The 55,829-nt window shown below is 65.8% G+C and carries 55 protein-coding genes (2 of these 55 only partly in view); 26 read left to right on the top strand and 29 right to left on the bottom strand.

Annotated features, from left to right (window positions below):
- Positions 1–93: the 5' portion of a chaplin family protein gene (locus C563_RS0114210; protein ID WP_018762736.1), read on the bottom strand. The gene continues 1,110 nt to the left of window position 1, outside the view; the window shows 93 of its 1,203 coding nt (coding positions 1–93); its start codon is at positions 91–93; its stop codon lies off the left edge, out of view.
- 90 nt (positions 94–183) lie between these two features.
- The gene (locus C563_RS0114205; RefSeq protein WP_155845187.1) at positions 184–1,212 is read right to left on the bottom strand and encodes a hypothetical protein; all 1,029 of its coding nucleotides are present in this window, start codon (positions 1,210–1,212) and stop codon (positions 184–186) included.
- A gap of 179 nt (positions 1,213–1,391) precedes the next feature.
- Here C563_RS0114205 and C563_RS0114200 point away from each other — a divergent pair, with 179 nt between their 5' ends.
- The 4 genes from C563_RS0114200 to C563_RS0114185 all read left to right on the top strand — a co-directional run bounded on the left by C563_RS0114200 (position 1,392) and on the right by C563_RS0114185 (position 5,049).
- Positions 1,392–2,180: an alpha/beta hydrolase gene (locus C563_RS0114200; protein WP_018762734.1), complete on the top strand. Its 789-nt coding sequence runs from the start codon at positions 1,392–1,394 to the stop codon at positions 2,178–2,180.
- A 36-nt stretch (positions 2,181–2,216) separates the two neighbouring features.
- Positions 2,217–3,158: a carbohydrate kinase family protein gene (locus C563_RS0114195; RefSeq protein WP_018762733.1), complete on the top strand. Its 942-nt coding sequence runs from the start codon at positions 2,217–2,219 to the stop codon at positions 3,156–3,158.
- A gap of 241 nt (positions 3,159–3,399) precedes the next feature.
- On the top strand, positions 3,400–3,627 hold the full coding sequence (locus tag C563_RS0114190; RefSeq protein WP_018762732.1) for a DUF2188 domain-containing protein: 228 nt from the start codon (positions 3,400–3,402) through the stop codon (positions 3,625–3,627).
- A 207-nt stretch (positions 3,628–3,834) separates the two neighbouring features.
- On the top strand, positions 3,835–5,049 hold the full coding sequence (locus C563_RS0114185; RefSeq protein WP_018762731.1) for a sensor histidine kinase: 1,215 nt from the start codon (positions 3,835–3,837) through the stop codon (positions 5,047–5,049).
- A 140-nt stretch (positions 5,050–5,189) separates the two neighbouring features.
- On the opposite strand, the gene C563_RS0114180 is transcribed toward C563_RS0114185, so the two are convergent.
- From C563_RS0114180 to C563_RS21360, 3 genes are all read right to left on the bottom strand, one after another.
- Entirely contained in the window at positions 5,190–6,359 is a 1,170-nt protein-coding gene (locus C563_RS0114180) for an ABC transporter substrate-binding protein (RefSeq protein ID WP_018762730.1), read from the bottom strand.
- A 299-nt stretch (positions 6,360–6,658) separates the two neighbouring features.
- The gene (locus C563_RS22235) at positions 6,659–7,237 is read right to left on the bottom strand and encodes a hypothetical protein (RefSeq protein ID WP_223914782.1); all 579 of its coding nucleotides are present in this window, start codon (positions 7,235–7,237) and stop codon (positions 6,659–6,661) included.
- Positions 7,238–7,452: 215 nt separating this feature from the next.
- Complete coding sequence (locus C563_RS21360) at positions 7,453–8,070, bottom strand: RNA polymerase sigma factor (protein ID WP_018762728.1); 618 nt, start codon at positions 8,068–8,070, stop codon at positions 7,453–7,455.
- Between the two features lie 249 nt (positions 8,071–8,319).
- On the opposite strand from C563_RS21360, the gene C563_RS0114165 reads away from it, so the two are divergent.
- The gene (locus tag C563_RS0114165) at positions 8,320–9,816 is read left to right on the top strand and encodes an AAA family ATPase (RefSeq protein WP_018762727.1); all 1,497 of its coding nucleotides are present in this window, start codon (positions 8,320–8,322) and stop codon (positions 9,814–9,816) included.
- A 343-nt stretch (positions 9,817–10,159) separates the two neighbouring features.
- On the opposite strand, the gene C563_RS0114160 is transcribed toward C563_RS0114165, so the two are convergent.
- Positions 10,160–12,031, bottom strand: a complete 1,872-nt coding sequence (locus C563_RS0114160) for a hypothetical protein (RefSeq protein ID WP_155845186.1) — start codon at positions 12,029–12,031, stop codon at positions 10,160–10,162.
- Between the two features lie 274 nt (positions 12,032–12,305).
- Here C563_RS0114160 and C563_RS0114155 point away from each other — a divergent pair, with 274 nt between their 5' ends.
- The gene (locus C563_RS0114155; protein WP_018762725.1) at positions 12,306–12,905 is read left to right on the top strand and encodes a recombinase family protein; all 600 of its coding nucleotides are present in this window, start codon (positions 12,306–12,308) and stop codon (positions 12,903–12,905) included.
- On the opposite strand, the gene C563_RS23045 is transcribed toward C563_RS0114155, so the two are convergent.
- From C563_RS23045 to C563_RS21355, 3 genes are read right to left on the bottom strand one after another with little or no spacing between them, the layout of a single operon-like run.
- Positions 12,877–13,806, bottom strand: a complete 930-nt coding sequence (locus C563_RS23045; protein ID WP_081624180.1) for a TniQ family protein — start codon at positions 13,804–13,806, stop codon at positions 12,877–12,879. The two genes, C563_RS0114155 and C563_RS23045, sit on opposite strands and share 29 nt — an antisense overlap.
- Positions 13,803–14,720 (bottom strand): TniB family NTP-binding protein, encoded by a 918-nt coding sequence (locus C563_RS0114145; RefSeq protein ID WP_026264844.1) that lies wholly within the window; start codon positions 14,718–14,720, stop codon positions 13,803–13,805. The genes C563_RS23045 and C563_RS0114145 overlap by 4 nt, the downstream gene beginning before the upstream one ends.
- Entirely contained in the window at positions 14,714–16,399 is a 1,686-nt protein-coding gene (locus C563_RS21355) for a Mu transposase C-terminal domain-containing protein (RefSeq protein ID WP_043424229.1), read from the bottom strand. Before C563_RS21355 ends, C563_RS0114145 begins: the two co-directional genes overlap by 7 nt.
- 317 nt (positions 16,400–16,716) lie before the next feature.
- Here C563_RS21355 and C563_RS0114135 point away from each other — a divergent pair, with 317 nt between their 5' ends.
- The 4 genes from C563_RS0114135 (at position 16,717) to C563_RS21345 (ending at position 18,603) form a co-directional block, all read left to right on the top strand.
- Positions 16,717–17,073: an ArsR/SmtB family transcription factor gene (locus C563_RS0114135; protein WP_018762721.1), complete on the top strand. Its 357-nt coding sequence runs from the start codon at positions 16,717–16,719 to the stop codon at positions 17,071–17,073.
- Positions 17,066–17,509 (top strand): SRPBCC family protein, encoded by a 444-nt coding sequence (locus C563_RS21350; RefSeq protein WP_018762720.1) that lies wholly within the window; start codon positions 17,066–17,068, stop codon positions 17,507–17,509. The genes C563_RS0114135 and C563_RS21350 overlap by 8 nt, the downstream gene beginning before the upstream one ends.
- Positions 17,510–17,526: 17 nt before the next feature.
- Entirely contained in the window at positions 17,527–18,135 is a 609-nt protein-coding gene (locus C563_RS0114125; protein ID WP_051083536.1) for a maleylpyruvate isomerase family mycothiol-dependent enzyme, read from the top strand.
- Positions 18,136–18,456: 321 nt separating this feature from the next.
- Positions 18,457–18,603 (top strand): lmo0937 family membrane protein, encoded by a 147-nt coding sequence (locus C563_RS21345; RefSeq protein WP_109044233.1) that lies wholly within the window; start codon positions 18,457–18,459, stop codon positions 18,601–18,603.
- Between the two features lie 54 nt (positions 18,604–18,657).
- Here C563_RS21345 and C563_RS0114115 read toward each other — a convergent pair whose 3' ends face one another.
- Both C563_RS0114115 and C563_RS0114110 read right to left on the bottom strand, forming a co-directional pair.
- Positions 18,658–19,938 carry a Y-family DNA polymerase gene (locus C563_RS0114115; RefSeq protein ID WP_026264843.1) on the bottom strand — a complete coding sequence of 427 codons (1,281 nt, stop codon included), beginning with the start codon at positions 19,936–19,938 and terminating at the stop codon, positions 18,658–18,660.
- 26 nt (positions 19,939–19,964) lie between these two features.
- Positions 19,965–20,396: a LexA family protein gene (locus C563_RS0114110; protein ID WP_026264842.1), complete on the bottom strand. Its 432-nt coding sequence runs from the start codon at positions 20,394–20,396 to the stop codon at positions 19,965–19,967.
- Positions 20,397–20,485: 89 nt separating this feature from the next.
- Here C563_RS0114110 and C563_RS0114105 point away from each other — a divergent pair, with 89 nt between their 5' ends.
- From C563_RS0114105 to C563_RS0114095, 3 genes are all read left to right on the top strand, one after another.
- Positions 20,486–21,304, top strand: coding sequence for a Cof-type HAD-IIB family hydrolase (locus C563_RS0114105; RefSeq protein WP_026264841.1), 819 nt, complete (start codon positions 20,486–20,488; stop codon positions 21,302–21,304).
- 106 nt (positions 21,305–21,410) lie between these two features.
- Entirely contained in the window at positions 21,411–21,674 is a 264-nt protein-coding gene (locus C563_RS0114100; RefSeq protein ID WP_018762714.1) for a hypothetical protein, read from the top strand.
- A gap of 28 nt (positions 21,675–21,702) precedes the next feature.
- A complete protein-coding gene (locus tag C563_RS0114095; protein WP_018762713.1) occupies positions 21,703–22,518 on the top strand; it encodes a glycerophosphodiester phosphodiesterase in 816 nt (271 codons plus the stop codon).
- A gap of 12 nt (positions 22,519–22,530) precedes the next feature.
- On the opposite strand, the gene C563_RS0114090 is transcribed toward C563_RS0114095, so the two are convergent.
- The 3 genes from C563_RS0114090 to C563_RS0114080 all read right to left on the bottom strand — a co-directional run bounded on the left by C563_RS0114090 (position 22,531) and on the right by C563_RS0114080 (position 26,951).
- Entirely contained in the window at positions 22,531–23,562 is a 1,032-nt protein-coding gene (locus C563_RS0114090) for an EAL domain-containing protein (protein ID WP_026264838.1), read from the bottom strand.
- 175 nt (positions 23,563–23,737) lie between these two features.
- Positions 23,738–25,288, bottom strand: coding sequence for a putative bifunctional diguanylate cyclase/phosphodiesterase (locus C563_RS0114085; RefSeq protein WP_018762711.1), 1,551 nt, complete (start codon positions 25,286–25,288; stop codon positions 23,738–23,740).
- A 19-nt stretch (positions 25,289–25,307) separates the two neighbouring features.
- The gene (locus C563_RS0114080) at positions 25,308–26,951 is read right to left on the bottom strand and encodes a sensor histidine kinase (RefSeq protein ID WP_043424228.1); all 1,644 of its coding nucleotides are present in this window, start codon (positions 26,949–26,951) and stop codon (positions 25,308–25,310) included.
- 208 nt (positions 26,952–27,159) lie between these two features.
- Between C563_RS0114080 and C563_RS0114075 the strand changes: the two genes are divergently transcribed.
- The 4 genes from C563_RS0114075 to C563_RS0114060 all read left to right on the top strand — a co-directional run bounded on the left by C563_RS0114075 (position 27,160) and on the right by C563_RS0114060 (position 30,601).
- Positions 27,160–27,936, top strand: coding sequence for a methyltransferase domain-containing protein (locus C563_RS0114075; protein ID WP_018762709.1), 777 nt, complete (start codon positions 27,160–27,162; stop codon positions 27,934–27,936).
- A gap of 153 nt (positions 27,937–28,089) precedes the next feature.
- Positions 28,090–28,554 (top strand): hypothetical protein, encoded by a 465-nt coding sequence (locus C563_RS0114070; RefSeq protein ID WP_018762708.1) that lies wholly within the window; start codon positions 28,090–28,092, stop codon positions 28,552–28,554.
- 36 nt (positions 28,555–28,590) lie between these two features.
- The gene (locus tag C563_RS21340) at positions 28,591–29,400 is read left to right on the top strand and encodes an SDR family oxidoreductase (RefSeq protein WP_018762707.1); all 810 of its coding nucleotides are present in this window, start codon (positions 28,591–28,593) and stop codon (positions 29,398–29,400) included.
- A 76-nt stretch (positions 29,401–29,476) separates the two neighbouring features.
- Positions 29,477–30,601, top strand: coding sequence for a glycerate kinase (locus C563_RS0114060; RefSeq protein ID WP_018762706.1), 1,125 nt, complete (start codon positions 29,477–29,479; stop codon positions 30,599–30,601).
- Between the two features lie 32 nt (positions 30,602–30,633).
- On the opposite strand, the gene C563_RS0114055 is transcribed toward C563_RS0114060, so the two are convergent.
- Entirely contained in the window at positions 30,634–31,158 is a 525-nt protein-coding gene (locus C563_RS0114055; protein ID WP_018762705.1) for a DUF6328 family protein, read from the bottom strand.
- Between the two features lie 140 nt (positions 31,159–31,298).
- On the opposite strand from C563_RS0114055, the gene C563_RS0114050 reads away from it, so the two are divergent.
- A complete protein-coding gene (locus C563_RS0114050) occupies positions 31,299–31,652 on the top strand; it encodes a hypothetical protein (RefSeq protein WP_018762704.1) in 354 nt (117 codons plus the stop codon).
- Between the two features lie 264 nt (positions 31,653–31,916).
- Here C563_RS0114050 and C563_RS0114045 read toward each other — a convergent pair whose 3' ends face one another.
- The 9 genes from C563_RS0114045 to C563_RS21335 all read right to left on the bottom strand — a co-directional run bounded on the left by C563_RS0114045 (position 31,917) and on the right by C563_RS21335 (position 41,302).
- Entirely contained in the window at positions 31,917–32,918 is a 1,002-nt protein-coding gene (locus tag C563_RS0114045; RefSeq protein ID WP_018762703.1) for a sugar phosphate isomerase/epimerase family protein, read from the bottom strand.
- Positions 32,919–32,941: 23 nt separating this feature from the next.
- Positions 32,942–34,132: a Gfo/Idh/MocA family protein gene (locus C563_RS0114040; protein WP_018762702.1), complete on the bottom strand. Its 1,191-nt coding sequence runs from the start codon at positions 34,130–34,132 to the stop codon at positions 32,942–32,944.
- Between the two features lie 19 nt (positions 34,133–34,151).
- Complete coding sequence (locus tag C563_RS0114035) at positions 34,152–35,279, bottom strand: Gfo/Idh/MocA family protein (RefSeq protein ID WP_018762701.1); 1,128 nt, start codon at positions 35,277–35,279, stop codon at positions 34,152–34,154.
- A complete protein-coding gene (locus C563_RS0114030; protein ID WP_018762700.1) occupies positions 35,276–36,028 on the bottom strand; it encodes a sugar phosphate isomerase/epimerase family protein in 753 nt (250 codons plus the stop codon). Before C563_RS0114030 ends, C563_RS0114035 begins: the two co-directional genes overlap by 4 nt.
- A 45-nt stretch (positions 36,029–36,073) precedes the next feature.
- Positions 36,074–36,967: a carbohydrate ABC transporter permease gene (locus C563_RS0114025; protein ID WP_018762699.1), complete on the bottom strand. Its 894-nt coding sequence runs from the start codon at positions 36,965–36,967 to the stop codon at positions 36,074–36,076.
- Positions 36,967–37,929 carry a carbohydrate ABC transporter permease gene (locus C563_RS0114020; RefSeq protein ID WP_018762698.1) on the bottom strand — a complete coding sequence of 321 codons (963 nt, stop codon included), beginning with the start codon at positions 37,927–37,929 and terminating at the stop codon, positions 36,967–36,969. The genes C563_RS0114025 and C563_RS0114020 overlap by 1 nt, the downstream gene beginning before the upstream one ends.
- 9 nt (positions 37,930–37,938) lie before the next feature.
- Complete coding sequence (locus tag C563_RS0114015) at positions 37,939–39,264, bottom strand: ABC transporter substrate-binding protein (RefSeq protein ID WP_018762697.1); 1,326 nt, start codon at positions 39,262–39,264, stop codon at positions 37,939–37,941.
- A gap of 113 nt (positions 39,265–39,377) precedes the next feature.
- Positions 39,378–40,208 carry a hypothetical protein gene (locus tag C563_RS0114010; protein WP_018762696.1) on the bottom strand — a complete coding sequence of 277 codons (831 nt, stop codon included), beginning with the start codon at positions 40,206–40,208 and terminating at the stop codon, positions 39,378–39,380.
- Positions 40,205–41,302 carry a Gfo/Idh/MocA family protein gene (locus C563_RS21335; RefSeq protein ID WP_155845190.1) on the bottom strand — a complete coding sequence of 366 codons (1,098 nt, stop codon included), beginning with the start codon at positions 41,300–41,302 and terminating at the stop codon, positions 40,205–40,207. The genes C563_RS0114010 and C563_RS21335 overlap by 4 nt, the downstream gene beginning before the upstream one ends.
- 193 nt (positions 41,303–41,495) lie before the next feature.
- On the opposite strand from C563_RS21335, the gene C563_RS0114000 reads away from it, so the two are divergent.
- Entirely contained in the window at positions 41,496–42,716 is a 1,221-nt protein-coding gene (locus tag C563_RS0114000) for an ROK family transcriptional regulator (RefSeq protein WP_018762694.1), read from the top strand.
- A gap of 60 nt (positions 42,717–42,776) precedes the next feature.
- On the opposite strand, the gene treS is transcribed toward C563_RS0114000, so the two are convergent.
- Positions 42,777–45,053, bottom strand: coding sequence for a maltose alpha-D-glucosyltransferase (gene treS, locus C563_RS0113995; RefSeq protein WP_018762693.1), 2,277 nt, complete (start codon positions 45,051–45,053; stop codon positions 42,777–42,779).
- Between the two features lie 345 nt (positions 45,054–45,398).
- Here treS and C563_RS0113990 point away from each other — a divergent pair, with 345 nt between their 5' ends.
- Positions 45,399–46,286, top strand: coding sequence for a GAF domain-containing protein (locus C563_RS0113990; RefSeq protein WP_018762692.1), 888 nt, complete (start codon positions 45,399–45,401; stop codon positions 46,284–46,286).
- Positions 46,283–47,200, top strand: a complete 918-nt coding sequence (locus C563_RS0113985) for an SGNH/GDSL hydrolase family protein (protein ID WP_018762691.1) — start codon at positions 46,283–46,285, stop codon at positions 47,198–47,200. Before C563_RS0113990 ends, C563_RS0113985 begins: the two co-directional genes overlap by 4 nt.
- 12 nt (positions 47,201–47,212) lie before the next feature.
- On the opposite strand, the gene C563_RS0113980 is transcribed toward C563_RS0113985, so the two are convergent.
- Entirely contained in the window at positions 47,213–48,565 is a 1,353-nt protein-coding gene (locus C563_RS0113980; RefSeq protein ID WP_018762690.1) for a uracil-xanthine permease family protein, read from the bottom strand.
- Between the two features lie 199 nt (positions 48,566–48,764).
- On the opposite strand from C563_RS0113980, the gene C563_RS0113975 reads away from it, so the two are divergent.
- Positions 48,765–49,370, top strand: coding sequence for a malonic semialdehyde reductase (locus C563_RS0113975; RefSeq protein WP_018762689.1), 606 nt, complete (start codon positions 48,765–48,767; stop codon positions 49,368–49,370).
- Positions 49,371–49,454: 84 nt separating this feature from the next.
- Here the strand turns inward: C563_RS0113975 and pgm are convergent, their stop codons facing one another.
- Entirely contained in the window at positions 49,455–51,116 is a 1,662-nt protein-coding gene (gene pgm / locus C563_RS0113970) for a phosphoglucomutase (alpha-D-glucose-1,6-bisphosphate-dependent) (RefSeq protein ID WP_018762688.1), read from the bottom strand.
- A gap of 240 nt (positions 51,117–51,356) precedes the next feature.
- On the opposite strand from pgm, the gene C563_RS0113965 reads away from it, so the two are divergent.
- Complete coding sequence (locus C563_RS0113965; protein ID WP_018762687.1) at positions 51,357–52,265, top strand: nuclease-related domain-containing protein; 909 nt, start codon at positions 51,357–51,359, stop codon at positions 52,263–52,265.
- Here C563_RS0113965 and C563_RS0113960 read toward each other — a convergent pair.
- On the bottom strand, positions 52,225–53,148 hold the full coding sequence (locus tag C563_RS0113960; protein WP_018762686.1) for a LysR family transcriptional regulator ArgP: 924 nt from the start codon (positions 53,146–53,148) through the stop codon (positions 52,225–52,227). The two genes, C563_RS0113965 and C563_RS0113960, sit on opposite strands and share 41 nt — an antisense overlap.
- Before the next feature lie 71 nt (positions 53,149–53,219).
- Between C563_RS0113960 and C563_RS0113955 the strand changes: the two genes are divergently transcribed.
- Together C563_RS0113955 and C563_RS0113950 are read left to right on the top strand one after the other, a co-directional pair.
- Positions 53,220–53,816, top strand: coding sequence for a LysE/ArgO family amino acid transporter (locus tag C563_RS0113955; RefSeq protein WP_026264834.1), 597 nt, complete (start codon positions 53,220–53,222; stop codon positions 53,814–53,816).
- 34 nt (positions 53,817–53,850) lie between these two features.
- Positions 53,851–54,339, top strand: coding sequence for a DUF4190 domain-containing protein (locus tag C563_RS0113950; protein ID WP_018762684.1), 489 nt, complete (start codon positions 53,851–53,853; stop codon positions 54,337–54,339).
- 138 nt (positions 54,340–54,477) lie between these two features.
- On the opposite strand, the gene C563_RS0113945 is transcribed toward C563_RS0113950, so the two are convergent.
- Positions 54,478–55,176 (bottom strand): FadR/GntR family transcriptional regulator, encoded by a 699-nt coding sequence (locus tag C563_RS0113945; RefSeq protein WP_018762683.1) that lies wholly within the window; start codon positions 55,174–55,176, stop codon positions 54,478–54,480.
- Between the two features lie 129 nt (positions 55,177–55,305).
- On the opposite strand from C563_RS0113945, the gene C563_RS0113940 reads away from it, so the two are divergent.
- Positions 55,306–55,829, top strand: partial view of an SLC13 family permease gene (locus C563_RS0113940; RefSeq protein WP_018762682.1) — the beginning only. It continues 844 nt past the right edge of the window; only the first 524 of its 1,368 coding nucleotides appear in the window; its start codon is at positions 55,306–55,308; its stop codon lies beyond the right edge, outside the window.

Below are 55,829 nucleotides of genomic sequence, written 5' to 3'. Positions count from 1 at the left end.
GTCTGCTGCGTTGGCGGCGACACCGCCGAAGGCCAGCAGTCCGCCGGCAAATGCGGTGCCGAGCAGGCACCTGCGAATGTTGCGATGCATCATTTTAAGTTCTCCTGAAAAGTTGAATTGGGCATACTTCTTGGGCCCGGAAATGGCTCAGTTTCCGCACGTGAGTGCGCGGAGGGGCCTCAACTAATCAGGGGAAGATCCGGGGTCGAAGGACACCGGTGCCGGGGCTGCGAGCAGACGGCCCTCGATGGCGGCGGTACCCGCCGCAGGAACGTAGAATTGGTGGGCGTTGAGCCATGCGGGGACGGCCGGGCCGTTGCCCCCGGAGGAGCTGCTTCCGCCGGTAGTGGCACCCGGCACGCCCGGCAGGGAATCAGAAGGTTCATGGATTGGTGCGTGGTCCGGGCCGGCTTCGGCAAGTGCCGGGGCGTTTGCCACCGAATTCATTCGGGTGTCGCAGGCCTGGCCGGTTCCGGGCAGGGCGTCTCCGAGAATCATCGCGGCTCGACCCGGCGCGGTGCCGGCGGCATCGGCGTTTGCGACCGTGACAGACGCATCCGCTTCGTGGCCTGCCTGCGGAAGGCCGGGCACGGAAGGAGCGGGGGTCGACGCCGGATCAGAGGTGAGAGTGTCGATGGCGTCGGTGACCACGGGGGGAACCGGGCCGGAGTCAGCCGGGTTAACGCCGGGAAGGGGAACAGCGTCGATGACAGGTTCCACAACAGGCTCAAGGGGCTCAAGAACAGCGCCGGCAATTGGGGCCACGGTTCCCACCGCACGGTCCAGCACGGTATCGACAGTGCCGGCAACCGGGTCCACCACCGTGCCCACCGTCCCGGCAGGCACTACCCGGTTGACGACGGGAACGGCCTGCACCACCTGGTCGGCAAGTCCGGTGACGTCTTTCACCGCCGGGCCCAGGGATGGCGCGGGGATCAACGCCGGAACACTCGCGACAGGCGCATTGTCCGGACCGCCCTTGAGGGTGGCCTCCACCGGTTCCAAGGCACCTTTGGCTTGATGCGCAACGGTGGTGGTGACGGAGCGAAGGGATGATCCGACCGATCCGAGCATGGAATGCCGGGAGTCCGAATCGTCCGCACCGGTATCAGCAGAAGCGCCTCCGGCGGACAACGCTACCCAGGCGGCAGTAGCGGCGAGGGCAAGCAGGAGGGGGCGGAGAAAAGCCCACGGATTATGATGTGACTTCACTCAGAACGCCTCCCCCCAGAGATTGCTCTTACAAGCAGCACCAAGCATAGGCACAGGTCTTAGGCCAAGTCCAGCAAATAGAAAAACTAAGCAAGAGGGAACTTTCGCTTATGCCGGATCGTTTGCAGCTGTCGCCGGCGCGGCTTCCGCCCACGCCCGGTCCCTGTAGTCTCTGGCATATGGTGCAGCGGCTGAAGTACTCCTACGGCGCGGACCCCAGCCAATGGGGCGAGCTCTTCCTGCCAGATCCTCCCGCGGCCGGGCAGCTTCGGGGGGTAGTGGTGGTGATCCATGGCGGCTACTGGCGCTCAACATACGGGGCAGAACTTGGGGAGCCGCTTGCCGTAGATCTTGCCGAACATGGGATGGCCGCCTGGAACCTGGAGTACCGCCGCGCCGGCAACGGCGGCGGCTGGCCTGCCACCTTCCAGGATGTCCTGGCCGGGATCGATAAACTCGCTGAACTGGCAGGGCAGCACTCGCTTGACCTCGGCAAAGTGGTGGCCGTGGGCCATTCTGCCGGCGGCCACCTTGCCGTCTGGGCGGCGGGCCGCGGGCACCTGGCCGGGCCGGGTCCGGGCGCGGAGCTCGCAGACCCCGGCGGCGTCCGCCTCGCCGGGGTGGTCAGCCAATCTGGCGTCCTGAACCTGGCCGAGGCCGAACGCCTGAACCTCAGCAACGGTGCGGTGGCCAACCTGCTTGGCGGATCGTCGTCGGAATTTCCCCGACGCTACCGCTGCGCCGACCCCATGGCCGCCCTGCCGCTGGATGTGCCGGTCTACGCGGTGCATGCAGAGGCGGACGACGACGTGCCGCTGGCCATGTCGGCGCTGTACGTGGACGCAAGCGGGGCCGGAGGCGTGCCGGCGCACCTGGTCATGGTGCCCGGTGACCACTTCGACCTGATCAATCCCAAGTCCCCGGCGTATGCGGTATGCCGCGAACTGGCGGCCCGGCTCCTGGGCTGACATGAACTGCTGAGCCGGCCCGCTTTCTGGCAGAGTATGACCATGCTCACAGTTATTGGCGAAGGCCTTGTCGACGTCGTCCAGCGTGCCTCGGGAATCGAGGCGCACGTCGGCGGCAGCCCCCTCAACGTCGCGGTCGGCCTGGCCCGGCTGGACCATCCGGTGCAGTTCATCGGCCGCTACGGCCGGGATGCCTACGGCGATTCTGTGGCTGCGCACCTTCGCGCCAGTTCCGTGATGCTGCCGCTGCCTCCGGATGAGTTGCCTACCAGCGTTGCCACCGCATTGATTGACGACGACGGCGCCGCCACCTACACGTTCGACCTCGCCTGGGAGCTGCCCGGCCTCGTGGACCGGCTCGGCTTCATGCTGCAGGGCACCACGCTTCTGCACACCGGCTCCATTGCCACCATGCTGGCGCCGGGCGCCGCCGAGGTGCTGGCCGCCGTCGAGCATGCCCACCCGTCCTCCATCATCAGCTTCGATCCCAACTGCCGCCCCAGCATCATCACCGATGTGGACTACGCGCGCCGGCAGGCGGAGAAGTTCGTCAGCCTGGCGGACGTGGTCAAGGCCTCGGACGAGGATCTGGAATGGCTCTACCCCGGCCAGGATGTGCTGGACTCCGCGCGCGCCTGGCTGGCGCTTGGCGGGGAGGAGGGCCCTGCCCTGGTGGTGGTCACCCGCGGCGCGGACGGGCCCTGGGGTATCTGCCGCGCCGGCGAAACGTCAGTGCCCGCGCCCAAAGTGGAGGTGGCGGACACCGTGGGCGCCGGTGACTCGTTCATGGCCGCGCTCCTCTCCGGCCTGGTTGACCGGGAGCTGGACGGCGCGCAGAACCGCGAGGAACTGCGCGACCTGCCCACCGAAGGGCTGGCCGAACTCCTGGCGCACTCGGCCCGCGCGGCTGCCGTCACGGTGTCGCGCCCGGGCGCCAACCCGCCCACCCGAACCGAGCTGAACGCGGTGGGCGGGTAGCCGCTATCCTTCGTGGTTGTAGTACGGCCACGGCAGGAAGCGGCGCTCCCAGGAGTTCTCTGCCGGCTTGAAAACTAAGCATGCTTTCTATTATTTTGGTGTCAGCTCCTCCGCCGGCCCCCCAACAGGCGGAGTGGTTGCCACGAAGGCCCCGCTCTACAACAACATGTACTGCGGGGCTCTTCGCTTTCCGCGCTTGCGCAGCAGGCGTCTTGGAACCAAACAGCAGAGGGAGTGTGCAATGGCTCAGGGCGATATCGAGACGTACTACGAAGACGGCCAGTGGAAGAACAAGCGCGAAGGCGCTGACCGCGCGTTTGGTGCCGGCTACGGCATCAAGGAAGAGGCGGTAGCCGCCGGTCGCGACGCCGCGAAAGCAGACAAGGTGGAACACGTCATCAAAAACCAGGATGGCCAGATCGGGGAGAAGTACAGCTACGGCAACGATCCCCGGAACGTCCCGGGCTGATTGGTTCACCTTCCCCGTGACGCCGCGGTGCCGGGGAAGGCAAGGAGGGCCGGTTCATGGATTTGAGCCGGCCCTCCTGTGTTCTCCCCGTGCGGCGACGCCGGTATGGGATGCTGGACCGGTGGACGATCCCGGCATGGAAGGCTTGGCCACCGCGCGCGCGGATGGCCGGTGGTTCGCGCGCGCTGATAACAAGGCGCGCAGGCCATGACGGTGAACGAGATGGTCCGAGACGCGGTCCTTGCCGGAACCGGACTGCCCATTCCAGGCCCGGACGGACATGTCGACGTTCCGGCTGCGTCGGAACGCTTGCAGAACCTTGTTGAACTGGCCCGCACGGTCTGTGGCCAGCCCGTGACAGCCATCAACATCATCACCGAAGACCTCCAGTACCAGGCAGCCACCGCGGGCATGGAACCGTATCTGTGCACCAGGGAAGACTCGATGTGCGCGGTGGGGTTCCTTAGCGGTGAACCCACCGTCCTCGAGGACGCTTCCTTGGACCCCCGGTACCGCGAAAACCCCTACGTGGACGGCCGGCGCAGCAGTGTCAGGTTCTATGCCTCCATTCCGCTGGTGACCGACGACGGGTTTGTCCTTGGCACCCTTTGTGCCGGCGCCCGGGAAACCGGCCGGCTCAGCGGCGAACAACTCCGCGGCCTTGAAATCCTCGCCGCCCAAATCGTCGACGTCCTGCAATTGGAGCGCCGCGCACGCCGCCTGGCTGATGCGCTGGCCGAAGCCGAGCGGAGCAACACCCTCCTGGCGGAGTTTGCCGGCAGGATCAGCCACGACCTCCGCAACCCGCTGACCTCGATCCTCGGATTCGTGGAACTGGGCGAAATGGACGCAGAAGCAGGCGACGACGCCCGGCTTCCGGAGTACCTGGGCATCGTGGGCCGGACCGGCCGGCGTATGCTGGCGATGGTCGAGGACGTCCTGGCTTTCGCCACCATCGGCGGTGACCTGCAGCCGGCCGCGGTTTCCCTGGCGGATCTCGTGGGGGACGTCGTCGCGGACCTGGCCACCGCCGTGGAGGAGTCGGGAGCGTCCGTGGACTCGGGGGAGCTGCTATTTACCGCGGACCCGGTCCAGACCCGGGTTCTCCTGCAGAATCTCATCCACAACGCCCTGGCCTACAGCCGGCCTGGCGTCCCGCCGGTCATCCACATTACCGGCCACCGTGGCGAGGATGGTGCGGTCCTGCGCGTCATCGACAACGGCAAGGGCATCGCCTCCGGTGACCGCGAACGCGTGCTCGATCCGCTGGTGCGCCTTGACCGCCAGGGTGACCCGCCCGGATCAGGCTTGGGCCTGGCAACCTGTGCCCGGATTGCCGCTGCGGCCGGCGGACGACTTGACCTCGGTCCCGCCCCCGAGTCAGGGACCGTCGTCACCATTCACCTGGGACCGGGCAGCTAACCGGCTGCCCTCTGCGGGGAGCCCTCCTTGCGCGGGCGCCGCGTCGTCCTGGTTCGGGCGGCCCCGCGCTGTGAACGGCGCTCCGCAGGAGTCGCTGTAGGTGCACAAAACAACACCTGCGGAGCAATCAAGGGTAGGAGCTATTCCTTGCCGAGCCCGGCTGCCGAGGTCTTCTCGCCGGACACGCTGTTGAGCGCCCGCAGGTCGAAGATGCCGTTGATGTCGGCCTGCTTGGTGGTACCGGCGGTCACGCCGTCGGCCAGCAGTTTCTGGTAGGTTCCGGCAAGCGGGTCCACAGTGAAGACGATGTTCTTCAGGGACCGGTCAATGACATCCGGCTTCAGCTCCGCGCCGGCGGCTTCCTTCAAGGCGGAGTTGATCACCGTGGCCTTGTCGGCGGCAGAGGCGTTGTTGAGCCACTCAACCGATTTCACGTGGCCCTTCAGCAGCGTCTTGACGGTGTCCGGGTGGTCCGCCGCGAACTTCTGGTTGACGATCAGGATGGTGGTGGGGAACTCGCCCGGCTTGCCCGAAAGGGAGCCGTCCCACAGGTCCTTTTCATCCACCAGCACCTTGGCGCCGGCGTTCAACACCAGGCGGGAGGCCCAAGGCTCGGGCAGCCACGCGCCGTCGAGCTTTCCGTCCTGGAACAGCTTGAGCGTCTGGGCGTTCTCGGTGGGGTTGATGGCGACGTCGCCGCTGCCGTCCACATTCGTTTTGTAGCCCTGCGACGAGAGCCAGGCCCGAAGGGCGACGTCCTGGGTGCCGCCCAGCTGGGGCGATGCGAGGGTCTTGCCCTTCAGGTCTGCGGCGGAGGTGATCTCCGGCTTGACCACAAGCTGCGCCCCGCCGGCGGCAGCTCCGGCGATGATGCTCACCGATTGGCCTTGGCTCTTGACGAACGAGTTGATGGCCGGGTTGGGGCCGATATAGGTGGCATCGATGGCGCCTGCGTTCAGGGCTTCGATGGCGGCCGGACCGGCATTGAAGACCTGGGTGCTGAGTTTGGTGCTGCCCAGTTCCCCGGCGATAAAGCCTTTGCTGACGCCCACCAGGGCCGGGGCGTGCGTGACGTTGCCGAAATAGCCCAGCTTCAGCTCAGCTGCCGGATTGCCGGCCGGGGCGCTTTCCGGGGTTGCGGCCGGGGCGCCAGTGTTGACGGCTGAGGCGACGGCGGCGCCACCGCCAACCAGGGCCAGGATTGCGGCGGCAATGCCGATTTTCAGGCCCAGGGGGCGCTTGGGTTTGGCTGACTGGCCGGCCACGATGCGTGTGGACTTCTGCGGACCGTTGTCCTGCGGGTTGGTCATGGGGATTCCTTTGCTGGGGCGGATGCTGAGACGAGGTTACGGAGCGCCCACCAGGCCCACAATCGTTCGTGTCGTACTGGTTCACCCGGCGACGCGAACGCGCAACGTGGCGTCGCGAGGCGTCAAAAAACGTCGTGAAGCGTCTGTCGTTTTCAGAAGCTGACTGCACAACGTCCCGCTGAATTCCGGGCTTTGTGAAGACGGGTTGTGATCAGAGGCTGCCCGCTACTCCTGTGCACAAGTGCCCCTTTTGCTCTGCACTCCTGTTCACAATTCGCAAGCGCTGAATCGTATGCCTGTCATGGTCTTGGAGACGGTGACGGGTAAGCAGGTATTCCGCCTCCAGAGCCTGACGCCATGAAGACGCCTACCCGGGTTTCTCCATCGCTTTCGAAGACCGGGATCTCACGGGGAGGGCGCGGGGTGCTGAAGTTCTTGGCGGCGTCTTCGGGGCTGGTGGGCATCGGGCCTCCGTTGAGGTCGCGGGCGTAGGCGTACCCCGATTGCCCGTTGGTGGCCATGACCGCGATCAGGTCGGGGGTTCCGTTTTCGGGGCTTTCGACTCCGTAGGTTTCACCCTTGGCGTTGACACCCAGCGGTGTCCGCTCCTGCTTCACATACTTGGCGGTGAGCCGCCAGCGGGCTTGGGGGTCAGTTTTGATCGTGACACTGTCCTGGCCGGGGGCAAGACTGATGGTGTAGCCGCTCCAACCCTGTCTGTCGCTGGCCGCATCCTCGTCCGAGCAGCTACTGGCTGCGCCGTCTGGAAACTCGAACCAGCCAGGGGTCAGGCACCAGAATTCCATTTGAATCCCCGTGGTTCCCTCAGGGGGCTTACCCAGTTCAACCGTTGCTGTGCCGGTGTAGGTAGTGGTCACGGGCGATGCCAACGGTGTCACCTTTTCCCCTCCAGGCAGCAAGAAAAGTCCTGCCGTTGCCGCTCCAACACCAAGCAGTCCTGCTCCGGCCAGGGCCCCGGAACTAAGCCACACTCTGCTGCGCTTCCGTTTCGCAGCCGGCGCTTCCTTAGCCACCTGCGAAACTAGCTCTGCCCTTAGTGCGTTGCTGAACCGGTCGTCGATATGGAACTGGTTCATGACCGTTCTCCTTCCAAGACTGAAGTTGCTTTGCCGTGCGCAGGAGCGCCCGCGCCGCTATTGCCGCAGAGTGCGGCTTTCATCCGTTGCTTCGCCCGGTGCATGCGTGTCTTGGCCGCGCCGGGAGTCATGTTCAAAACGGCTGCTGCGGCAGTGAGGGGGTAGTCCTCGAAAACGACCAGACTTACCAGGTGCAGGTCCGTGGTGTTGAGTGTGCCGAGAGCCTGGGAGAAGTCCTTGTCCAGGCTCTCTTGCTGGTCGGCGAAGAAGTCAGCCTCCAGGGGCAGTGAAGACTCTTCGGTGCGCGGCAGCGAGTCCAGCAGCTTCCGGTAGCGGGCGGCAGCTCGCCCGTTGTTCCGGGCCATGTTCGTCGTCGTAACCAGCAGCCAGGGAAGGATAGACCCTTCGACGACACGGACATTGGCGCGCCGCCGCCACAGCTCAAGAAAAGCGGCCGCCATGATGTCTTCAGCGTCGTGATGGTTTCCCGCGAGCCGGTAAGCATGACGGAACGCTCTGTCACGATGCCTGTCGTACAGGACACCAAACGCTTCGCCGTCACCGCCCAGGCTGCGGGACCAAAGGCTGTCCTCGTCACTTTCAAGGTTCCCCATGCCCTGTATTGTCCGGGACAGCCGAAAAGGTTACACGGAACCAGAAAAATCACAGAGCATCTTCTGGGCATGGAATCCAGAGCGGTTTTGCATCCCTAGGGTTTCAAGGCGGAATGGTTTCGAGACATTCTGACTCCGCGCGTTACAGAGGCAGGACGCGACGGCATATCCATCCCAGAGAGGAAAGCTTCCTGGACGTCCTGAAGCTTTGGCCCCGTATTCTGCCACGGGCGCTGGTAGGGTCTGCGCATGGATGAAAACTTGGGGAAGTTCATCGACGATTTTGCCCGACTCGTGCAGCTTGCACAGTCCGGCCAGCATCGCGTGCAGGCCGGAACGCAACTGCTGACCGCACTCACGGACCACTTGGCGGTTCCCGCCGAATCATTGTCCGTGGTGGTGGAGGAGATACCGCCGCACCGGTTCGTGGATGCTGACATTCTCATGACCGAGATCGCGGGCGAGAGCGGGGACTCCCGTCTCGTCGGCATTGGCGGCGGAGACCAGCGCCATCACCAGTCCTTAAGCGACATGCTGCAACACTCCCAGTTCTATCCGCAGTTCCCGTTGTCGCAGCCCGATTACAAGAACCTGGCCGTGGGACCCGACGAACAGCGGCAGGCGGTAGCCCTGGGACTGTGGCTATTCAGCCATGGGGGAAGCCCTGTAGCCGTCCTCCAGCGGGACGCTAACCCGCGGTACGGGCGGCAGTCGGCTTCCCTCGAAGTCCTAGCCGGTGAGACGGGCAATGCAGCGAAATTCCTCGCCGAGTTCCGCCGACGAATGCAGCACCGCAGCGTCCTGAAGGGCCAAATCATTTCACTGGTCATGGGTGAGTACGGTCCTAGCGCTGCCGGCGTCACGTTCCATGCCAGGCCGTCACTCTCAGCGTCCGAGGTCATTCTGCCCGAGGGCCTGCTGCAGAAGGTATCGGACCACGCACTCGGCATCGCCGAACACCGGGATTCACTCAACGAATACGGGCAGCATCTCAAGCGGGGCATCCTGCTTTACGGCAAGCCCGGGACGGGCAAAACACACACCGTGCGCTACCTTCTCAGCCAGAGCTCGGGAACCACCGCCATCCTTCTGTCCGGTGGATCGTTAGCCAGGATCTCCGAGGCTGCCGCGATGGCCCGTGCGCTGCAGCCCTCCATCGTAGTTCTTGAAGATTGCGACCTTATTGCCGAGGACCGGAGCTTCGGGCACGGACCGCAGCCGCTGCTGTTCGAAGTGCTGGATGCCATGGACGGCTTGGATAGCGACGCCGACGTTGCCTTCGTCCTCACCACAAACAGGGTAGATATGCTGGAACGTGCCCTGGCGCAGCGGCCGGGCCGAGTGGATCTGGCTGTGGAGATTCCACTCCCGGCATCCGCAGAGCGCGTCGATCTTGTGAATCTGTACGCCAGGCGGATTCCCTTCACCCCCGATGCCGTCAGGAATGCGGCGGCGCGCACCGAAGGGACCACGGCGTCCTTTGCCCGCGAACTGGTCCGGCGCGCTGTGGTCGCGGCTGCCTTGGAGGGCGTTCAGGTTGCCGACGGGCACCTCGAAAAAGCGGTGGATGGAATGATGGCCGACGGCGAGGCCCTCACCCGAAGTCTGCTGGGCAGCAGCTTGGCCGACGGGCCCGAGAACACCGGCCTCAAAAGTTCCGATGCGCAGGGCTTATCTGGACCTCGTTCGGACGGACAGGGCGTTAGCGGGCCCGTGTTTCCTGGAACGGACATTCCATCCGCGTAGCAGCCAACATATCGAAGCCTATGTGGAGATCGATTCGCCACAGAACGCTGGGGATCCGAGGCGGCAAGGTTTCGCGACACGGACCTAGTACAGGATGTCCCACTTCCCTGGGACCCGACCGTTCGATGGCCGGGATCGCCGAGGTTCCCTCGGTTACGCATCCGGCGGCACTGCGACAAATCTGTCCTGCGGCGGCTACGCCTGGGCGTAGGTGGCCAGGAGGGCGGCAGCCTGTAGCCCACGTGGGACCGCTAACCTATGGAATACAGGAAAGGGAGGGAAGTCCCACACTGCTCACGACGGCGACGTCACATGCCACGGCACGAATTTGTTGGAGTCAAGATTACGATTCTTCGTTGTTTCGGGCGTCTTCGTCCACGCAGCTCAGGCCTGAGCTGATCCGATCTATTCGTTCGGTCCAGGCTTTCTCTTCTCGCTGGATCAGGGCCGCACCCGACTCGCCGTTTTTGAACCAGGTGAGGGCAATATCCAGAGCGATCTTCGAGGTGGACTCGGCATAGTTACGGATGCTGTTTAGGGTTACCTCATTCAGCGGCAGGCCGTGGTTGACCGCGTTTCGAACCCGCCGATGCCGAGCACGGAGCAAGCCCGTTTCGCGCCACGTCTCGTCAAGCAGTTGCCGCTCCCGGTCGGGAAGTGTGCAGATTGCAAGGGCATCCTCGAAGTCTGCGCGCTTGAGTTCGGACATCGGAAGTGCGCGGATTTCATCTTGGAGTGCAACAGCCTTCGCGACGGATACTAAGCGGATTCCATCTCTGCTGTATGAGGAAATTTTCCGTTCGAGCTGATCTCGGCCTGCGTTTGGTCCGCGTGACCATACTTCGTCCAAAGGAGCCATCAGTTGGGCAGCGATCCGACCGTCAGCCTGCCTTAGGGCTTCTCGGCGTTGGAGGGCGGTGGCCAACTCTGACGCAGGCACCTTTAGTGCGGATGCGAAGAGTTCCATCGCGTGGTCCTCGAGCGCTGTCGCTACCCGCGGTGTGACGCGGCGGGCTCCGTAGAAGGAAACGTCCCGGTGATCAGTCATCCGTGCCTCACGGAGCGACGTAAGCGCCTCAACCAACTGCTCGGGCATAGGCCCTTTCGCCAGGACATCGGCAAACTCGTCCGCCACGGTGCTGAGGATCTTGCCTGTACCACCGATCCCGTAACTGTCATCGTCGGCGGTTCGAGTCTGGCGAACAGTGATTCCCCCCGATGAGATGCGAGCCTTTCCGTCAAGGAGGACGGCCGTTGCACCGGCATTTTGCCAAGAGACGCCGCCTGCCTCGACAGCGATGCTTACTATCGCCTCGATTCGCCGTCTGGCTTCATCGGCCGCGCCGGCCACCTGCCGTTCCCCGAGATCGACGCGTACAAGGGTGAGCCTGTTTCCCTGCTCCAGCGCTTCGCTGTGGAGGTCGTCGAGCCAGTGGACGTTCTCGCGAAGCTCGCGCAATTCTTCGCGTTCCGGAAAGTCGTGCCATTTGTGCTCGAAAGCGTTAGGAAGCGCCCAATCTGCTCGCAGGAACGTCATCGGTCCAATAACCTCCCGCATCCCCCAGAGAAGCGCACGGGAATAGACCGTCCACACCACTACCTGACCCACCGGCGGAGCAACAAGGATTTCTCTCGCCATTTCAAATCGGCGCTCTTCGGTCAGCGGGCCAGGCAGCGGGCCGACGGACTCCGAAGCCAGTTGGTCCTCGGTGTTGACGAGTGCATCGGCTGCATAGGTTAGTACGGAGAAGGGGCCGCGGGCGGAAGGGCCAACCTGAGAAGTAACGATAGCCGCCAGCCGGCGCAATGCAGCACTAGTCGTCCCCATCTTCGCTGCGGCGCTAAGATCACCAAACGCATCAGTGACCGCTATATCCGAGTGCCAGACCTCACCGAATTTTGTAGTTGCCGTAACAACGGCTTCTTGGTTAGCGTCATCGCGAAGATCGTCCAGCAGATGAGCGACTAGAGCCCCAAGCCGCCCCCCGATCGCTCCAGATTGTGCCTGAATCTCAATTTGCAGGGAACGGCGATTCTTCCTCGTCGGCCGGTCCCGATTCCACTCGGAAGCATCGACCACTTGAGCGTAGTCGCCGAGTTCGGCGACCGCTTCACCAAGCGTGTATGGGGGGACCGCCCGATGTGGAAGGGGAAGAACTTCCGCCACCGATAGAAGCCAGTCACTGACGGTTGCCGTCGGCCGCACACGCGCCACTTCATCTCCGATCGCTGAGTGAGTTCATCTTGGCATCGAATCCACGGCCCAACCCAACCGGGACTCGGCGCGCTCACGCTTGTCGGCCGCCCTGGTGGGTGACGTCTCATAACCCTTGGGATACGAGACGTCTCACTGGTCCGTCCTCGAAGCTACTGCTTCCTAGGAAATCTCGCGACTTCCCTTCACCCGGCGATTCTCATAACTATGTCTCGAAACCGCCTGCTTGAATTGGTGTACTAACCATTAGTTATGAGACACATAGGGGCAGGCCTTGACGAAACTTATCGGGTACGCGCGTGTCTCGACCCGTCAACAGTCGACGGACCGGCAGCAGTCGGACCTGTTGGCGGCCGGTGTTCGAAGCGATGATCTCTACATCGACCGCGGCGTCTCCGGAGCGCGGGCCTCGCGGCCACAGTTCGACCGGGCTCTCGGCGCATTGATGGAGGGTGACACCCTCGTCATCACAACTCTGGACAGGCTCGGGCGATCCACGCAGAACATGCTCGCATTCGCTGACGAACTCCGCGGCCGGGGAGCGGGGCTGCGCGTTCTAAATCTGGGCGGAGGCGATGTCGACACCTCCACACCTGTGGGGTCGATGCTCTTCACGGTCATGGCCGCCTTGGCCCAAATGGAACACGAGATCAAACGCGAACGGATAAATGACTCCATCAGCAAAAGGCGAGAAGCAGGCAGGGACTTGGGTGGGCGGCCCCGTCGGATCACGGAGAGCCAGATCCGCACCGCTCTCCGATTGGTTGAGGACGGCGAACCTGCTGCCCAAGTCGCCCGCGACCTGGGCATGTCCAGGGCATCTTTCTATCGACGTTCGCGGGCGCTCAGGACTTCAAAGGTAGGAAAAACGTAGCGTCTGGACCTCGACCGGTGAGTGTTCCCCGCTCGAGCAGGTGAATGGCCGTCGCGGCTGTTTGAAGGGCACGGACCTGAACGTCGGGCGGATAGCTTTCGTGGGGCTGCCAACTCAGGGGGCCCACACGCGCCGAATATCCGGCGGTCTTCCAAATCCCGGTGATCATGCGCGCCGCGGTCGTGCACTCGGTTATGGTCGCCTCCAGCTCGTCAATGATTGTCCGAAGGAGGCGGAACCACGTTTCGGCGTGGATCCGGCGCCCCGGTAGGTCGGTGAAACCTGTAGCCATGGCTTGCCAGGTCCTGGTGTCCATCGTGAGGACCGTCGGTGACGCTGGTTTCGGGACCGGCGGCTTGTGATCCCAGTCCGCGAAGTGGCTGACCGGGTTTTCGCGCACTTCGAGGAGACATTTATGGAAGGGGCAGCTGAGTGTTATCGCAAGCAGCCACAGCAATTGGTAGGGATACGGCGGTTGAGATGCGGCGATGCACTGAGGGCATGCCCGCAACGCCGGGCGTGTTGAACGCCAGGGAAGCCAGGTAGGGATCTCTCTGACTCGCCGCCTTCCGACCCCCAGCAGCACAGAGAACTGCTGGTTATAGAGCGGAAACGTGTCAGGGCCTGGTCGATTTGGGTCAATCAGCCGGGGTGACCAGCCGTTGAGGCTCATCTTCTGTATCTGCTTTACCTCCAGCCCGGTTCGCTCGGATAGCGCGCGAGCAAACCCGTCGGGTGGGCAGGCGTCCAGGTCGCCAGCGGCGGACGGCCTAAACCCCAGGTCAGTCACGAGGTCGTCGAGATCGGCTTCGTAACGTGATGCGATGCGCCGGAGCCATGACGTCAGAGCCTCAGTTGGTCCGGGCGGGGGATGGATTGGCCAGCGTCGGGCAGCGGTCACAGCAGTTGTTTTTCAAAAATTCGGCGCCGTTCGCTGGGACCGAGGTAATCGGCCAGGGTCAAGGTCCGGTGATTGATCCTCTCTTCGCCTGTCTCGACCGCGGCGACGGCCGCGGCCGTCAGCAAGCGTGCCAGTTCCCCGATCGTGCCTTCGCTGCGTGCGAGCAGATACCGGGTCATGTCCTCGGTATCAATCAGAGAAGGCCGGCGCAGGGGAAACGAAGCAGCGAAACTGGCCAGCAGCGACCGGGCTTCGTTGCCCACTTCCCAGAGCGGCAGGATGAACGGTTCAAACCTGTTTTCCAACTGGTCATCGGATCTGACCGCAAGGTAGGCCTCGCGGGTCCCGACGCCGACCAGGGGAACGCGGAGTTCGTTACCAAGAAACCGCAACAGATTGAGGAACTCCTGTCGCTTTTCACCTCGTCCAGCGAGGACATTGTGGATCTCGTCGATCACCAGTACTCGGACTTCGACCTCACGCAGGAGTGAAAGTGCCAGGCGTTCAGCTTCGGGGAGGCGCCGTTGCGGGGGTGATGGCGCGCCTATCGCCGACAGCAGGGCCGTGTAGAACCGGAGCGCTGATGGTTCTGCTGGCATCTGCATACATAAAACGGGTATGTTCTCGCCGGCGGGTCCTGTCACGGTGGGATGCGTCCGCCGGAATCGTTCGATGATCATGGACTTGCCATTGTTCGTTGGTCCGATCAGCAGGAGGTTGGGCATCCGCTGTTTTCTCGGCCAGCCAAAGAGCACCTCTAGGCGTTCTACAGCGGCACGGGCCTTCGGATAGCCGATCCACCGGTCCGCGCGGATGCGCTGCAAACGCTCTGCCGTTGGCAGCTGTGAAAGTTCCCGTGCTGCAGGATGAAGATGCGCCGGATCCTGCCGCTCGCCTGTATCCACGGTTACCATTCCTCAATTTGCTCGAAGGGTTGAACGGCGGCCTTTTCCGGCCCGACGTCGGCCGGCACCTCTAGTGCGCGTGGGACTTGGGTGGATTGGATGCCCAGGTGGTGTGGGTCCTTGGCCTGTTTGCGGCGTTCTGTTTCCCGCCGCAGGCGTTTGGTCGTGTTCACGGCAGTCTCGCTGACTTGCCGCATTTGCTCGACCATTCGGAACAGGATTGCTTCGTCCACTTGGGCTGCGCCGCGTGCGCGTAATTGGTTCAGAGCTTGCCTGTGTTCCCAGAGGCTGATGGAAGGGTTGGAGATCGACCGGTAAGGGACCTCCACATAGTTACGACCGTCCGGTTCCAGGACCCATATTCTGCTGATGTCCCGAGGATCGCGTCGGATAATGAATTTACCCAGGCAGTCACGTCGGGTGATCCATGGTTTCAAGGCATTGGCGAAGTAGTGGACGTGGTCGATGAGGAAACCCGTGCGGGTCAGCGTGCGGCGGATGACCGGGAGGAAGTCCACGAGGAATGCCGTCTGATTTGCCGTAGTTGCGGGTATGCCGCTGGCAGCGATGCCAGCCGCCCACGTAGCGGCCGGCGTTTGGCCGAGAGTGCCGTGCCTGCTGCCGTGATAGCTGGTGACGGCCAGCACCAGCCACTTTTCCAGCTCGCGCAAGGTCAGTGCGGCCATCTTTTCCGAGTCATACCGACCCCGTTCTACCGGACTCGAGAAGGTCGTGCCGGGGAGCTCGTGAATTTCACGCATGACCGTGCCGATGATGCGTTCGACAATGCCTCCGTAGTGGGGCTGCCCAGGGGGACGATAGGACAAACGGATGCCGTGTTGCTCGCAGCCGCGCCGCAACGCCTCGCTCTTGAACTCTGCCGCGTTATCCAGAAACAGCGACTTGGGCTTGCCGCTCATTGGCCACTCAGCATGGACGCCGAGATGCTCCAGCCAGGGACGTTTGTCGGCAACAGCGTGAGCCAGACACAACCCGACCGAGACTGCCGATGGCGGTTCCAGTGTGAGGACCAGCCCGACAAGAGCCCGGCTGAAGACATCGATGGCAACGGTCAAATATGGGCGGCCAATTGGTCGACGCTCGCGTTCGTCCACGACGACGATGTCCATAACCGTGTGATCGATCTGAACCTGCTCCAGGATCGAACTGATCGTCGGCACCTCACCACCGGCTGATTGCAGGGGCCTCACGGCATCCGGGCCCTCCCTACGACGTCCAACCTCAACCGGGTTCAACAGTGAGATGCGACGGCTGACTGTGTTTCTGCTCGGTGCCCGCACTCCTTGCAACGCACAGGCCCGGATAATTTCCCGATGCAATGCCGCCACGCTCAGCTTCTGTCGAGTCAAATACCGACGGCGAATCAGGCCGCGCACAATGTCCTCAACCTGTTCTGGCAGACGGTTTCCACCCTTGCCGCCGGTCGAACGATGAAGCGCGAGATCAGTTACAAGACCTGAGCCCTGGCGGTAGCGGCGAAGCAATAAATAAACACGGCGCCGGGAAACGCCAAGCTTTATAGCTGCTTCGTCAGCGGCCGCAATCCCAGTAACGCGACGCTTCGCCAGCGCACCGATCACCATGGTGCGATTCTTGGCCTGTTCCCACGCAGCGTCTGACATTGTCAGCTGCCCATCGGCAACAATGCGGTCCGCATCAGCCTCCATTGCCGCCTCCCTTTGGGAACAGGAGTACCGAACAGAAGCACCTTAGTGCAGGGATATGTCGCCCAGCTATAGGTCACAAGTCATATGCGCAGATCTGCAATGGTGTGGCCATTTGCGCAATCAGCTTCTGACAACGGCGGATTCAGGCCCTCCAACAGTGCCATGTGAACAGGACTTCTGACATCTGTGTAATCAGCTTCTGAAATCGACAGCGTCTTTTGCGGGTGGCAGCGCCAGCCCGGAGGCCACGTTATTTTGCTTGACGGTTAATTAGCTAATAAGTAAAATATTGGGATGGAGAAATTCTGGAGCCCCGCATGACAGTTGCGGAAGATCAGCGGCTCGACGCGATGTTCAGTGCGCTTTCCGACCCGACGCGCCGGGCCATCGTGGTCCGGCTCGCCGCCGGCGACGCCACCGTCAACGAACTGGCGGAACCGTTCAACTTGAGCCTTCCGGGTATCTCCAAGCATCTGAAGGTTCTCGAGAGATCGGGATTGATCAGTCGAGGCCGGAAAGCCCAGTTCCGCCCCTGCCACCTGGAGTTGCAGGCCCTCGATGTCGCTGCCGGCTGGATCGAGGAGAACCGGCGCCTTTGGTCCGAGCGCTTCGACAAGCTCGACCAACACCTCCGCAACCTGCACGAACCCCCGAATGGAGACCGCCATGAATGAGAACACCCTCCGCTTCACCCGCATCTTCGAGGCGCCACGGCAACTGGTCTTCAGCTGCATGGTCGAACCCGAGCATTTGACCCACTTCTGGGGTCCGGCCGGCGTCACCACGCCCTTGGACACAATCACCGTGGATGCCCGCGTCGGGGGTGCCTTCACCACCGTCATGGTCAACGACCGCGACGGCAGCACCTACCCGACCAGCGCACGGTACGTTGAGGTGACCCCGCCGGAGCGCCTGTCGTGGATTGAGGACCACTCGGGGATGACCGTGACCATCACCTTCACCGAGCTGGGAACGCGCCGCACCCAAGTCGACATCGAACAAACGAACGTTCCGGAGCCAATGCTCGATCCCGCCGCCCAGGCCGGATTCCTCACCTCGCTGGACCGCTTCGAGGCCTACCTGGCACAGCACGCCGGAGCCCACCGATGAGTGCGGACAGCTACTCCATGGCGAACATAGCAGCCGAGCGGCGGGCCTTTACCAAAATCCTGGAAGTGCTGCCGCAACAGGCGTGGGACGCCGCCTCGCTCTGCGCCGGCTGGCGCGTGCGGGAAGTCGTCGCGCACATGGCCATGCCCCTGCGCTTCTCCACCCCACGGTTCATCGGCGAGTTGCTCCGCTCGCGCGGCAACTTCGCCCGCATGGCGGATCGGGTCGCCCGCCACGACGCCCAGGAGCCGGTCAGCACCTTGCTTCACCGCTGGCGCGCGAACGAGGACACGCTGTGGAAACCGCCCGGCGGTGGACTCCAGGGAGCCCTTACCCACGACATCGTCCATGGCCTGGACATCACCATCCCGCTCGGCCTCAAACACCCGGTCAGTGATGCAAGCTTCCGCACGGTACTCGACCATGCGACCAGCCCCCTCAGCCGGAAGCATTTCCGGTTTGACCTGGCCGGCGTCCGGCTCGAAGCCACCGACCTGGACTGGGCCTTCGGCGACGGCGAGCCCCTCCGCGGCGCCGCCCACCACCTCCTGATGGTGCTCATGGACCGCCGGCTGCCCAGCGGGGCCCTCGACGGCGGGGCAACTGCCCGGTTCACCACCGCCTGATCCTGCCCGGCCCCGGTGCGTTCCAGGAGAGCTGCGGGGATTTGCATCCATGCGCGAAATCACGCACAAAGGGGACACGTCTACTTTTTTGATGCCCTGCCATTTCCAGCAGGGGCGTCCTGAAATAGTCTGGGATTTGCCACACAATTTCGGTGTGGCGATTCAGCAGGCCACTGCGACGTTTTACCGGCCGTGCTGATGAACGGAAGCGGCATGGGGGCCTGGAACGGGAGGTAGGGGTGTATTCCTTGCAGTAGGCCCGGCTAAGGCGCCGTACTGCACATGCAGCAGTTCCAGCCAATAACAATCCAGGAGAAATTCATGTTGCTTTGGATCGCTATTATCATCGCCGTTCTCTGGCTCCTCGGACTGCTCGCCAATATTGGCGGCGGGCTCATCCACATCCTTTTGGTTGTTGCCGTGGTAGTCCTGATCTTCCACTTTGTCCGCGGCAGGTCCCGCGCCTGATGGCCACGAGGGTCCCCGCCGCCGGCCTTGGTGCCGCCGGCGGGGACCCGAAGGTCAGGCGGCCTTGACCAGCGGCAGTTCGTCCCAGTGGGTTGTGTACCGGGGTGAACGCATATTGCGCTTCATGGTCCAGTCAAGGCCGGACTTGACGCCTGCGTACCCCAATCCAATGGAACCGCGCCCAAAGCGGCGGCTGACGTCCTCCAGCAGCGGCCCGATGCCGCGTTCCTCGTGCCGGTTCTCGAAAGGCTCCAGCGGTGGCTGGTTGCCGGTGGGCCGAAGATCGGTCAGCATCAGGCCCGCCTTCGCATACCTGAGCCCTTCCCGGATTTTCGGCAGCAGAGCGTGCGCGGCCCTGGTGAGCAGGAGCGGATCCGCGGTGGGCATGGGAAGCCGGACGCACACCGTAGGATACGCCTGCTCCTGGTTCCGGAACGGCGAGGTGGCTGCGAACGCCGTCAGCACCTTTGCCTGGAGGCCGTGTTTGGACAGCCGTGCGCTCGCCTGCTGGCTGTAAATGCCCAGCACCTCCCGCACACCGGCAGAGGTGGTCACCGGGGTGGCGAACGAGCGGGAAAAGATCAACTGGTCGCGGCCAACGCGCTCCTCCTCCATGGGAATGCAGGCAGTGCCGCGCAGTTCGAGGACGGTGCGCATCAGCACCACCGAAAACTTGCCCCTGATCGCCACCGGGTCGGCGTGCATCAGGTCCAGCACGGTAAAGATCCCCATGGCATTCAGGCGCTTGGCCAGGCGCCCGGCGACGCCCCAGATCTCGTCCACGGGCAACCGGCCCATCAAGCCCTCCCGCACCGGCGGCGGCACTGACTCCCAGAGGCACACCCCGCCAAATGCGGGATTGTTCTTGGCCCACTTGTTGCACAGCTTGGCCAGTGTTTTGGTGGGAGCTATCCCTACGCACACCGGAACCCCGACGTGGCGCAGCACGGCCTCCTTGATCCGGCGGCCAAGGACCAACAGCTGGTCCGGTTCGCCCTTGACGCCGAGGAATGCCTCGTCAATGCTGTAGACCTCCAGCCACGCCGAGTAGCGGCCGAGAAGTTCCATGACGCGGGCGCTGATGTCCCCGTACAACTCATAATTGCTGGACTTGGCCACCAGGCCCCATTCCTTGGCCCGCGGCGCGAGCTTGAACCAGGGCTCCCCGGTGGAGATGCCGAGGGCTTTCGCCTCGGGGGACCGGGTAACCGCGCAGCCGTCATTGTTGGACAGGACCACGAGCGGCCGGCCCTCCAGGGAGGGATCGAAGGCGCGCTCCGCCGACGCGTAGAAGCAGTTGACGTCCACATGGGCGATCTGCGGCATCCTCCGCATGGGGGCCGGCTTAGCCACGATGCACTTCACACATGATGGAGGCACCGGGTGGCAACGCCCCAGATGGTCAGCTCGGACAGGGCCGGTACCCGGATGTCCGGATACCGCGGGTTTTCCGCCTGCAGCACCACGCCGTTGCCGGTGATGCGCAGGCGCTTGACCGTCAGTTCTCCGTCCAGGACGGCGATCACCACAGACCCGTCCCGCGGTTCCAGGGCCCGGTTCACAATGAGTTCATCGCCGTCGCTGATGCCCGCGCCTTCCATGGAGTCCCCGGTTACCCGGACCACGAACGTGCTGGTGATGTCCTTGATCAGGTGGGCGTTCAGGTCGATCCGGCCATCGAAGTAGTCCTGTGCGGGCGACGGAAACCCCGCCGCCACTGCCACGGGCGAGATCAGCACCGATAACAAGGAGACGCCCGCATCTATCACGCGGGGACCAATAATAACGCCCACAACACACCTTTATTCGAATATATGTTCGATACTTCAGTGTAGCCCCGCAGGCCGACAACGGGAGCCGGCGGCCAACGTAGACTTGCAGGATGCGGTTGGTTGCGAGCGATATTGACGGAACGATCCTTGGGCACGACGGAAAAATCAGCCCGCGCACCATACGCGCCTTCCACGCCTGCCGGGATGCCGGCGTCGAACTGGTCTTCGTCACCGGGCGCCCTCCGCGCTGGCTGTACCCGCTTGAGGAGCAGCTGGGCCACGCCGGACGGGTGATCTGCTCCAACGGTGCCGTCGTCTGGGACCTGGAAGCGGACCAACTGGTATCCGCCCGTGCGCTGGCCACCGCTGCTGTCCTGGAAATCCGCCGCGTCATCAAGGAACTCCGTCCCGCCGCGCTGTTCGCCGCCGAAACGCTCACCGGGTTCCACCTTGAGCCGGGCTTCATCGAAAACGAATCCAGCGAACTCCTCGCCGAATTCACTCCGGCGCCGCTCCATGAAACGCTCACCGGGGACGATTCCGTGGTCAAATTCCTGGCCATTGTCCGGGAGGGCACCCCGGACGACTTCCTCGCCGAGGTGGCGCCCGCCGTCGAACACCTGGCCGCCGCCACGCACTCCTCGCCCGGCGTCGCCATGCTGGAACTGTCCCTCCCGGGCGTGAACAAGGCCGTCACCCTGGCCGAGTACGCGGCCGCACTGGGCATCGATGCCGCCGACGTGGTCGCCTTCGGCGACATGCCCAACGACATCGAAATGCTCCGCTGGGCGGGGCACGGTTACGCGATGGCCAGCGGCCACCCCGAGGCCATCAGGGCGGCGGGCCGGCAGGCACCGCATTTTGACGACGACGGCGTGGCCCAGGTCCTGGAGGCCAGGCTGGCAGCCTTGGGCGTCCAGTTTTCCTGACTCCCGCCCCGTACTTCCAGCTGGCGCTCACCTGGCGTTTACCTTTCGTCTGTACCGTCAAGGCTGGAGGGTTCGCCCCTCACCGGCCGGCTCACAGGGGGTTCCGATGGCACGAAGCGTCAAACAGGGCGCAGCAAATGCGCCGCTGCGCAAGGCAACGCCTGATCCGCACTGGAAGCAGTTGCGCCAGGGCGACAGGGTCCGCGTCCTGCTGTCACCCGGCTTCCAAGCGAGCGGGGTAGTGGACACCATTACCGCAGACCACAGCGCCGTCTGGGTCCACCTGGATGGCGGCCGCGGACGCGTCCTGCTGCACTGCGGCGACGGCGTGGACATCCTGCCCTGCGGCGAGACCGACTGCCGGGACTGACGGTGCGGGCCTCGGGTACGCTCGCAGGGTGACCCTGCCCTTTTTCCAACACCCCGACGACGCCGGGCGGCAGCTTCCCATCGCCATGGCCCACCGGGGCTTCTCGGTGGACGGGCTGGAAAACTCCATGGCCGCGTTCCGCGCCGGCATCGAACTCGGCTTCCGCTACCTCGAAACGGATGTCCACACCACGGCGGACGGCGTGCTGCTGCTGTTCCACGATGAATTCCTGGACCGGGTGACCGACGGCAGAGGCAGGGTCGGAGATCTTGCCGCCGCAGAGGTGGCGAAGGCGCGGATCGACGGCCGTGAACCCATTCCCACGTTCGACGAGCTGGTCACCGGCCTGCCGGAGGCCAGGCTGAACCTCGACGTCAAGGACTGGGATTCGGTGCGGAGCACTGCCGCCGCGATCGAGCGGCACCAGGTGCACCACCGGGTGCTGGTCACCAGCTTTTCGGACCGGCGGCGGCGGGCGGTGCTGAAGCTGCTCAGCCGGCCGGTGGCCTCCTCCGCCGGCGTGGCCTCGAATGCCCTCTTCACCCTCCTGGGACCTGTCCTTCCGCGGGCGGCCTTCCGCCGGATCATGCGCCGGCCGCTCCGCGATATCCAGGCATTGCAGGTTCCCGTGCGGTACGGACGTGTCCCCGTGGTCACCGCAGGCTTCATCCGCCGCGCCCACGACCTTGGCCTTGTGGTGCATGTCTGGACCATCAACGAGGCCGCTGAGATGCACCGCCTCCTCGAGCTGGGGGTGGACGGCATCGTCACGGACCGTGCGGACCTGCTGCGCGAGGTGCTCAGTGCACGCGGCCAGTGGCCGCCGGCGCAGGAACCCCGGTAGGTTCCGTGCCGGCTACTCGCCGGGGCTGGCCAGGTGGCGTTCCAGGCCGTCCACGTCCAGGCGGGTGTTCCAGTTGGCCCAGTCCTCAGGCCGTACCGAGGGGCGGCCCAGCAGGTAGCCCTGGCCGGCGCTGATGCCGAGTTCCGTCAGGACTTTCAGCTCGCCCACTGTCTCAATGCCTTCGGCCACCAGGGTGATGCCGATCTGGTCCGTGAAGTCCACCAGGCAAGCGGCGAGGGCGCGCTGGACGCCGTCTTTGTCCACGTCACCGATCACATTGCGGCCCACCTTGAGGAAGTCCGGGCGCAGGTGGATCATGCGGCTCAGGGCGCCGGCTCCGGTGTGGGTGTCGTCCACGGCGATCCGGAGGCCCTTTTCGCGGAGGGGATTGAGTGCGGAGATGAACTGAAGGTATTCCTCTTCCGGAATGTCTTCCGTCAATTCGAGCACCACCCGGTCGATGGGGAGCTCGATGTGCTCGAACAGTTCGGGCAGCCGCGGGTCCATGCAGGACGTGGGGGAGATGTTGAGGGACACGTAGAGGGAACCGGGCAGGTCACGGGCAGCTGCTGCAGCCGAGCCAAGGGCGGAGAACTCGAGGTTCGCGCCCAGGCCCACGGCCTCTGCCTCGGCAAACCAGAGTTCCGCGGTGGCGCCGTCGTCGCTGACGAAGCGCGAGAGCGCCTCCACACCCACCACGGCCTTTCCTTCCAGCCCGTAGATGGGCTGGAAGGCGGTCATCAGCATGTGGTTTTCCAGCAGGGCGCTGATCCGGGAGGCGCTGCGGATGGCGTCCAACTGTTCGGCCAGCTTCGGTGGCAGTACGGGCGGCGCCAGGCGCATCTGCCGTACGGATTCAATGGTTTCCGCCGTGTTGGCGTCGCTCCTCCGGGCCTCCAGGAGATATTCCAGCAGGGCCCGCTCGGGCACGCCGGGATTCTCATCGAGGCTGTCGCTCAGCCGCTGCCGGACAGCGGCCCCCGCGGGATCCGTATCCGAGAGTACTGCGGCGATAATTCCCCATGCTTGTACACGAACCGACATTAGCTACGCCCCCAGTTGACGAAGTAATGACCCATTGGCCCATTAATGTTCAATTTCAAAAACGCCTTTTAGAGTCCGGTGCTGCTGTGAGACCTGAAATTCCGCGGCGACGAAAAAGCCGGACACCGCACGCTGATCGTATAACGGCGGCCACAAAAGCGCAGTAGTTTGCGCACTACTGGTTAGCGCTTTCCGCCCGCTCTTTCAATAAACCTGGAATCTGGTCGGGCGGGACCGGCCGGCCGAAGTAGTAGCCCTGGGCGCTGCGGCAGCCCAGGCTGCGAAGGATTTCCGCCTGCTCCGCCGTTTCCACGCCCTCCCAGACAGCTTCCAGCCCGCAGGCACGCACCAGCTGGAGGACTGCTGCCACCAGGCCCGGCTGGCTGGGATCGCTCTCCAGTCCGGTGATCAGCGACCGGTCAACCTTGACCCGGTCCACCGGCAAACGGCGGAGGTAGCTGATGGATGAGTAGCCCGTGCCAAAATCGTCAATTTCAATGCCCACGCCCAGGCCCCGCAGGCCGCCCAGCGAGTATCGGTCCAGCTCATTGCCCTTGACGATTGCCACTTCCGTCAGTTCCAGGACCACCTGGTCGGGCCGCACGCGGGTTTCTTTCAGGACGTTGCGCACGTCCTCGATGAACTGCAGGCTTTGGAGGTCCGTGGCGGAGATGTTGATCCGCACGGAGAAATCGCTGTCCACCAGCGAGCTGTCGATCCATTCCCGCAGCTGCCACACAGCGGTCCTGAGGACCCACAGGCCCAGCTCGGAGATCAGCCCCGCCTCCTCCGCCAGCGGGATGAACTCGTCCGGCATGATGAAGCCCCGGGTGGGATGGTTCCAGCGGACCAGCGCCTCCACGCCCTCGACGCGTCCGGTGTTGAGCTCAACCACCGGCTGGTAGTAGAGGGTCAGGCCATCCTCCTTGATGGCTGCGCGCAGGTCATCCACCAGCTGGCTGCGGAGGCGCCGCATCAGCAGCAGCGCGGGTTCGAACCGGTGCAGCTTGTTCTGGCCCTCCGCCTTGGAGGCGTACATGGCGACGTCGGCCTCCATCAGCATGTCCTCCGGGCTCTGGCCTTCGCTGCCCAGGCTGAGCCCGATGCTGGCACCGCAGCGCACGCTGCGGCCGGGGAGCTCGATGGGTTCGCTGAGCGCCGCCAGGATGCGGTGCGCCACGATGGCGGCCTGGTCCGGTGATGCCGTGGGCATCACGATGGCGAATTCGTCCCCGCCCAGGCGGGCTACGACGTCGGAAACGCGCACGGCGCCCCGCAGCCGTTCGCCCACGGTCACCAGCACCTGGTCGCCGGCGGTATGTCCAAGGCTGTCGTTGATCGACTTGAACGAGTCCAGGTCCATCAGCAGGATTGCCGGGCACTCGCCGGCCGGTTCCAGGGTCCTTCCGTCCACGGCCAGCAGCGCGGTCCGAAGGGCTTCGATGAGGGCGGACCGGTTTGCCAGGCCGGTCAGGGGGTCCTGCATCGCCATTTTCTGCATTTCCAGGTGGGCTTCGTGCAGCAGTTGGGTCCGGACCTGGACCCGCTGTTCGAGTTCCTGGTAGATGATCTCCAAGTCCTCGGCGAGCAGGTTGGTGCCCATGATGATGGCGTCCAGTTCGTCCCGGGCGGGGGAGACCTCAATCCGGGAGGTGAGGTCGCCGGAAGCGAGCCGGACAATGCCTTCCAGCAGCTGGGAAAGCCGGGGGTCGTCGTCGGCAAACATTGCCAATCCTCCTTCCCGCTCAGTTGACCTGGGCGTGGTCGGTGCCTAGGGGAAGGCTGACCGTCACCGTGGTCCCGGCGCCCAGGGTGGAGGCCACATCGATGCTGCCGCCGTGGCGGTCCACGATGTCCTTGGAGATGGCCAGGCCCAGGCCGGTGCCCGGGATGGCCCCGTTCATGGCGTTGGAGGCCCGGTAGAAGCGGGTGAACACATGGTTGATCTCGTCGCTGGAAATGCCGATTCCGGTGTCGGCGATCCGGACAGTGGCCCATTTGGATCCGTCGGCACCGGCGTAGGACTCACTGCCCACCTCGATGCGTCCGCCGCTGGGGGTGAACTTGATGGCGTTGGACACCAGGTTGGTGAAGACCTGCTGGAGCTGTACCTCGTCGGCAAGGATCTCCGGATCCTCTGGAACGGGATCGACGTCGATGGTGACGTTCTGCAGCGTGGCCAGCGGCCGCAGCGCGGCGGCCACCAGGTCAAGGGTCTGTCCCAGGCGTACGGGCGCCAAGTGCATCACGGTGTCATCCAGTCCGCCACGCGAGACGCTGAGCATATCCTCGATGAGGGTCCGCAGCCGTTCGGTGTTGCGGACCACGATGTCCAGCATCTGGTGGACTTCCTTGGATACCGGGTGTTCAGTGCTCTCCTGGATCATGTCCAGGTACGCCATGATCGAGGTCAGCGGCGTCCTCAGCTCGTGGTTCACGGTGGCCAGGAAGTCCGTCTTTGCCTTGTCGAGTTCCCGCAGCTGTTTGACCACCTGCTGCTGGCTGTTGATCAGGTGGCTCTGGATCAATCCGTACGCGGCGTTGCCCGCCACGTGCTGGATCAGCCCGAGCTCGGCGCTGGACCAGGTCCTGGGCCGCTCCATCATGGCGATCCAGATGATGCCCAGGGACGAGTTTCCTTCGCCGATGGGAACTGCCAGGGTGGAGGCGGCCCCGGCTACAGCGGGTGCGGGCCTCGCGGGGGCATCCGCATCGGCCTCGCTGCCGTCGGCAGACAGCGTTTCCGTGCCCGCCCAGAGCGCATCCGCCGTGGCACGGGCTTCGTCCTCGCCAGGCAGGGCTTCGGGGCGCAGCTCCACGAGCCCGCGCCGACGCCAGGTGGCCGTGATCACCGGGACCCTGTGGTCCTCGAAGGTGGAAAGGACAACGTAATCGGCCTTGAAGGTCCGGCCGAATCCGGCCACGACGTGGTCGGCAATTTCCTGGGGATTGTTGGTGGCGCGCACCGCCGCGGACACTTCACGCAGCTGTTCGCGGAGCCCCTCCGCCTCCTCCCGTGACGCGCGGCGGCGGGATAACTGCTCGATAAGGACCGACGCGCGGTGGACCAGTTCCTGCGGTGCGGGCGGCTTGGTGATGCAGTCGTGGATGCCGGGCGGGTTCGCTGCCCCAATGTCCGCCGGATCGTCCAGGTCCACCATCACCAGGACCGGGGCGGTCGTCCGGACCGCTGACAGCGGCGCGTCCGCGACGATGATGGAAGGCTCGCCGGCAGCCAGCAGCCGGGCCAGGGACGCGGCGTCGGCGGCTTCCAGGACGGTGTAGCCGGCCTCCCGCAGGGCGTGTGCGTTAAGGGCCAGGCGCCCGGCGTCGGGATCGGCCACGACGGCGGTGCGGGGCAGGCGCACATCACTCGGGACAGCCGTCACAGTGCTCCCTTCCCTCCCAGTTGAGTACATTGTAGGGGGATGCAGGGTGCCGGGGGCCACTACGGCCGTCCCGCGCCCCAACCGCCGCCCCGGCGCCGGGGCGCGCCGTAATGTAGCGCAAGGTGCGCCGCCTGCGGGAGCGGGAACATATATTTGAGCCGTGTCCTCCCGAACCAAATCGACGTCGTCCGCCTGGCGGAAGTACTTGTTGATCCCCAAGCTCGTCAGGCTGTCCCGGAGTGCTCCGAAGGACCGGCATAAGGCGTGGGACCAGTATTGGGCCGGTATCACCGCCACGGGCCCGGGCGGCGAGGTCCTGTGGGATTCGGGCAGCGACCACGAGTTCCTCGGCTACCGGGACAACCTCCTGCGCTACCTGGACCCGGCCCTCCCGGTGGTGGACGCCGGTTGCGGCCACGGCGGTTTCACCCGGGCGCTCGCGGGTGTCTTTCCGCGGGTAATTGGCGTGGATGTGTCGCCGCACGCGGTTGACATAGCGCGGCGGCAGTCCGCAGGAGCTGCCAACCCTGCTTTCGAAGCGCTCGACATGACTGCACCGGGCGCCGGCGCTGCCCTGGCAGGGTCAATCCATGCGGGTTCTGATGGCGCCAACGTCTTCATTCGCGGAGTCCTGCACGTCCTCGATCCCGCCCACCAGAAGGCGCTCGTGGAAAACCTGGGGACCTTGGCCGGCAACCGCGGCACCGTCTTCATGGCGGAAACCAACTTCCACGGGAACCCGGTGGAGTACGTGTCCCACCTCGGTGCCACCACGCGCGGCATCCCGGCGCCTCTGGAACTGGCCATCCGCGGGCTGCCGATGCCCGGCCACTTCGGCCCCGAAGAACGCGAACGGGCGTTCCCGCCGTCGGACTGGGAACTCCTGGAAGACGGCCACGCTGCCATCGAAACCAATCCGGTCACGGGCGTCCCCGGGCAGGACCGGGTGCCCGGATATTACGCGGTGGTCCGGCCCCGGCGGTAGCGCGCTGGGCCTGCTTTTCCGCACGTTTCCGCAGGCCTGTGGTTATCTCCGCAGGCCATCCACACAGTCCTGGCGCGGGTCCTTGACATGGAGCGGATCCGGAGGCTCTATGGTAAGTACGCTTATCAATTGGCCGCAGGAAAGGAAAGAGCTGTGGCAGGGGACCAAGGCAACAGCACCCGTCAGTTCATTCCGTCCGGGGCGCTCCGCAGGCTGCTGCTCCCGCCCACCTACGGGCGGCATGTCACCGAGGTTGCCGAATTCACCATCCTGTCCGTGGAGGTGTGGGCGTCCGGGCTGGTGGTCAACATCCACCTGCCCTCGGACGGTGCGCCCGAGCCGCGGCTCACGCTCCAGGATCACTTCGGGACCGAATACACCCTGCAGGATTCGGCCACGGTGGGCACCCGCAACCTGCAGGTCTTTGCCCCGTCGGTGCCTCCCGGAACCAGAAGCCTGACCGTCAGGTCCGCGGACGACGACGGCCGGCCCGTGGTGACGTTCGCCGTGCCGTGGATGTCTGCGCCCGAGAGCCCGCCCACCCTGGCCGCCGGACCACGCGGGCGCTCCAGCGGCACCGACGGGCCCTACGAGCCGGAACTCCGCCGCCCCGCCTGACCTGCTACCCCGCCTGCCCCCGATGAAAGGCCCGCCATGCCGGACACCAGCAATTTCACGCCTACCGCTGCCATCGTCACTGCCTCCGATTCCGGGATCGGCAAGGCCACCGCGGTGGCGCTCGCGCGCGCCGGCCTGGATGTTGGCGTCACCTGGCATACGGACAGGGCGGGTGCCGAGGATACTGCCGAGGAAGTTCGGAGCCTGGGCCGGAGGGCCGTAGTCCGGCAGCTGGACACCACCGAACTCCGTGCTGCCGCCGGAGTCATCGACGACCTCGCCGGGGAGCTGGGTGGCCTGGACGTCTTTGTGAACAACGCCGGCACCGGGGCGAACGCCAAGTTCTTGGACATGGGCATCGACGACTGGATGCGGATCCTGGATACCAACCTCAACGGGGCCTTCGTCTGCCTGCAGGCCGCGGCCCGGTACATGGTCCGCGCCGGCGGCGGCGGGCGCCTGATTGCGGTGTCCAGCGTCCATGAGTTCCAGCCCCGCGTCGGCTCCTCCGCCTACGATGCCTCCAAGCACGGCCTCGGCGGCCTCATGAAGACGCTTGCCCTGGAACTGGGCCAGTACGGCATCACGGCCAACACGGTGGCCCCAGGCGAGATCGCCACGCCCATGACGAGGCAGGAGGACCAGGACCCGACGACGATCAGGCGGCCCGGTGTCCCGCTCGGCCGGCCGGGGCACGCGCGGGAGATCGCCGACGTCATTGCGTTCCTCGCCTCGCCCGCCTCCAGCTACGTGACCGGTGCGGCCTGGGTGGTGGATGGCGGGATGCTGCAGATGGGACCGCAAGCGGGCTCCCACCTCGCCGGCGACGAATGGCGCCAGGGGTAACAGCACTTCCGGCGCCCTGGGCGTCCGTATTACGATGGCAAGCGCTTTCCCGGCGGATACTGGCATGATGGAGCGCATGCGCATTCTTATTGCTCCGGACAAATTCAAGGGGTCCCTCACGGCGGCAGAAGCGGCCGCCGCCATCGCCGAAGGGGCACTGCGGGTCTACCCGGATGCCGTGGCCACCCAGTTCCCCATCGCCGACGGCGGGGAGGGGACCCTGGAGGCCGCCGTCGCGGCCGGGTACGAGGAGCGGCTCAACGCCGTGGTGGGACCGATCCTTGCTCCCGTCGGTGCCGCCTGGGCCATCCACAAAGGGGCCGACGGCACGGTCACGGCAGTGATCGAGACGGCCCAGGCGTCCGGACTGGCCGACATGGAACCGACCCCTGCCAACGCCTTGCGCGCCCACAGCTACGGCTGCGGCCAGCTCATCGCCGCCGCCCTGGACGCGGGCGCCACCGAGATCGTGCTGGGCCTGGGCGGTTCGGCAATGACCGACGCCGGGAGCGGCGCCCTGCGCGCCCTGGGATTGAAGCCGCTTGATGGTGCCGGGAATGTGGTGCCGCTGGGCGGCGGGTCGCTGGCCGACGTCGTATCCCTGGATACATCCGGGCTGGACCCGAGGCTCGCGGCCACCACCTTCCGGATCGCCGTGGACGTCCGCAACCCGCTGTATGGACCGTCCGGTGCAGCCCACGTCTTCGGCCCCCAGAAGGGTGCGGGCCCGGAAGCTGCCGAACTGCTCGACGCCGGCCTGCGCAACTGGGCATCCATACTGCGGGAAGTGACGGGCCGGGACGTGAACGTCCCCGGGGCGGGCGCCGCCGGCGGCTTCCCGGCGTCGTTCCTTGCCTTCACCGACGCCACGCTGGAGGGCGGCTTCGCGCTGGTGGCCGGCCTGACCGGCCTGGCCGGCCAGCTGGACAGCGCAGACCTGGTGATCACAGGGGAGGGGTCCATGGATTCGCAGTCGCTGACCGGCAAAGCGCCGATTGCGCTCGCGGATGCAGCCCGGGAGCGCGGGATTCCGGTCATCGTGGTGGCCGGCCGGATCCTGGTGACCCTCGAAGACCTCGCCAAGCATGGCGTGGTGGCAGCGGCGCAGTTGCTGGACGTGGCAGCGAGCCCGGACGACGCCGTCGCCAACGCGGGCAAGTACCTCGCCTGGGCAACAAGCCAGGTGCTCGAAGGCGCCTAGCCGGCCAGGGGTTGCGGGGGCCCAAGTCCGCCTTACTGCGCCTTGCCGGGAGGAAGCGGGGCGGCCTTCCCCGAAGCCCGCTTTTTGAGTCGGAACGGAACGAATACCAACAGCACCACCATGACGCCCAGCAAAGCTCCGCCGGCAGTAACTCCGGCCGAACGCCCGGCCGCGACGTCGAAGACGAGGGCTGCCGTGCCCGCGCTGAGCAGGGCGATGCCGCCAAGGGCAATCTTGGTGATGGTGTCCGCGCTGGACACCAGTGTTTCCTTCAACCGTTTCCGGAACAGCCTGCGGTGCACGCTCACCGGAAGGAGGATGAAGGCGGTGGTCATGGCCGCCACCACGACGTTCGCGAGGTAGAGGGCCACCTCTACGCCATCAAGCGTTTCAAACCGCTGCTGGAACGGCAGCGTCAGCAGGAATCCGGCCAGGATCTGCACCCCGGTCTGGAGCACGCGAAGCTCCTGCAGGAGTTCTGCCCAGTTGCGGTCCAGCTGCTCCTCGCGGGTTTCATTCCGTCCCGTCCGGCCCGTGTAGTCCTCAACATCGGACACCGGTGCTCCTTCCTTGCAGGCCCAGTACCAGGTCTTCTTTCTACTCCTCCCGTACCCGGAAACAAGGCATCCCGTTGCACTTGCACCCATATTTGATAAGTTTGCTGATTATCACCCGCAGTTGGCACACAGGAGGAAGCATGACGCAGGAAAACCAGCAGGCTGAACCCGAGTCCGCCCCGGGCGGTTACGGCACCCCCACTGCCGAGCAGGAAGCGGCCGGTACGCAGGGCCAGGGGTCCGGTGGCGGGTCTTCCGCCGGCGCGGACACCAACGAACCGCAGCAGGGAGCGGGCCAGGAACCCGTGCCCCACGACATGGACCTTCCGTCCAGCGCCGCGGAAATCGATGAGTCGAATGACGATTCCCAAGGTTCGGCGCCGGTTTCCTCCGAATCCGGCGAGGAAGCCACGGGCCTTCCGGACGGCAGCGGAAACGACCTCCCGCAGGAGGAATCGCCCAATGACGACGACGAGAGCTTCGACGCCGGATAACGCGACCTAAGACGGTGGCCCTTGGATCAGGTACTGGTTCCAGGGGCCACCGTTTTTTGCTGTATGGGCCTATGCTGTATCAGCCTCCGTGGGAGTTGTTCGACGCCGATGCCATCTGCACGGATCCGGGCGAGCTGGGCATGACCGTGCGTGGTCGAGAAAGACTCCGTGTGGCCGTCATTGGTGGACAGGAAGATGGTTTCGCCATCAGGATGCGATCCACACCTCGCACTGCTGCCCCGGCCGGAGGGTCCGCACGCCGCGTCAGTCGTTGCTGCTGAAGGCGGCGTCGAAGCTGGTTTGGGAGGCGGGGAAGTCGTACTTTTTCAGGGCGGCGAGGGCTTCGGGGGCTCCGTGGAGGCGGTCCATGCCGGCGTCTTCCCATTCGATGCTGATGGGGCCGTTGTAGCCGATGGCGGAGAGGGCCCGGAAGGAGGCTTCCCAAGGGACGTCGCCGCGTCCGGCGGAGACGAAGTCCCAGCCGCGGCGGGGGTCGCCCCAGGGCAGGTGGGAGCCCATGACGGTGTTGCGTCCGGTCTGGCGGATCTTGGTGTCCTTGCAGTCCACGTGGTAGATCCGGTCCTTGAAGTCCCAGATGAAGGAGACGGGGTCGATGCCTTGCCACATCATGTGCGAGGGGTCCCAGTTCAGGCCGAATGCTTCGCGGTGGCCGATCGCTTCGAGGGTGCGGACGGTGGTCCAGTAGTCGTAGGCGATCTCGGAGGGGTGGACTTCGTGGGCGAACCGGACGCCTTGTTCGTCGAAGACGTCCAGGATGGGGTTCCAGCGGTCGGCGAAGTCCTGGTAGCCGGCGTCGATGACTTTTTCCGGGACGGGCGGGAACATGGCCACGTACTGCCAGATGGCGGAGCCGGTGAACCCGACCACGGTGTCCACGCCCAGTGCTTTGGCGAGCCGGGCGGTGTGTTTCATTTCCTCGGCGGCGCGGGTGCGGACTCCTTCGGGGTCGCCGTCGCCCCAGACTTTGGATCCGACGATGGCCTGGTGCCGGAAGTCGATGGGGTCATCGCAGACTGCCTGGCCTTTGAGGTGGTTGGAGATGGCCCAGACTTTGAGGTTGTACTTGTCCAGTATCTCGAGTTTGGACTCGACGTAGCCGGGTTCATCCCAGCGCCAGGCGTCCAGGTGGTCGCCGGAGACGGCGATTTCCAGTCCGTCGTAGCCCCAGCCGGAGGCCAGGCGCGCGACTTCTTCGAAGGGCAGGTCGGCCCACTGGCCGGTGAACAGGGTGAAGGGGCGGGGCATGGGGGCTCCTTGGTGGTGGGGCGCTAGTGGCGCACGACGGTGAGGGTGCTCTTATTGGCTGCGGATTCCTCCACGGCGTCCAGGACGTATTGGACGTTCAGTCCTTCTTCGAACGACGGCGAGGGCTGGGTTCCGTCCCGGACCGCCAGCAGGAAGTCGCGGACCTGGTGGGTGAAGGTGTGTTCCCAGCCGATGATGTGTCCCTGCGGCCACCACGCTTCCAGGTAGGGGTGCTCGGGTTCGTTGACCAGGATGCGGCGGAAGCCCTGCTCCCGGGCGGGGGCGGTGGCGTCCAGGAAGCCGAGTTCGTTGAGGTTTTCCAGGTCGAACAGGAGGCTGCCCTTCTCGCCGTACACCTCGATCTGGAGGGAGTTCTTCCGGCCGGTGGCCACCCGGGAGACCTCCACCGAGGCGACCGCCCCGGAGGTGAGGGACAGCGTGGCCCAGGCGGCGTCGTCGACCGTCACCTCTTCGAGGCCGCCTGCGGGACCACTTGTGCCGGGGCGGCGGTCCACGAAGGTGTGCAGCCGGCCGCTGACCTCGCTGACCTGGTCGCCGAGGAGGAAGAGGACCTGGTCGATGGCGTGGCTGGCGATGTCCCCCAGCGCGCCGGACCCGGCGGTTTCCTTCCGCAGCCGCCAGGTCATGGGTGCCTGGGCGTCGGCGAGCCAGTCCTGGAGGTAGGCGGCGCGGACGTGCCGGACCGTGCCCAGGCGTCCCTCGGCGATCAGTTCCCTGGCCAGGGCCAGTGCCGGGACGCGCCGGTAATTGAAGCCGATCATCGACTGCACGCCCCGGGCACGGGCCTTGGCGGCAGCGGCCGTCATGAGTTCGGCCTCGGCCAGCGTGTTGGCCAGGGGCTTCTCCACCAGCACGTGCTTGCCCGCCTCCAGCGCTGCGATCGCGATCTCGGCATGCATCCACCCCGGCGCGCAGATGTCCACGATGTCGATGTCATCCCGTTCAATCACGGCGGGCCAGTCGGTGGCCGACTCCGCCCAGCCGTACGCGGCCGCGGCCTCGGCCACGGCGGTGGCGTCCCGGCCCACGAGGACCTTCTGCTCGAAGGCCGGGACGTCGAAGAAGCTGGCCACGTTCCGCCATGCGTTGGAGTGCGCCTTGCCCATGAAGGCGTAACCGATCGCGGCCACACCCAACGGGCGGCCGGACCGTCGGGAGGGCGTGGAATCGGAGGGGTGTGCGGGTGTGCTCATGATGCGTTCCTGCTGCCTGTCAGAGGGTGGCGGTTTCCGGAGCCCAGTCCTCCGGAATGGCGGAGGATGCCGGGGCGGAGCTTTCGACGTCGATGAACGTGCCGGAGTCGATGGACTCACTGATCGAAACCATGGTGTCCAGCACGTGGTACGCCAGGTCGCCGGTGGCCCTGTGGGCTGTTCCTGCCCGCAGTGAGCGAGCCATGTCCAGCACGCCCATGCCGCGGCCGTTGGCGGGGCCGGTGGCCGGGACGGTGGTCCAGTCCTCGTCGCCGGCGCGCCAGAGCTTGATCTCGCCGGTGAAGTAGTTGGGGTCCGGCAGCGACAGGGTTGCTTCGGTGCCCGTGATCTCCACGAAGCCCATCCGGGTCCGGGGGGACTCGAAGGAGAAGACGCTGTGCGAGGAGGCGCCGGACTCGAACTGCGCCATGGCAGAGACGTGGGTGGGCACCTCGACGGTGAACTTCTCGCCCGCCTTGGGGCCGGAACCGATCACGCGCACATCCTTGGCCTTGGACCCGACGGCGGCCACCTTGCGGATGGAGCCGAACGCCTGGACCAGGGTGGTGAGGTAGTACGGGCCCATGTCGAACAGCGGGCCGGCACCGTGCTGGAAGAGGAACGCCGGGTTGGGGTGCCAGGACTCCGGGCCGGGGGTCTGGAACGTGGTCATCGCCGTCAGCGGGGTGCCGATGTCGCCGCGCTGGATCAGGCGCAGGGCGGTCTGGATCCCGGCACCGAGGAACGTGTCCGGGGCGCAGCCCAGGCGGATCCCGGCGGTGTCCGCCGTCTTGAGCAGGCCCAGCCCGGACTCGCGGTCCAGGGAGAAGGGCTTCTCGGTCCAGACGTGCTTGCCGGCGTTGACGGCGGCGGTGGCCACCTCCACGTGTGCTGCCGGGATGGTGAGGTTGACGATGATTTCGACGTCGGGGTGGTTCAGGGCCTTCTCCACCCCGCCCCACTCGGGGATGCCGTACTCCTTGGCCCGCGCCTCGGCGGCCTCCTCGAAGAGGTCCGCGATGACGTGGACCTTCAAGTCCGGGAACGCAGTGAGGTTGTCCAGGTACTGCTTGCTGATCACCCCGGCGCCGATCACGCCGACGCCCACCGGGCCCTTGCGGGAAGATTTTGCTGCGGGCGTGCTCATGCGTTGGCCCCCTCGGCTGCGGTGTTGCTGTTCAGGAAAGCAAGGCTTTCGGCGATGCCTTCGAAGATGTCACCGGCGTAGTCGTCGAACTCCACGACTCCCACTTCAAGCGACGTGGCCGCGGCGATCACGTCCATGACCGGCACTTTGCCCTGGCCCGCCGGCTGCTGGGCCTTGTTGTCCCTGGTGAGGGGGCCGTCCTTGATGTGGATGAACTTCACCCGGTCACCCAGCTTTGCCAGGATGTCCACCGGGTCCTGCCCGCCCACGGCTACCCAGTAGGTGTCCACTTCGAGGACGAGTTCCGGGTCCAGCAGGGATTCGAAGTATTCCAGCGCGGTGCGGCCGTCGATGATGGACTCCAGCTCCCAGGCGTGGTTGTGGTAGCCCACCCGGATGCCGTACTCGGCCCCCTTCCTGGCAGCCTGGTTGAGCTTTTCGGCGGTGGCTTGGATGTCTTCGGCCTTCTGCCAGTGCTCGGCGGGCAGGAACGGGTCAATGACCGTGCTGATGCCCAGTTCCTTGGCCGCGGTGAAGATCTCGTCCTGGTCCTGGCTCATCAGCGGGGCGTGGCCGGACGGTGCGGTGAGGCCGTTCTCTTTCAGGGCTGCGCCGAGTTCCTTGGCCGTGGCTACGAAGTTGTAGGGCTCCACCTGGGTGAAGCCGATATCGGCAACCTTCTTGATGGTGCCGGGCAGGTCCTCGGAGATGGCGTTGCGGAGCGTGTAGAGCTGAAGCGAGTAGGACATGGGTTTCCTTAGCGGTGTTGGGAAGTGGTTGGTCGAATGCGGCGGTCAGCGGCCGGCGAGGGAGCCGCCGATGCCACCGACGCTGAAGTATTTGTTCAGGGCGGCGAACACGATGACGGGCGGGAGCATCATGACCACGGCCAGGGCCATGACTGAGGTCCAGTCTGTCGCGTTTTGCTGGAAGAAGGACTGCACGCCCATGGGAAGGGTAAAGATTTCGTTGGAGCGGAGGAAGACGATGGCCACGAGGTAGTCGTTCCAGGCCAGGAGGAAGGCGAAGATCGCGGTGGAGAGGACGCCGGGGAGGGAGTTTCGGAGGACCACTTTGGTGAAGGATCCGAAGACGGAGCAGCCGTCGATCCAGGACGCTTCCTCGAGGCTGATGGGGATGGAGTCGAAGTATGCGGCCATCATCCAGGTGGCCACCGTCATGGTGGAACCGACGTAGATGATGGTCAGGCCCAGGAGGTTGTCCACCAGGCCCATCCCGGCGAACAGGATGAACAGCGGCACCACCGAGGTGATGATGGGCAGCGACTGCATGACGAACAGGAGCAGGGAGTAGCCGGAGACGGCCTTGGACCGGCCGCGGGAGAGGACGTAGCCGGCGGGTGCGGCCACCGCCACCGATACCACCACAGTGGAGAGGGTGGTGACCAGGCTGTTCTTCAGCCAGGTGGCGGCAAGGGTCTTGGAGAACACGTTGCTGAGGTTCTCGAAGGTCAGGCCGGTGGCGGTGCTGTTGGGGCCGGGGGTGAAGGCGAGCACGATGGTGACCATGATGGGCACCAGCACGATCGCGGTGATGATGAGGATGGCGATGAACCGCCACCAGCGGCCGCGTTGGCCGGCTTCGGAGAGTACCCGGCGGGTGTTGCCTGCCTGGCCGACTCCCAGGGCCGGGCCGGATTGGGGATGGGCGTGGACTGCTGCGCTCATTATTCGACACTCGACTTTCGGATCTGGCGGTACAGGATGACCGAGATGACCACCAGGGTCATGGTCATGAGGAAGGCGATGGCCACGCCGGGGCCGGTGGCAAAGTCCTGGAACACGGTGCGGTAGGCCAGGACCACCAGGGAGGTGGTGGCGTTGACCGGTCCGCCGCCGGTGAGCAGGTAGATGGTGGGGAAGTCGTTGACGCAGAAGATGGTCATCAGGATCCAGCTGATGTAGGTGGAGCGGGCGATCAGCGGCAGGGTGATCTGGGTGAATTGCTGCCAGCGGCTGGCGCCGTCCATGCTGGCGGCCTCATAGACGGTGGTGTCCACGGAGGCCAGGGCGGCGGAGATCATCATCATCATGAACGGGAAGCTGACCCAGACTTTGAAGACCATCACGGTGATGGAGGCCAGGGTGGGGTCTGCCAGGAACAGCGGGGTGCCCAGGCCAAGGTTCCGGAACAGCGCGGGAATCAGGCTGTCCGGGGTGGCCACCAGCCAGTTCCAGGCGGTGGAGGACACCACGATCGGCACCACCCAGGGCAGGAGCAGCAGGACCTTGAACGTATTGCCGGCGGGGATCTTGGTGCGCAGGAGCAGGGCGAGGCCCAGGCCCACGAGCCAGGATCCGAACACGCCGACGATGGTGAACCAGAGGGTGAACTGGGCGGCTTTCCAGAACGCCGGTGAGCTCAGGACAGTGGAGAAGTTCTGGACGCCCACGAAGTTGCCGGTCTGGAGCAGGTCGCCGTCGTGCGTGGCCTGGACCGCGGCGTAGATCAGCGGGTAGCCGTGGATCAGGACCAGGAGGACCACAGAGGGGAGCAGGAGCCAGAAAAAGGTCCTGGTGGCCTGGGCCGAGAGCTTGCTCTTGCGTTTGCCGGGGGCGGCCCCGGACCCGCCGGGGGCAAGCCCGCGGCGGGCCCGGGCGAGGCCGGATTGTGCAGTGGTGGAGGACATGGCGGGCGCTTACTTCTTCAGGACGGACTCGAGGCCGGACTGGAAGGTCTGCAGGGCGGTCTTGGCGTCGGCCTTTCCGGTGATGATGGTCTGGCTGAACTGGTTCAGGGCCTGGCCGCCGTCGAGGGCGGCAAGATTCGCGTTCAGCTTGCTGCCCTGGGAGGCGAAGGTCTTGGCGATCGGCTGCCAGTCCTTGACGATCTTGACGTTGTTGGGGTCGTCCGCGAACTCGGGCATCTCCGTGATGGATTTGAAGACCGGCAGTGCGGACATGAGCTTCTTCTGCCACAGCTGCTTGAGCTGGCCCAGGTAGTACACCAGGAACTCCTCGGAGGCGTCCTGGGACGGGGTGTTGGTGTACATCATGATGTTGTTCGGGAACACGATGGTGGCTTTGTCCCCGTGCGGGCCCTTGATCGGGTCAGCGACCAGGAGGTCGCCGGAGGTGTCGCCCACGCGCTGCGGAACGTTCACCTGGAACAGGCCGTAGCCCGCCTTGCCGTCCTTCCACTGGGCTGACATGTTGTCGGTGGTGTAGCTGACAGCGGCGGGGTCCACGATGCCGTTGGACACGAGCTCCAGGACGAACTCCATGGCCTCGACGTTGCGGTCGTTCAACAGGTCCAGCTCGCCGTCCTTGTTGAACACGCCGCCGCCGTTGTTGACCATCATCATGATCATGGAGTGGTTGGCGTAGTTGTTGCCGGCACCTGCGCCGGTGGTGAAGCCGAACGCGCCGACCTTCTTCAGGGCCTTGCCGGCTTCAAGGAGGGACGGCCAGTCCGTGGGCAGGGCAACGTTTGCCTTCTCGAAGAGGGACTTGCGGTACCAAAAGACGCGCATGTCCAGCTGCCAGGGAACAGCCACGTAGCCTTTGTCCGACTTGAAGGGGTCCAGCACGCCGGGCAGGAAGTCATCGAACTGGCCGTTCGCCTTCAGCTTGTCGATCACCTTGTCCGCATAGGCGATCTGGCCCTGCTGCTCGAACTGGAACGCCTGGAAGCCGCCGCCGGTGGAAACCGCGGGACCGGTCTTGGAAGCAATCGCGGAGGAGAAGGTCTGGTAGAAGTTGTTCCACTGGATGATCTGGTAGCTGGCCTTGCTGCCGTTGGCACCGGAGAAGCCCTCGGCGATGCTCTTGGCGGCATCATTGTAGGCCGGCGTTGCCCAGGGCATGTCCCAGAACTTGACGGTCCCGCCGGCCCCGCCCCCGCCGCCCTGCGACGCCGAGCCGCCACCACAGGCTGCCAGCAGCGGCACGGAGGCCGCGGCAGCCGTCAGGCCCAGAAAACCGCGGCGGGAGAAGGAGCGGCGTGGTTCGGAAGATGCATTCATGGTGTGTCCTTTCGGGACCGTCGGACGCAGTGTGCCGTGGGTACGGTCCTGCTCATCGTTGAGAGTGGAGGTGGGACTGGGCTGCTGTGTTCGGTTGCGTATCTAAAAGGTGGTTACGTGGCGGTAAGGGTTGCGTAAAGGTCGGTCAGCCGGGCGAACCCGGCCAGGTCGTCCGGCCTGGTGCCGGCGCTGAGGTGTTCCTTCAGGCGCCGCCACGCAAACCGGTGGGCGGATTCGTACAGGGTGGGAAGCAGGAGGTCGCCGTGCGGCCCGGTGACCCGGACCTCGGCAGGCCATGCGGCGTCAGGGTCGGGGACCCGGACGGCAACCCCGCCGTCGGCGGTGTAAAGGCGGATGTCGACGCCGGCGGGCCGGGCGGCGGTCAGCACGCCCTGGGCGGTGAACGGCGCACCGTTTGCCAGCCGGCCGCTGGCCGTGTAACCGGAGGTGTCCAGGCGCAGGATGGCCACGCCGTCCAGGCGGCCCGCCACGGCAAGCAAGGCGGCGAAGTGGTCGCTGAGGAGTTGCCGTGGATCGGTGCCGGGCGCCGCCGTCGCCACGCTGTCCAGCAGCGAGGCGCTGCCCAGCCCGCTGCGCACTGCGCCACGGGCATCCGCGCCGGAACCTTCGCCGACCAGGGCCGGGTTCGCTGCCCAACGGAGATCGAGGACGACGACGGCCCCCGCCGCGTCCGCGGCAGCCGCGAGCTCCGAGGTGTCCTCGGGCACGGGGTTGGCCACCACAATGCCGCGGGCCCCTGCCTGCATGGCGCCGGCGGCTTCGGCGGCCCATCCACTGCTGCCCGCAACCACCCGCACGTCGGCCTGGCCGGAATGGCCGGCCGGCATAGGGCCGAACGTTGCAGGCAGCGATGCCACGGTCTCGGTGACGGCGCCTGCCTCCCGGGCTGCGGGCGTGGCGTGCACCGTGAAGTGGGCGCTCATGCGGAAACTCCTGCCGTGTCGGCTGCGGCCGCATGGTCCAGGGCGGCGCTTTCCACCGTGGCCTCGGCGATGGCCAGGGCGAACGTGAGGTCGTCGATCAGGGTTTGGGCGGGCGGGGCCTGCCGGGTTCCGTTGGCGAGCCCGGCAAGTTCGCGCCACTCGCCCTCGTAGCCGTTGTGGCCGAACGGGCCGAAGCTGGTGGTCTCGCTGCCGTCATTGCGGGTAAAGGTGGCCACAGCGGAGCCGGCCTGGACGTAGGAGGGTGTGAAGTCGATCCGGAGCGCGGAATCGTCGGCGATGGCCTCGAAAGTCCACTCGGGCTTCCAGGTGCCGTTCATGACGGCCCGCAGTTCAATGACCCGGGAGGGGGTCCGGAGCGAGACCGCGTAGCCGAACGGGCGGACGTGCCGTGCCTGCAGGACGTCGACGTGCTCGAAATCGGGCGTGAACCGGCGTACCAGCGGAAGGTCGTGGATGGCCAGGCCCATGATCCCGCCGTGGAGGGCGGCTTTGAGGACCTCGCTGTCCGAGTAGTCCGGCCGGCCGGCGGCGGGGCGGGTGAGGATTTCCGTGGCGAAGTCTTCGAACCGGGCGTTCGGTGGCAGGACGATGGAGGAACGGATGGTGTGGGCCGTTTCGGGAAGGTCGCCCCAGTTCTGTTCGGCGGCGAGCCAGCCCGGATCGAAGGTGTGCATGGCGCCGACGACGATCGGGACCCCGGTTTCGGTGCTGACCGCGGAGATGCGGGTGGCTTCCTCGGCGTTCATTGCGAACGGCTTTTCGCAGAGGACGGCCTTCTTGCCGGCCCGGCAGGCGGCGATGACCTGGTCCGCGTGGAACTGGTGGGGGCTGCAGATCGCGACGATGTCCACGGCCGGATCGCCCAGCAGCTCGTCCATGCTCGAGCTTGACGTTGCCCCGACGCGCGCCGCCACGGAAGACGCAACGGCTGCGTCGACATCCATGATGTGCCGTACCTCGAGGACATCGCGGAGCCGGGCCAGGGCGGGAAGGTGGATAGCCTGGGTCACCGGTCCTGCCCCCAGGATGCCAACCCCCAAGGGCCGGTCTGTCGGCGCGATGTGATGGGACAAGTTCAATTACCTCTTCGTAAGCGGACTCTGCAGTGGTGGGATCACCGTGGTGGATACCAGCCATCGGATTCACGAATGTGCCCTGAGTCACAAGGTAGAACTACTTTTGCCGCGCGTCAAGCAAAAGTTGCTTGTTTCTCGCTATTCTTCTGGCGTGATGACAGTACTAAGTAAGAGTGTTATGACTTAGTGCATGACTTCTTCACCCGCCGGGAAACAGCTCGGGAAGGAATCCGACGCCGGCAATCTGTCGCGTGCGGGGGACCTGTTCCAGCTGCTGCGGGACGGCAGGGCCCGTACCCGTGCCGAGCTGGCCCTGAGCACGGGCCTCGCCCGGTCCACGGTTGCCTCCCGGATTGACGCGCTCATGCTCTCCGGCCTGGTGGGACCCGCCGGTGAGGCACTCTCCAGTGGCGGGCGGCCGCCGTCGCGCTTTGCCTTCAACCCGTCCGCCCGCCTGGTGCTGGCCGTCGACGTCGGTGCCACACACGTGATTGTCGCGGTCACCGACCTTGGCGGGACGATCCTCGCCGAGCACCGGCTGTCCCTGCAGGTGGCCGACGGGCCGGAAGCCGTGCTGGACCAGGTGGTTGCGCAGGGCAAGGAACTGCTGGCGTCGGCGGGACGCAGCGTCACCGAACTCGCGGGGATTGGCATCGGGCTTCCGGGGCCGGTGGAACACGACACCGGAAAACCGGTGAAGCCGCCCATCATGCCTGGCTGGGACGGGTTCGACGTGGTCAGCTACGTCCAGCGGTCCCTGCCCGTCCATGTGCTCGTGGACAACGACGTGAACATCATGGCGCTGGGGGAGCAGTCCGCCCACTGGCCCGAGCACAACAATTTCTTCTTCGTGAAGGTGGCCACCGGCATCGGATCCGGCATCATCAGCAACGGGCAGCTGCAGCGCGGCGCGAACGGCACGGCCGGCGACCTTGGCCACATCCAGGTGGCCCGCGGCGCGGAGGTGCTCTGTGCCTGTGGAAACTACGGGTGCCTTGAGGCACTCGCGTCCGGGCCCGCCGTCGCACGCTCTCTCCGGGACCAGGGCGTGGACGTCGCCAGGGGCGCGGATGTGCTCCGGCTCGCCGCCGACGGCAACCTGCAGGCCATCCAGGCGCTGCGGCAGGCCGGCCGGGACATCGGTGAGGTGCTTGCCACCGCGGTGAACCTGCTCAACCCGTCCGTCATCGTGGTGGGCGGCAGCTTCGGCGAGACGGGCGAGCACCTGGTGGCGGGAATCCGTGAGGTGGTCTACCGGCGCTCACCGCCGCTGGCCACCTCACACCTGCGCATCAATGTCTCCCGGGCAGGCGACCAGGCGGCCGTCCTCGGGGCGAGCCAGCTGGTCACCCAGTACGTCCTCTCGCCGGCCATCATCGAAGCCACGCTGGCGGGCGCGATCGCGGGGTAGTACAGAGCAGCGCCGGGCGGCGCCGGGAACGAATCCTCCGGCGCCGCCCGGCGTCCTCCGTTAAGCCTCCGCGTCCGGCTCCGGCGCCTCGGTAAGGAGCAGTGCCGTCCCGCCGTAGGCCGGCAGTTCGAGGAAGAAGCTGTGCAGGTCGTCCACCTGCCCCACCGTCTCGCCGCTGAAGAGGTCCTTGACGTTCGCCCCGGAGGGCAGCTCGTTGGACTGGATGCTGCCGGCGATGTCCTGCCCGGAGAAGTTGAGCGCCGTGACCTGCAAGGCGCCGTCCTGGAGCCGGTTGACCAGCACCAGTGCCCCGCGGTTGGAGACCTCGGGGACATCGAGCAACGTGCCCGTGGCAATCCCGTTGTCCTCACGGACGGCAAGGATCCGCTGCAGCCTGCGCGCGAACGAGTTCGCATCCTGAAGCTGCTCCGGCAGCGTGCCGTACAGGCTGCGCGCCCGCGGCATGCCCGCCGAGGACGTGGTGGCGTCCGGGCTGGTCCCCATGAGGTCGTGCGCGCCGCGGTTGATCCAGCGGGTGTCGCCCTGGGAGGTGAGTTCCCGGACGCTGCTCCGGTCCAGGGCCAGGATGCCCGTGAGATCCCAGCCGGAGAGGGCGAAGACTCCCGGCTGCAGCGCGTTGTACATGGCCAGGAGGATGTGGACGTCCCGGATCTGTGCCTCCTGCTCCGGGGTCACGGCGTCCGGATCCTGGATGCCCAGGGCGGCCATGATGAAGCTGACGGTGGTGCAGGCGATGCCGTTGGTGGTGAAGACGGCGTTGTACGATCCGTTCTCACCGGTCAGCCGGTCCCGCAGGGTCTGCTGGACCTGCTCGGCGAGCTGCGCGCCGGTGAGTTCCTCACCGTTGAGTTCGAACATCTCCTCCCGGTGCCCGGCGGCGAAGTGCAGGAGCTCGTAGGTCAGTTCGTCATGGTTCTGCAGGGCGTGGACCAGGGACGCCTGGTCCACTCCGATCTCCATGGACAGGCGCAGCGTCAGGCGCAGGAATTCGGTGTCCGCGGTGACAAGGGCGTAGTGGTACGCGGGGCGGGTGATGAAGTCGTACGACAGGTCGGGACCCGATTCGGAGGTTGCCTTGATGTCGTCGATGGTGAGGTTCAGTTCCTGGAAGGAGAACCCGCCCACCTTGCGGATCATGGATCCGATCAGCTGGTTGGCGGCCTCGGACAGCGGGTGGCCCTCGGACCAGCCGGGTTGTTCCTCGGCGCTCTTTTCCACGCCCAGGAACCCGTTGGCGTCAAGGCGGAGCGCCCCGGTGCCCAGGTCCACCAGGGAGTGCAGGGCGTCGCCCACCACCAGCCGCATCCCGGCGAAGGTGGGGTCCAGCCAGTTGATGGAGGGCTGCCCGGCCTTGAAGTAGTGCAGGTAGACCCAGCGGCGGGTCTTGCCGGTGGTGTCCACGATGGGCCGGGTGGCGCTCCAGTTGGTTTCCTTCACCCCGGGTTCGTAGAAGATGACGCGCTGGAGCCTGCCGATGATGTACCCGGCTTTCTGCAGCGCCTGTTCGGAATCCGGGCTGAGGTTGACCGAATCCGCCCCCTCCGGGACATCGGGCAGGAGGTTCCAGTCCTCCTCCGGAATATCCACCATGTGGTAGATCCCGGGGTAGTCGCGGAAGTTCATTTCGGCCAGCCGGAAGTCGGCGCCCTTGCCGGTGTGGCCCGGGACGATGTCGTCAATAACCGTGCCGCCGTGCTCAGCAGCGACCTCGCACATGCTGCGGAACTCTTCTTCGGTGCCGAAGACCGGATCGATCGCCATGCTGATCCGGTCGAAGTGCCCGTCCACACTGGGCGTGTGCGACCAGCCGCTGATGCCGCCGGCCAGTTTCACCGGCCCGGTGTGGATGCCGCGGATGCCGATCTCGCGGAAGGCTTCCCACATGGCCTTGTCTCCCAGGGCGGACAGGAACGACCGGCCCGGCTCGGTGATGAAGGACAGCGGGTAGGCGGTGAACCAGACAGGGGCGCGTTCGACGGCGGCCCGGGGGTTCGGATGCGCGTACGAGTTCTGCCACATGCTGGCCTGGCCGGACAATTGCCGGGCCAGCACGTTGGCGTCACCGAGCATGGCCTGGTTGCGCAGCCAATCCACGTACGCGGCGTTCCGGCCGTCGAATTCGAAGGAGGGCCTGTTGCCCACGAATTGGCGCCGGCGCGCGACGGGCCGCAGCGCTTTTGGCCGGGCGGCGAAGAACTGTTCGTCGAAAGTGACTTCCAGGTCCGCTGCCGGCTCCGTGGCGGCTGCCTCCCCTTCCCCGACTCCGGCGGTGTTCTCCGCATCCGAAACGCGCTCGCTGGTCCCCGGCTCCCGCATAAGCTCCTCTTTCCACTGCTCGTCTCCGTGCTGGCATGGATGCTCCGTAGCTCCTTGCCCGTGGAAAAGTACCCAGCCGGACAAGGAGTATTCGGTGTTCCCTCTCCCGATGCTACTGGGCGGCGCAACCGGTGGACGGAACAAACCTGCCGGGCTGGCGGATGCCTTGCCCGGTCTGTCGGCCGATGTCGCGGTGCAGCTGTTGCCGTACAGGGACCCTGTCAGCGAACAATTTCCTCCTCTTTTTGGCTTATTTCTGCTGCCACTCCCGCCAGGGCCCCGTTCGGACGTATTCTGGGAACCAGGTTTTGTAGTAGGCCGAAGCGCTTCGAACAGGGCTGGAACATGGCGGCTGAACCTTCGGGGCAGGTTGGCTGGGGGCTGCTTCCTGTTACCCCGGAGCCGGTCTTCGACAACAAGGATGTCGAAACCTTCCTCCGGGAAGTCACCCATGACTTTATGAGCGAGATCAAGGGTGAACGCCGCGGTATCGGCTGGGCCGCCACGCTCTTCCGCCTGGGCCAGGGACGCACGCTTGCTGCCAGCGCGGAGCAGGCGCGGGAGGCGGACCGGGAACAGTGCTCGTTCGCCGACGGGCCCCTCATGGAGGCCATGCGCACCGAGGAATTCGTCCTGGTATCCGATCTCAGCCGTGACCGGCGCTGGCCCGGTTACGCGAGTGCGGCGTCGGGCCATGGGGTGCAGTCGATGCTCTCCGTTCCCATCATGTCTGAAGGCGGGACGAGTGCTGCCATCACCTTCTACGCGGGCGTGCCGCACGCGTTTACCAGCGATGACCTGGTCAGGATTCAGGGCTTTGTGCGCCAGATGGCCCGGGCCCTTCGCCTCGTGTTCCGCGTGGCCGAGAGGGCCGAAGCGACGGCCGGCCTCGCCGTCGTCCAAAGCTCCCTGGTCCTGGTGGACCTGGCCGTGCGCAGCCTTTCCAGCGAATACGGCCTCAGCAGGGAGGCCGCGCTGCTTTTCCTGCAGACGCAGGCACTGCACCATGAGCTTGACCTGCGGGACGCGGCCCTGAACGTCGTGGCCCCGGGGACCGGCCGGGACCGGAGCGGCGCAACGCCGTCCGCGTTGCGGCAGGAAGCGTACGACGGCGTCGCGGAGCTTCCGCGCCCGTCGGCGGCGGGGCGGGGCTTTCCAACCGGAAAGCAACCCCGCAGGAACGCTGCGGTGAAGACGGAAACCCCGCCTCCCGCAGAAGGGAGGACAGCATGACCATCCAGAAGCAGGAGCCGCGCCTCATCGCGGACAGCCCGGACGGCCACCCCTGGCGCCGGTTCGTTGCCCTGGGAGACTCCTACACCGAAGGAATCGGCGACCCGGAACCGCTCAGCCTGGGCGGCCTTCGGGGCTGGGCGGACCGTGTGGCCGAGGAGCTGGCGTCCGGCCGTCCCGACTTTGCGTACGCCAACCTGGCCATCCGGGGACTGCTGCTGCGGCAGATCCTCGACGGTCAACTGGCCGCGGCGCTGTCCTTGAAGCCGGACCTTGTCGCCATTGCCGCCGGTGGCAACGACATCATCTTCAGGCATGGCGATCCGGACAAACTGGCCGGGAAGCTGGACCATGCCATCGGCACGCTCGCAGCCACCGGTGCCACCGTGCTTCTTTTTGCGGGCCCGGACTGGGGCAACACACCGGTGTTCGGCAAGATCCGCGGCCGCGTGGCCATCTACAACGAGCACCTGCACACCATCGGGGCCAGGCACCACGCCATCATGGTTGACCTGTGGTGCCTGCCCGAGCTTCAGCACGCGTCAATGTGGGACCCGGACCGGCTGCATCTGTCGCCGCTGGGCCACCACGCCGTGGCCGCGGCAACCCTTGATGCGCTGGGAGTGGAGCATGCGCTCAAGCCGTTGCAGCCGAAGCCGCTGCCGGCCCACGGGTGGACGCAGGCCCGGGCGGAGGACCTGGTGTGGGCGCGGCAGTATTTCATGCCGTGGGTGCTCAAGCAGTTGCGGCCCCGCCAGGCCGACGCGCTGGCGGCCAAGCGGCCGCAGCCCGGCCCGGTCTTCGGCCAAGGCCTTCCTGGTCCCTTCCCGCCGGGACACCCGGCCAAGGGACTGGCGATGGGCCCAGGCACGGCAGCCGGCGGCCCGGATGGGAGGGCGGACCGGGTGGCCTGACGCCGGTCCGGGTCAGCGCTTCCTGGGCGTCCGCTTCGAGGCTGCATTCATGGCAGCCTTGACGGCCGGCGGCAGTCCCGTCTGCTCGGTTTCGGGTTCGGCCGCTGTTCCCCGCGCCTTGGCGATGGCGCGCATGCCGTGGTAGATCACCAGTGCGGCTGCCGAACCCAGCGCGATGCCGGTGAACTTGAGGTCGCCGATGGTCCAGGTGTAGTCGGCGATGCCGATGATCAGGGCCACAGCCGCGGTGGTCAGGTTTACGGGATTGGCGAAGTTCACCTTGTTCTGGACCCAGATCTTCACGCCGAGGATGCCGATCATGCCGTACAGCATGGTGGCCGCGCCGCCCAGGACGCCGGCCGGGACGGTGGCAATCAATTCGCCGAACTTGGGGGAGAAGCTCAGCAGGATGGCGAACATGCCGGCCACCCAGTAGGCCGCCGTCGAATACACCTTGGTAGCCGCCATGACGCCGATGTTCTCGGCGTAGGTGGTGGTTCCCGAGCCGCCGCCAAGGCCGGCGAGGACTGTTGCCGCGCCGTCGGCCATCAGCGCCCGGCCGGAGACGCCGTCAAGGTTTTGCCCCGCCATGGCGGCAACCGACTTCACATGGCCGATGTTCTCCGCCACCAGCACCAGGACTACAGGGACGAACAGCCCCAGCACGCCGATGTGGAACTCGGGGGTCTGGAACTGCGGCAGGCCAACCCAGGCTGCGGCGTCCATCTTGTCGTAGGCCACCTCGCCCCGGAGCATGGCCACCACGTAACCCACCACGACGCCCACCAGGATGCTGAGCCGGCCGAGGATTCCGCGGAACAGGACGCTGACCAGGATGATCGTGGCCAGCGTGACGACGGCCGTGATGGGGGCGGCGTCGAAGTTCTGCTTGGCTGCGGGGGCAAGGTTCAGGCCAATCAACGCGACGATGGCGCCGGTGACGATGGGCGGCATCAGCCGGTTGATCCACCCGGCGCCGAACTTCTGCACCACGGCACCCACGAGGGCCAGGGTGGCACCGGCGAGTACCACGCCGCCCAGCGCGCCCGGGATGCCGAACTGTGCCTGCGAGGCTGTGATGGGCGCGATGAACGCAAAGCTGGAGCCGAGGTAGCTGGGCACCCGGCCCTTGGTGACCACCAGGAACAGCAGGGTTCCGATGCCGGAGAAGAACAGCGTGGTGGCCGGCGGCATCCCGGTGATGATGGGCACCAGGAAGGTGGCGCCGAACATTGCCACCACGTGCTGCATGCCCACGCCGATGGTCAGGGGCCAGGCCAGCCGCTCATCCGGGGCCACCACCTGGCCGGGCTTGATGGTTTTGCCGGTGCCGTGCAGCTTCCATTTGATTCCGAGCATGCTCATGGGAAGGAATGCCTTTCAGGGGGTGCCGCGAGGGGGCGAAGGATAACTCGGTCCAGAATACCGCCAAGTATTTCGCTGCCGTCCGTTGTGGCCAACGTCACCTGCCGTCATGGGAAGAGGAACCAAGCACTTGAAGTTGCAACTATGGAAAGCACAGAGGCCACCCCGGTAGGCGGGCGGCACAGCGAAAGGTAAGCCAATGACCATTGCACACGAAGAAGCGGTTATCGATTCGGCGGCCGTGGACGCGATCTTCGCCCAGGCCCGCACCGCCAACACGTTCACCGGCGAGGTGACCGAGGAGCAGGCGCAGGCCATCTACGAACTGACCAAGTTCGGGCCCACCGCCTTCAACTCCCAGCCGCTGCGGGTCACGTACGTCCGCTCGCCCGAAGCCCGCGCCACCCTGGTGGATGCGCTGTCCCGCGGCAACCAGGCCAAGACCGCGTCGGCTCCGCTGGTGGCCATTCTCAGCTATGACACCGACTGGGCGGGCAAGTGGGACAGCTTCCTGCCCGGCTACAACGCCCCCAAGGCCATGTACGATGCCGATCCCGAGCTCGCCGCCGCGACGGGCAACAACAACGCCCACCTGCAGGCCGGCTACTTCATCCTGGCCGTCCGCTCACTCGGTTTCGCCGCAGGACCGATGACCGGCGCCGACTTCAAGGCCATCGACGCCGCCTTCTTCCCGGCAGGTGACCAGAAGAGCTTCCTGGTGGTCAACATCGGCCAGCCCGGCGAGGAAGCCTGGGGCGAGGCGAAGCCCAAGTACTCCTACGACGACGCCGTCCGCACCGTCTGACGCCACGGCACGTTCCTCGGCTAAACCACGAACGCCCCATCACTTGGTGATGGGGCGTTCGTGCTTAAGCTGCGGGGCTTCCGGTCAGGCGATGACGCTGTCCACCAGCGCCTTGGCCTCGGCCTGCACCTGCTTGAGGTGTTCCTCACCCTTGAAGGACTCGGCATAGATCTTGTACACGTCCTCGGTGCCGGACGGGCGGGCAGCGAACCAGGCGTTCTCGGTGACCACTTTCAGGCCGCCGATGGCAGCGCCGTTGCCGGGTGCCTCCGTGAGCTTGGCGGTGATCGCCTCCCCGGCCAGTTCGGTGGCCGTGACGTCAGCGGCGGAGAGCTTCCCCAGCTTGGACTTCTGCTCACGCGTGGCGGCTGCGTCAATGCGGGCGTAGACGGGAGCGCCGAACTGGTCCGTCAACCCCTTGTACAGCTGTGACGGCGACTTCCCGGTCACGGCGGTGATCTCGGAGGCCAGCAGCGCCAGCAGGATTCCGTCCTTATCGGTGGTCCACACGCTGCCGTCCAGCTTGTTGAAGGATGCGCCGGCGGATTCCTCGCCACCGAACGCGCCTTCACCGGAGAGCAGACCGGGGACAAACCATTTGAAGCCCACCGGGACTTCCACCAACTTGCGGCCCAGGCTCTCCGCCACCCGGTCGATGATCGAGGAGGACACGAGGGTCTTGCCCACCACGGATTCGGGGTTCCAGCCGCTGCGGTTGCGGTAGAGGTAGTCGATGGCGACCGCGAGGTAGTGGTTCGGGTTCATCAGGCCGCCGTCGGGGGTGACGATCCCGTGGCGGTCGGCGTCGGCGTCGTTGCCGGTGGCGACATCGAAGGGCACGGACCCGTCGGCACCCACCGACATCCGGCTGATCAGGGAGGCCATGGCGGACGGCGACGAGCAGTCCATCCGGATCTTCTCGTCCCAGTCCAGGGTCATGAAAGCCCACTGCGGGTCCACGGTGGGGTTGACGACGGTGAGGTTCAGGTGGTGCCGTTCGGCGATCTCGCCCCAGTAGTCCACGGACGCCCCGCCCATGGGATCGGCGCCGATCCGGACTCCGGCCTCGCGGATGGCGTCCAGGTTCAGGACGGACGGAAGGTCATCCACGTAGCTGCTCAGGAAGTCGAACTTGCCGGTAGTGTCCGCGGCCTGCGCGTCGGCCAGCGGGATCCTCTTGACGCCGCGCAGTCCGTTCTCCAGCAGTTCGTTGGCACGGTTGGCAATCCAGCCGGTGGCGTCCGAGTCCGCGGGTCCGCCGTGCGGCGGGTTGTACTTGAAGCCGCCATCGGCCGGCGGGTTGTGGCTGGGGGTCACCACAATGCCGTCAGCCTGCGGGGCGCCGGGCGCGGCCTTCCGGTTGTATGTGAGGATGGCGTGGCTCAAGGCCGGGGTGGGGGTGTAGCCGTGGCGGGCGTCCACCAGGACGTGGACGCCGTTGGCGGCCAGCACCTCCAAGGCGGAGTTCTGCGCCGGTTCGCTCAGGGCATGGGTGTCCTTGGCCAGGAACAGTGGGCCGGTGACACCCTGCGCTGCCCGGTATTCCACGATCGCCTGGGTAATTGCCACGATGTGCTGCTCATTGAAGGACGCTTTGAGGCTGGAGCCCCGGTGCCCGGAGGTGCCGAACACCACGCGCTGGCCTGGATCACCCAGGTCCGGCGCGATGTCGTAATACGCATCAAGGAGCGCAGTGATGTCAACAAGGTCCTGGGGTTGGGCAACTGTACCCGCGCGGCTAGCCATGGGACCAGCATGCCAGAACCTGGCGGGAGTCAAAACGAATTGCCCAGGATCCGGACGCTGTGACACGCAATGACGTCACCAACCAAGTAGTGCACCTGAGTACAGCACCGTGAAAGTACCTATATACCGGCCCTTCAGCGCCCTGCTATTTTCAAGAAAATTCCAGGCATGCAAGCGAAAGCAGCGGACGACGGCGGGACCCGCCGATCGTCCCGTCCGGCAAGGAAGCGGGGACGTCCAATGGGGGCAGGAGACGGGGCAGCCGAGCAGTCCAGGCTCGCTGCCGAACGTGTTGCCAGGCTGAAGCGCCAGCTGGATGAGGCCGAACGGTCCACCAAGGCCTGGGACGCCGGAGCCCTGGGGGAGCGGGTGGTGGCGGACAAGCTGAGCGAACTGGTCCCGCGGGGCTGGTACGTGCTGCACGATGTCCACTGGCCGGGCCGGCCCAAGGCCAACCTTGACCATGTCCTGGTGGGCCCCGGCGGGGTGGTGGTGGTTGATTCGAAGAATTGGTCCGGCGAAGTGCGCGTAGTGTCCGGCGTGCTCTGGCAGGGCCGCTACGCGCGGACCCAGGCCGTGGAGGGAGCGCTGGCACAGTGCGCCGCCGTCGCCTCGGTGCTGGCCCCCCAGCATCGCCGGCTGGTGCGTCCGCTCATCTGCATGGCGGCCCAGCCGGATCTCTTCGGGGTGACCGCCTCCGATGTAGCCGTGGCGGGTTCCCACCGGGTGGTGCGGACCATTGAGGCGCTTCCGCCGGTGCTGGATCCGCAGGCGGTGGTGGGGTTGTACGAGCAACTGGGCCAGCAGCTCACGCATGAACAGGAGCCCGGCATCACGGCCCTGCGGAACGTCCGCCCCGGAACCGTGGTGCGCCCGGCAGGGGCCCTGCCGCCTGGCGGCCCCGTCGCGGGTGCGGCGGAAGGGCGCCAGCCCGTCGATGGCAGGAGCCGCAGCGGAAGCATGTCCCGGCATCCGGCCGGCCGCAACCTGCCGGCAGGCGGATCCCGGGCAGCAGCGGCGGGCATTCCGGCCGGCCGCCGCGGCGGGAAAGCCAAAGCGCAGCAGAGCGGCACCAGTGGCGGGAAGTTGGCCCTGTTGGCGGCCTTCGTCATTTTTGCCGTTTATTTCCTGCCCTACTTGGCCCGCTGACACCCAGTCCGGCGCCGGGCCGCAGCCCGTCTTTGGCCGCGGCCCGTACCGCGCGGGTGATCCGGTTGAGGCCGTCAGAATCGAGGGTCCAGGCCTGCCAGTAGAGGGCCACATCCTGGTAGCCGTCATCCAGCCGGACCAGGCCGCCGTCCGAAAGGCCATCCGCGAGCTGGAGTTCCGGGATCATGCCCCAGCCCAGGCCCGCCTTGACCGCCGCGAAGAAGCCCTCCGATGACGGCACGGTATGCGTAGGGGGAGTCTGCCCAATGCCCTTGGCCGCCAGGAGTTGCAGCTGGAGGTTGTCCTTGGCGTTGAACTTCAGGACGGGCATGGCGGCCCAGTCAACACTGTCGGCCGCCGCAAACCGGCGCCGCAGTCCGGCGCTGGCCACCGGGATGTACCGCATGGAACCCAGCATTTCTGCCCGGCACCCGCTGACGGGCACTGGATCAGAGGTCACGGCGCCCATCACGTCTCCTTCGCGGAGCAGCTGGCTGCTGTAGCCCTGGTCTTCGACACGCAGGTCCAGCACGGCGTCCTCCCATCCGGCGGCCCGTTGGAGGACGGGGACAAACCAGGTGGCCAGGGAGTCCGCGTTGATGGCCACGGGCAGGTGGGCGCGGGCTGGCAGCCCCGCACCGAGCGCTGCCGATGTCTCCGCCTCCAGCACCTGGACCTGCCGTGCCATGCGCAGCAGCAGTGCGCCGGCGTCCGTGGTGGTGCAGGGCGACCGGCGGCGGACCAGGACCTGGCCCACGGATCCCTCGAGGGCCTTGATCCGCTGGCTGACGGCTGACGGCGTGATGCGCAGGAGGTCCGCCGCCGCCTCGAAAGTTCCTTCGTCGATGACCGCGACCAGGGCCTTGAGATGCTCCAGATTCATGAAGAAATTCTAATGCGTACGCAGAATCCTTTACTTGCCTACATATCTCACAGGACCCTACCGTCGTAGCCATGTGGACTTCGTGGATAACCGGCATGCTGACCGGGTTGGCGCTCATCGTGGCGATCGGTGCCCAGAACGCCTTCGTCCTGCGGCAAGGGATCCGCCGCGAACACATCGGCGTGGTGGTGGCGGTGTGCATGGCCGGTGACGCGCTGCTGATCTTGGGCGGTACCGCCGGAATCGGGGCCGTGGTGACCCGCTTCCCCGGGGTGCTCGAAGTCCTGCGGTGGGCAGGGGCCGCCTACCTTTTGTGGTTCGCGGTCCGGTCCTTCCTGGCGGCAGCGAAGCCCTCAGCATTGGCGGAGCAGGAACCCCGGTCTAAACACTCGGTTTTCGCCACCACGGCGGCCCTCACATTCCTGAATCCCCACGTCTACCTGGACACCGTGGTGCTGCTCGGCAGCCTGGCCAACCAGCAGGGACCGGACCTCCGCTGGATCTTTGCCGCCGGCGCCGTGGCCGGAAGCATCCTGTGGTTCTCAGCGTTGGGGTACGGGGCGCGGGCCCTGGCGGGCGTCCTGGGCAGCCCGCGCACCTGGCGCTGGATCGATGCCGGCATCGGTGTTTTGATGCTGGTGCTGGCCGTCCGCCTGGTCCTGCACTGAAGTAGGCTGGAGCCAGATCCGCAGGGGAGAAACCATGACTGACCAGCCGTCCCAGGGGCCCGACTACCAGCGTCCCGACCGCCAGGGCAACGATGCGCCGTGGCCCAGCTACCAACCGCCGGCCCAATACGGCCAGACGCCGTACGGCCAGACGCAGTATGGGCAGCCCCAGTACGGCCCAAGCTACAACCAGGGCCAGTTCAACCAGTCCCAGTACGGCCAGGGGCAATACTTCGGCCAGCCGGCTTACTACGGCAGGCCGGCCGAGCCAAAGACCCTGAGCATCGCCAGCATGGTCTGCGGCATCGCCTCCGTCATCATGGGCTGGCTGCTCCTTCCCCAGCTGGCAGCCATCGTTACCGGCCACCTCGCCCTCAGGCGCGAGCCGTCCGGCAAGGGGATGTCCATCTCAGGCCTGGTACTGGGCTACCTGTGCCTGCTGGGCTACGGCGCCCTGTGGTTGCTGCTCATCATCGGCCTCACCGTTGCCAGCACCACGGGTTCGAATTCCGGGACGTTCTAGGCGCCCTGCCCCCGCCGCGCGGCGGTTGAGGGTCGGCACCGAATAAAGTCCCCTCCGGTTGGACTGCTCCCCTGCGCATGGCAGGGGGACTGGTCCATGCGACGGGGATGCTGCCGCTGCGAACCCGCCGTCGTGCCGCTAGCGGAGCAGTTCCACGTCCGAGACGAGGTCGATGTGCGCCAGCATGGCCTCCGTTGCTGCGGCCGGATCCTGCGCGCGGATGGCGTCGGCGATCCGGCGGTGTGACGCCAGCGACTGTTCCGGACGCCCGGGCTGGCCCAGCGATTCCATCCGGGTTTCCAGGATCATCTCGGCGATGAAGGCCATCAGCTGCGCCAGCACGGAGGAGTGCGCCGCCGCGGTTATGGCCTGGTGGAAGAGCTCATCGCCATGGGTGCCTCGATCGCCGTCGTTGATCTCCCGTGCCATGACGTCCAGGGCGTTGTCGATGGCGGCGAGGTCGTCCCCGGTCCGGCGTTCGGCGGCCAGTGCCGCGAGCTTCCCTTCCAGGGTGCTGCGGGCTTCGACGATCTCCGGCAGCCGGCTTTGGTGCTCGCGGAGGCCCTTGATGACGGATGCCACGCTGGGACGCCGTGCCAGGACTGCCCCTGTGCCGTGCTGCACGTCGATCACTCCCAGCACTTCGAGGGCCACGAGGGCCTGGGCCAGGGTGGCGCGGGAAACTCCCAGCCGCTCGGCAAGGTCGCGTTCGGCAGGCAGCAGGTCCCCGGGGCGGAGCTGGGCCGACTCGATGTAGGCGAGGATCTGCTCCACCAGCTGCTCATAGAGCCGGGGACGCGAGACCCGCTCCAGGCCTGCCCGTGCCGTCTTTTCCACAGTTCCTCCCGAGGTTCTCGGACCAGAATACCCCCTACATCTATTGACAGATAGACTCACTGTCTAAGAGGCTAGTCCAGTGAGCCAGTAACTCACGTCACATTCTTTCGTTCCAATGGAGGACCAACGATGTCCGCTCCTGTCTTATCGATCATCATCCTGGCGGCGATGTTCCTGCTCGCCACCGTCCTGCCCCTCAACATGGGTGCCCTCGCCTTCGTGGGCGCCTTCCTGCTTGGCTCACTGGTGCTGGGCATGTCCACCAATGACATCCTTGCCAACTTTCCCGGCGGCCTCTTCCTGACGATCGTCGGAGTCACCTACCTGTTCGCCATCGCGCAAAACAACGGCACCATCGACCTCCTGGTCCGGGGCGCCGTCAAACTCGTGGGCAGCCGCGTTGCCCTGATCCCCTGGGTCATGTTCGCCATCACCGCCGTCATCACGGCCGTGGGCGCGCTGTCTCCCGCCGCCGTCGCCATCATTGCCCCGATTGCCCTCAGCTTCGCCGGAAAATACAAGATCAGCCCGTTGCTGATGGGCATGATGGTGATCCACGGTGCCCAGGCCGGCGGCTTCTCGCCCATCGCCGTCTACGGCGTCACCGTCAACGGCATCATCGCCAAGACCGATCTCGCCTTCAGCCCGGCAGC

The organism is Arthrobacter sp. 135MFCol5.1 (assembly GCF_000374865.1).
Classification (GTDB): domain Bacteria; phylum Actinomycetota; class Actinomycetes; order Actinomycetales; family Micrococcaceae; genus Arthrobacter.
This window is presented reverse-complemented; position numbering and strand designations above follow the sequence as displayed.

Bases quoted from the DNA above. Each gene is read 5' to 3' on its own strand.
- C563_RS0114200 (WP_018762734.1), top strand. From the start codon at position 1,392: ATGGTGCAGCGGCTGAAGTACTCCTACGGCGCGGACCCCAGCCAATGG.
- C563_RS0114195 (WP_018762733.1), top strand. From the start codon at position 2,217: ATGACCATGCTCACAGTTATTGGCGAAGGCCTTGTCGACGTCGTCCAG.
- C563_RS0114190 (WP_018762732.1), top strand. From the start codon at position 3,400: ATGGCTCAGGGCGATATCGAGACGTACTACGAAGACGGCCAGTGGAAG.
- C563_RS0114185 (WP_018762731.1), top strand. From the start codon at position 3,835: ATGACGGTGAACGAGATGGTCCGAGACGCGGTCCTTGCCGGAACCGGA.
- C563_RS0114180 (WP_018762730.1), bottom strand. From the start codon at position 6,359: ATGACCAACCCGCAGGACAACGGTCCGCAGAAGTCCACACGCATCGTG.
- C563_RS21360 (WP_018762728.1), bottom strand. From the start codon at position 8,070: ATGGGGAACCTTGAAAGTGACGAGGACAGCCTTTGGTCCCGCAGCCTG.
- C563_RS0114165 (WP_018762727.1), top strand. From the start codon at position 8,320: ATGGATGAAAACTTGGGGAAGTTCATCGACGATTTTGCCCGACTCGTG.
- C563_RS0114145 (WP_026264844.1), bottom strand. From the start codon at position 14,720: ATGGTAACCGTGGATACAGGCGAGCGGCAGGATCCGGCGCATCTTCAT.
- C563_RS21355 (WP_043424229.1), bottom strand. From the start codon at position 16,399: ATGGAGGCTGATGCGGACCGCATTGTTGCCGATGGGCAGCTGACAATG.
- C563_RS0114135 (WP_018762721.1), top strand. From the start codon at position 16,717: ATGACAGTTGCGGAAGATCAGCGGCTCGACGCGATGTTCAGTGCGCTT.
- C563_RS21350 (WP_018762720.1), top strand. From the start codon at position 17,066: ATGAATGAGAACACCCTCCGCTTCACCCGCATCTTCGAGGCGCCACGG.
- C563_RS0114125 (WP_051083536.1), top strand. From the start codon at position 17,527: ATGGCGAACATAGCAGCCGAGCGGCGGGCCTTTACCAAAATCCTGGAA.
- C563_RS21345 (WP_109044233.1), top strand. From the start codon at position 18,457: ATGTTGCTTTGGATCGCTATTATCATCGCCGTTCTCTGGCTCCTCGGA.
- C563_RS0114115 (WP_026264843.1), bottom strand. From the start codon at position 19,938: ATGCGGAGGATGCCGCAGATCGCCCATGTGGACGTCAACTGCTTCTAC.
- C563_RS0114105 (WP_026264841.1), top strand. From the start codon at position 20,486: ATGCGGTTGGTTGCGAGCGATATTGACGGAACGATCCTTGGGCACGAC.
- C563_RS0114100 (WP_018762714.1), top strand. From the start codon at position 21,411: ATGGCACGAAGCGTCAAACAGGGCGCAGCAAATGCGCCGCTGCGCAAG.
- C563_RS0114090 (WP_026264838.1), bottom strand. From the start codon at position 23,562: ATGTCGGTTCGTGTACAAGCATGGGGAATTATCGCCGCAGTACTCTCG.
- C563_RS0114085 (WP_018762711.1), bottom strand. From the start codon at position 25,288: ATGTTTGCCGACGACGACCCCCGGCTTTCCCAGCTGCTGGAAGGCATT.
- C563_RS21340 (WP_018762707.1), top strand. From the start codon at position 28,591: ATGCCGGACACCAGCAATTTCACGCCTACCGCTGCCATCGTCACTGCC.
- C563_RS0114060 (WP_018762706.1), top strand. From the start codon at position 29,477: ATGCGCATTCTTATTGCTCCGGACAAATTCAAGGGGTCCCTCACGGCG.
- C563_RS0114050 (WP_018762704.1), top strand. From the start codon at position 31,299: ATGACGCAGGAAAACCAGCAGGCTGAACCCGAGTCCGCCCCGGGCGGT.
- C563_RS0114045 (WP_018762703.1), bottom strand. From the start codon at position 32,918: ATGCCCCGCCCCTTCACCCTGTTCACCGGCCAGTGGGCCGACCTGCCC.
- C563_RS0114040 (WP_018762702.1), bottom strand. From the start codon at position 34,132: ATGAGCACACCCGCACACCCCTCCGATTCCACGCCCTCCCGACGGTCC.
- C563_RS0114035 (WP_018762701.1), bottom strand. From the start codon at position 35,279: ATGAGCACGCCCGCAGCAAAATCTTCCCGCAAGGGCCCGGTGGGCGTC.
- C563_RS0114030 (WP_018762700.1), bottom strand. From the start codon at position 36,028: ATGTCCTACTCGCTTCAGCTCTACACGCTCCGCAACGCCATCTCCGAG.
- C563_RS0114025 (WP_018762699.1), bottom strand. From the start codon at position 36,967: ATGAGCGCAGCAGTCCACGCCCATCCCCAATCCGGCCCGGCCCTGGGA.
- C563_RS0114020 (WP_018762698.1), bottom strand. From the start codon at position 37,929: ATGTCCTCCACCACTGCACAATCCGGCCTCGCCCGGGCCCGCCGCGGG.
- C563_RS0114015 (WP_018762697.1), bottom strand. From the start codon at position 39,264: ATGAATGCATCTTCCGAACCACGCCGCTCCTTCTCCCGCCGCGGTTTT.
- C563_RS0114010 (WP_018762696.1), bottom strand. From the start codon at position 40,208: ATGAGCGCCCACTTCACGGTGCACGCCACGCCCGCAGCCCGGGAGGCA.
- C563_RS0114000 (WP_018762694.1), top strand. From the start codon at position 41,496: ATGACTTCTTCACCCGCCGGGAAACAGCTCGGGAAGGAATCCGACGCC.
- treS (WP_018762693.1), bottom strand. From the start codon at position 45,053: ATGCGGGAGCCGGGGACCAGCGAGCGCGTTTCGGATGCGGAGAACACC.
- C563_RS0113990 (WP_018762692.1), top strand. From the start codon at position 45,399: ATGGCGGCTGAACCTTCGGGGCAGGTTGGCTGGGGGCTGCTTCCTGTT.
- C563_RS0113985 (WP_018762691.1), top strand. From the start codon at position 46,283: ATGACCATCCAGAAGCAGGAGCCGCGCCTCATCGCGGACAGCCCGGAC.
- C563_RS0113980 (WP_018762690.1), bottom strand. From the start codon at position 48,565: ATGAGCATGCTCGGAATCAAATGGAAGCTGCACGGCACCGGCAAAACC.
- C563_RS0113975 (WP_018762689.1), top strand. From the start codon at position 48,765: ATGACCATTGCACACGAAGAAGCGGTTATCGATTCGGCGGCCGTGGAC.
- pgm (WP_018762688.1), bottom strand. From the start codon at position 51,116: ATGGCTAGCCGCGCGGGTACAGTTGCCCAACCCCAGGACCTTGTTGAC.
- C563_RS0113965 (WP_018762687.1), top strand. From the start codon at position 51,357: ATGGGGGCAGGAGACGGGGCAGCCGAGCAGTCCAGGCTCGCTGCCGAA.
- C563_RS0113960 (WP_018762686.1), bottom strand. From the start codon at position 53,148: ATGAATCTGGAGCATCTCAAGGCCCTGGTCGCGGTCATCGACGAAGGA.
- C563_RS0113955 (WP_026264834.1), top strand. From the start codon at position 53,220: ATGTGGACTTCGTGGATAACCGGCATGCTGACCGGGTTGGCGCTCATC.
- C563_RS0113950 (WP_018762684.1), top strand. From the start codon at position 53,851: ATGACTGACCAGCCGTCCCAGGGGCCCGACTACCAGCGTCCCGACCGC.